We start from the raw sequence: 56,661 nt of genomic DNA on the forward strand, positions 1-56,661 counted from the left end.
CTGCTGTCGTCGGTGACGCCGTCGGCCGAGAACTCCGGTGGGTTCAGCGTGCCGACCCGGATCGACCTGGGCAACTTCGGCGCAGCCTGGAACCAGGGGCACTTCGCGTCGTACATGCTGTCGAGCGTCCTGGTGACGGTGTCGGTCGTCGTGCTCACGACCGTGCTGGCCGTGTTCGCCGGGTTCGCGTTCGCCCGGCTGGACTTCTTCGGCTCGAACGTCATCTTCTTCGTGATGCTGGCCGGCCTGATGCTCCCCGCCGAGGCGTTCATCATCCCGCTGTACTTCAACCTGCGCTCGGTGGGTCTGACCGACACGTACACCAGCCTGATCCTGCCGCAGACCGCGCAGTCACTGGCGTTCGGGGTCTTCTGGATGCGCAGTCAGTTCCGGAGCTTCCCCGGCGAGGTGATCGAGGCCGCACGGCTCGACGGTGCCCGCGACGTGAAGCTGCTGTGGCAGGTGATCGTGCCCGCGGCCGTCGCCCCGATCATGACGATGGCGCTGCTCATCACGATGTGGACCTGGAACGAGTTCCTGCTGCCGCTGGTTCTCATCACGAGCGAGGACCACCGCACCGCCCCGCTCGGCCTGGCCTTCTTCAAGGGCGCCCACCTGACCGACTACTCGCTGCTCTCCGCAGCCGGGGTGATCGTCGCGCTGCCGATCGTGGTCCTGTACTTCTTCCTGCAGAAGCGGTTCATCTCGGGGATGCTCGGCGGCTTCGCCGACCGATGACGGACTGGAGGCCCGTTGCGGGCCCGCCACGAGCCTCCAGTCCGCCGGGTCCCAGGAAGGTGCGCCAGTCTGCGCGCATGGGGATCACGATGCTGTGGGAGACGACCGACGCCGCTCTGGCGCTGCGGGACCGGTTCGGGTTCGCGACCGAGGACGACGCGGCCGCGTGGGCGATCTCGACCGTCCGGACGCACTGGGGCGTCGCCGCGACCGCGTGCTCGCGGATCGTGATGAGCGACCGGAATGCGCTGGCGTGGCTCGACACCGACGACGACCCGGTGCTGCTCAAGTGGTGTGTCGAGCCGTCGCGCTTCCCGCGGTTGGCGGCCGCCGCCGACGTGGTCGCGTGGCTCGGCGACCGGGGGCTGCCGGTGTCGGCGCCCGTGCCCGCCCGCGACAGGTCCGTGCAGGTCGAGGTCGACGGGGTGTCCGCCGGGCTGCAGCGGGTCCTGGTCGGCGAGCTGCTGGACGTCGACGACCCGGCCGCCGTGCGGTCGGTGGGTCGGGTGGTGGCCGAGCTGCAGGACGCCCTGGTGCCGTACCCGGCAGCGGGCGCCGTCGCCGCTGTCCGGCCGACGCCCGCTCCGCTGACATCGCAGGTGCAGCAGTGGCTCGAGGGCGCACCGGTGCACCTGCCGTCGGACGGGCTCGAGCTGCTCCGGACGCTCCTCGGCGCGCTGCCCGCGGAACCGCTGCCCGTGCAGGTCGTCCACGGCGACGTCCGGTCCGCCAACGTGCTGTGCGCGGACGGCCGGGTCGTCGGGCTGGTCGACTTCGAGGACCTGCGGGTCGACCACCGCGTGGTCGAGCTCGCACGGGCGGCCGTGCTGCTCGAGACGCGCTTCCACGACTGGGCGCCGGTCGGGGCGGACGTCCAGGCGGCGTTCCGCCAGGCGTACGAGTCGGTCAGCCCGCTGTCGTCGGTCGAGGCCGCGTGGTGGGACGTCCTGGTGCTGTGGACGTCCCTGGCGCTCGTGCCGGCCGGCGACGACCCGACGGGCTGGGGCGCCGCGGCGGCCGAGCAGGTCCGGCGGCTCGGCGGCTGAGGCGATGGCGTGCCCCCGCGCACCGTGCGAGGTTCGCCGTCCGTGCGAGGTTGGTCGCTCGGTGCGAGGGTGTTTCCCCGCACCGAGCGACCAACCGAGCACCGCGTCGGAACGCCGCACGGTGCTCCCGCGCACCGCGCCGGAACGCCGCACCGTGCTCCGTCAGGCGCGGGGACGCACCCGCAGCGTGACCACCTGGAACGGCCGGAGCCCGAGCGACACCGGGCCGCCCGTCCACGCGAAGTGCCGCGCCGTCAGGGCCGGGTCGGACAGCGGGCGCTCGCGCAGGTCGACCTGTTCGACCGACACCGCGTCGAGTCGCAGGTCGACCTCGGTGTCGGTCCGCGCACCGAGCGCTTCGTACAGCCGGACGACGATGTCGCCCGACCGGTCGTCGGCGAGCTTCACCGACTCCACGCGCACCCCGGGTGACGAGGACACGACCGGCACGTGCAGGTCCTCGGCGGCCGCTGCCCCCGGGAACGCCCGCAGCGGCAGGTTCTGGTCGTACCCGCTCGCGACCGTCGCGGCGATGTCGGCGCCCGGGTGGACCGCGTACGCGAACGTGTGGTGACCCAGGTCCTGCTGGGGGTCGGGCGACTGCGCACCGCGGACCAGGCTCAGGCGGACCTCGGTCTCGACCTCGCCCAGGTCACCGACGCGACGGGTGATGTCGTGCCCGTACGTGCCGGCGTTCGTCACACCGATGCCGTAGCCCGGTTCCTCGACGTGCACCCACCGGTGCGCCATCACCTCGAAGCGGGCGTCGTCCCACGAGGTGTTCGTGTGGGTCGGGCGGCGCAGGTGGCCGAACTGGATCTCGGCGCTGTGGTGCTGCGCGTGCACGACGAACGGCAACGAGGCCTTGAGCAGCTTCTCGCGTTCCTGCCACTCGAGGTCGACGCCGAGGTGCACGCGCACGTCGTCGGCGTGCACGGCGACGGTCTGCACGAGCTCGGACGAGCCGAACGTCCGGTGCACGCGGACGACGGCGCGCAGGTCGCCGTCGGTGTCCAGCTCGATGCGGTCCGTGGCGCGGAGTTCGACCACCGAGCGGCGGTAGTGCGCGTCGATGTCCCACGCGTCCCACGCGTTCGGCAGGTCCTCGTGCAGGTGGAGCAGGTTGGCGGATCGCCCCTCGGGGACGAGCTCGCGGTCGGCAGCCAGGTCGCGGATCGAGTCGAGCAGCCCCTCGGTGTCGACGTGCACGCGCACCAGCCCGTTGTCGAGCACGATGCCGTCGTCCTCCTGCACGACCGTGACGGGGTGCGCCGGGGTCACCGCGCGCACCGGGACGACCGCATGCCCGGGGACCTCGACGACCCCGACGGCCCGTCCGTCGGGGTCGACGAGGAGCTCGCGGCGCGCGTGGTCGGCGGGGTTCGCGACCGCGCCGGCGTCGTCGCCCGTGGCGCCGAGTGCGGCCAGGGCGTCGAGGGCGAGCTGCTCGATCTCGGCGTGGTTGCGGCGGTAGGTCTCCTCGTTCTCCTCGTGCACCCACTGGATCGAGGACCCGGGCAGGATGTCGTGGAACTGCTGGAGCAACGTCGCCTGCCACAGTCGGTCGAACGTGTCGTACGGGTAGTCGGCACCACGCAGTGCGGCCGCGGTCCACCACAGCTCGGCCTCGCGCAACAGGTGCTCGGCGCGGCGGTTGCCCCGCTTCTCGCGGGCGTGCGACGTGAACGTGCCGCGGTGCAGCTCGAGGTACAGCTCGCCGACCCAGACCGGGGCGTCCGGGTACTCCTGGCGGGCTCGGGCGAAGAAGTCGTCCGGGTGCTCCACCTCGACGCGCGGCGAGCCCTCGAGGGACTCCACCCGGCGCTGACGCTCCATCATCTCGCGGATGGGACCGCCGCCGCCGTCGCCGTACCCGAACGGCACCAGGGACGTGGTCGCACCGCCCTTCTCGCGGAACTGCCGCACGGCGTGGTGCAGCTCTTCGCCCTCGAGCGTCGCGTTGTACGTGTCGATCGGCGGGAAGTGGGTGAAGATCCGCGAGCCGTCGATGCCCTCCCACCAGAAGGTGTGGTGCGGGAAGGTGTTCGTCTGGTTCCAGGACAGCTTCTGCGTCAGGAACCAGTCGAGTCCGGCGAGCCTGGCGATCTGCGGGAACGCCGCCGTGTAGCCGAACGAGTCGGGCAGCCAGATACCGTGGGTCTCGACGTCGAGCTCGTCCGCGAAGAACCGCAAGCCCTGCGTGACCTGCCGGACCATGGCCTCGCCGCCGGGCAGGTTGCCGTCCGGCTCGATCCACTGCGACCCGACGACGATCCACTGACCACGGGCGATGGCGTCCTTGATGCCGGCGAACACCGACGGGTACCGCTCCTTGACCCACGCGTACTGCTGGGCGCTCGACGCCGCGAACTTCAGGTCCGGGTACTGCTCGGCCAGGGCGAGCACGTTCGAGAACGTCCGGCCGGTCTTGCGCTTGGTCTCACGGATCGGCCAGAGCCAGGCGCTGTCGATGTGCGCGTGCCCGATGCCGCTCAGGCGGTGGGCGGAGCGGTTGGCCGGGCTGGCGAGGGCACCGGCGAGCTCGGCGCGGGCCGCGGCTGCGGTGCCGACGATGTCGTCGAGCGCCAGCACGTCCATCGCGCGCTCCAGGTCGCGCAGCACCTCGTGTCGGCGCGGGTCGGTGTCGGGCAGCTCCCGCACCATCTGGAACAGCACCTCGACGTCGAACCGGAGCGCCCAGACCTCGGGCTCGAACACGGCGAGCTCTGCGGTGCGGAACGTGTAGATCGGTGTCTCGGGCGCGGTCTTCTTCGAACCGTACTTCGTCGGCACGAACTCGTTGACCAGGATGTCCGGGTTGGCCGCGGCCTCGAGGAAGTAGTGCACCTGCTCACCGCCCACGGCCTGGTCCGCGATGCGCAGGTAGTGGTTGCGCGGGTGGATGCCCTTGACCGGCGTGCCGTCCGGGGTGTGCAGCAGCCCCTCGGCCTGGTTGCCGGGCCAGTCGCCCTGGAACCCCGGGTCGACGAGCAGCTCGACGGTCCGGCCGGCCCACTCGGGCGGCACGGTGCCGGTGACCTCGAACCACCATGTCGACCATGCACGGCCCCACGGCTCACCGACCGCGAAGGGGCGGTACTCGGCGGCCAGGGCCTCGGCCGCGGGCACCGGCTCGTCGGGCACCTGCCAAGCGCGCAGTGCGACGGGCGTGCGGGCCTGGTGGACGGCGGGGACGATCCGTTCGTTCAGGACGCGCTCGATGCGCTCCTCGACGAGCTTCTGGTTCTGGTGCATGGCGGGCTTTCTTCGACGGGGCGGGACGCGCCTCCAGGACGGGATCAGGGCGTCCTGGAGGCGCGGGTCAGGACAGGTACGACAGGTGCGGGAACGACGAGGTCGCGTCGTCGAGCAGCGCCCGGGCGATCCGGACCGAGTCGACGAGCGGGTGGTGTGCGAGCGCCCGCAGCGCGGCCGCACGGGAGCCGTGCAGCGCCGCCTCGATCGTCTGGCGCTCGACGTACTTCACCGCGGTGACGGTGCCGAGCCCGAAGTCGGGCACGCGGGCCCCGGCGATCGGGTGCGCCCCGGACGCGTCGACGGTGCACGGGACCTCGACCACGGCATCGTCGTCGAGCCCGGCGAGCGTGCCCCGGTTCGGCACGTTGAGGATGAGCCGGGCGGGCTGGTCGTACGCGATGCCGCGCATGAGCGAGAGCGCGACGTCCTCGTAGCCACCGGAGGTCATGTCCTCGAGGTCGCGCTCCCCCATGCCGACCGAGTCGCGGTTCGTCGCCATGTAGGTCGACTCACGGTCGTGGCGGCACTCCTGCCAGGTGTGGAACGGCTGCGCGCTGTGCGCGGCGTCCGCCCAGAAGCGGTCCTGCTGCTCGACCAGGTAGCGCGCGCGGGTGTGCGGCGCGTACTGGTCGGCCTGCAGCACGTCGCGGCGGTAGGCGTAGTAGTGCAGGTACTCGTTCGGCAGCGCCCCGAGCGCCTGCACCCACTCCGCGCCGAACAGCCGGCCCTCTTCGAAGGACTCGATGCGCGCGGGCTCGGCGAGGACCTCGGGCAGCCGGTCGACCCCGTCGACGCGCAGCGCGGTCAGCCAGCCCAGGTGGTTCAGCCCCGCGTACTCCAGCTCGACGTCGGGCCCGTGCTGGATGCCGAGCGTGCCGAGCGCCCGACGTGCCAGGCCGATCGGCGAGTCGCAGATGCCGATCACGCGGTCGCCCAGCACGGTCGACATCGCCTCGGTGACCACACCGGCGGGGTTGGTGAAGTTGATGACCCAGGCGTCCGGCGCCAGACGGCGGATCGTCCGCGCCAGCTCCATCACGATGGGCAGCGTGCGGAGCGCGTAGGAGATCCCGCCGAACCCGACGGTCTCCTGCCCGATGACGCCGTGCGACTGTCCGATGCGCTCGTCGGTGGCACGGCCCTCCATGCCCGCGACGCGGATCGCGGAGAACACGAAGTCGGCACCGGGCAGCGCGGCTTCGACGTCGGTGTGCACGGAGACGGTCGGGGCGTCGGTCACCCCGGTGGCCTGGTCGGCGAGGATGCGCGCCATGGTGCGCAGCCGGTCTGCGTCGACGTCGACCAGGGCGACCTCGGTGACCCGCCCGGGGGCGTGGTCGCGGAGCAGGGCGGAGTACACCAGCGGTGTGCGGAACCCACCACCGCCGATCATGACGAGCTTCACGGGACCAGGACCTCCACGCCGTGCGCGGCGAACGCGGCGGCGACCGGGACCGGCGGTTCGGCGTCGGTGACGACCCGCACGATCGACGACGGCAGGTCGATGCGCGCTGCCCCGGTGCCCGGGAACTTGCTGCTGTCGGCGAGGACGGTGACCTCGTCGCACGCGGTGGCGATCGCCTGCTTGATGGGAACCTGGGCGATCGTGGTGTCGCGCAGGTCGCCGCTCGCCGAGATCCCGCTGACACCCAGGAAGGCGTGGTCGGCACGGATGAGTCGGAGCGAGTCGGTGGTCAGGGGGCCCGAGACGCAGTGGTACACGGGGTCGTAGTCACCCGGCAGCAGCACCAGGTGCACGGCGGCGTCGTCCTTGAGCGCCTCGAACACCGCCATGTTGGCCGTGATGACCGTCACGGGGCGTCCGCGCAGCAGCAGCGCGAGCTGCAGGACCGTCGTGCCGATGTCGAGCACCACGGTGTGACCGTCCTCGATCAGGTCGGCGGCGGCTCGGGCGATGCGGACCTTCTCGTCGCGGTGCACGGTCTCGACCTCGGGGAACGGGGCGTCGCCCTCGTGTCCGTCCGCCAGCACGGCACCGCCCCGGGTGCGCCGCAGCAGGCCGGCGTCATCGAGGCGCTGCAGGTCGCGGCGGATCGTCGCGACGCTGGACCCGGTCGCCTCGGCCAGGTCGGTCACCGAGGCGGCACGGGCTGCGCGCAGCCGATCGAGGATGGCGAGATCGCGGATGTCCTTCATGTGCCTCAGCTTAGCGATCAAATTCGCTCAAGTTGCAACCATCTTCAACCAAAAAGATGCGCGATGCGGATCGATCTGTGTTACAACTTCCTCAGCGCCGACCGATGGAGACCGCGATGCACGACCGAATGCACCCCCGCACCGATGCCGACGTGCTCGATGCCGACGTGCTCCGTGCCGACGTTCTCGTAGCCGGCCTGCTGTTCTTCGACGCGGTGTTCGCGGACCTGCACGGCGCACCCGTCCTGGGCGAGGAGCACTGGACGCCGCACTTCGCCTGGACCCCGGGCGGGATCGCCAACTTCGCGATCGCCGCCGCCCGCCTGGGTGCGAGCACCGACGCCTGCGCGGCCGTCGGGGACGACGCCCTGAGCGACCTGTGCCGCGCGTCGCTGGCGGCCGAGGGCATCGGCACCGGGCTCCTGCGCACGATGCCGGGCTGGACCGTCCCCGTCAGCGCGTGCCTGGGGTACGGCGGCGACCGCGCGATCGTCACCGGCGGCACGGCGTCTCCCGTCCCCCTCGGCGACCTGCTCCCCGCCCAGGGCGGGCGCGTCGCGGCACTCCACGTCGACGCGACGACCGCCGACTGGGTCCGCACCAGCAGCGACCGCGGCTTGCGCGTGTTCGCCGACGTCGGCTGGGACGCCACCGGCACCTGGGACCCCGCACTCCTCGACGCGATCGACGGCGCGTACGCGTTCACGCCGAACGACCGTGAGGCGATGGCCTACACCCGCACCGACGACCCGGTCCGCGCCGCACGGGCACTGGCCGAGCGCGTGCCGCTCAGCGTCGTCACCCGGGGCGCCGAGGGCGTCGTGGCCGTCGACTCGGCCACCGGCGACGAGGTCGTGGCCGCGCCCGTCCGGGTCCGCGCCGTCGACGCGACCGGCGCGGGTGACGTGTTCTGCGCGGCACTCGCCGTGGCGTCGCTCACCGACCTGCCGCTGCGGGAGCGCGTCGACTTCGCCGCGCTCGTCGCGGCGATCACCGTCTCCCGGCCCGGAGGCGCCTCCACCGCCCCCCGGGCCGGTGACCTCGCCCCGTGGCTGGCTGCCAACCCGGCCGCCGCGGATCCGGACCGGTTCGGGTTCCTGGCCACGAGCCTCCCGTCCCTGGCCGCGCCCGTCGCGGACCGGACCCCCTGACCCACCACCTGCTCCACTCCCCGCACCACCGCCCAGCACCACTCCCGAGCCCCACTTCCCGAACCCAGGAGACACCCCATGCGCACCTCCACGACGCGTCGCCGCACCGCCGCGGTCCTCGCCACCGCGGTCGCCGCGGCCATCGTCCTCACCGGCTGCTCCGCCGGCTCGTCGGCCTCGTCCGGCAAGCTCACCACCTGGCTGTGGCCGGGCGCCGTCGGCGACTCCGTGGTCTCGAGCACCAAGAAGGAGTTCAGCTCCGACAAGCTGCAGGTCAGCGTCATCGGTGGTGACTTCAAGCAGAAGCTCGTCACGACCTTCACGGGCAAGAGCAACATCCCGTCGATCACCGGCGTCAAGGGCGAGGACATGCCCTACTTCCTGCAGCAGTCGAGCCTGTTCACCGACCTGAAGGACCTGGTGCCGGCGTCGTACCTCGCGCAGTTCCCGAAGTGGAAGCTCGCCGAGGCCACCACCGCCGACGGCAAGCTCATCGGGCTGCCCACGGACATCGGCCCCTCGGCGCTGTTCTACCGGCAGGACGTCCTGGCGAAGGCGGGGCTGCCCTCCGAGCCCGCAGCCGTCGCGGACGCCACCAGCACCTGGGACAAGTACTTCGCCTTCGGCAAGCAGCTCAAGGAGAAGACGGGCGCGTCGCTCGAGGTGTCGATGAGCGACGTCTTCAGCTGGTCGATGGCGCAGGCCGACTCCGGCTTCGTGAACAAGTCGGGGAAGTTCACCGGCGACAGCGACACGGTCAAGCAGGCCTGGGACCGCGCGGTCACCGCCGAGAAGGACGGCATCGTCGCCGGCATCGAGGACGGCAGCCCGGACTGGGCCTCCGCCGTCAACAAGGGCACGCTGCCGACCGTGCTCGGCGCCGCCTGGCACGCCGGTGACATCAAGAGCGCCGCGCCGGACACCTCGGGCAAGTGGCGTGTGACGGAGACGCCGGGCGGCCCCGGCAACGTCGGTGGGTCGTTCCTGACGATCCCCTCGGCCACGTCGGACAAGAAGGCCGCGGTCAAGGTCATCGAGGCGCTCATCGCCCCGTCGGCGCAGGCGACGACCTACAGCCAGGTCGGCAACTTCCCGTCCTCGTCCAAGGCGCTCGACGAGTCGGCGCTGACCAAGGGCGACACGTTCTTCGGCGGCCAGGACACTGCCTCGGTGTTCAAGAAGTCGATCGAGTCGATGCCGACGAAGTACACCAGCCCCTACGACGCCCAGGTCTCGGCACCGTTCTTCACCCAGCTGACGAACATCCAGTCCCAGGGCAAGGACCCGGACCAGGCCTGGAACGACGCCGTCAAGGCCGCGAAGTCGGCGCTGGAGTCCGCCAAGTGACGACGTCCGTCGCACCGTCGCTGGCGGGGCCGGGTCCGAGCACCCGGCCCCGCCGGCGGGGCATCCGCCGCACCTGGCCGATGTACCTCGCCGTCGCACCGTTCTTCATCCTGTTCCTGGTCTTCGGGCTGTACCCGACGATGTACTCGCTCGTGCTGTCGTTCCAGGACTGGAACGGCCTGGGCGACCCGACCTGGGTGGGCCTGTCGAACTTCCAGAAGCTCTTCGCCGACCCGACGTTCTACCTGTCGATCCGCAACACCTTCGTCATCTTCGCGCTGTCGACGTTCCCGATGCTCGTCATCGCGATCGTGGTCGCGGCGATGCTCAACAGCGCCGTCCGCTACAGCACGGCGCTCCGCATCGCCTACTTCATCCCGAACATCACGTCGGTCGTCGCCATGGCGGTGCTGTTCGGCTCGATCTTCGGGCAGAACTTCGGCCTGGCGAACACCCTGCTGCACGCCGTCGGCCTGCCCGCGGTGCCGTGGCTCAGCACGCCGTTCGGCATCCAGGTCACCGTGTCCCTGCTCATCACCTACCAGTGGACGGGCTACAACGCGATCATCTTCCTGGCCGGCATGCAGTCCATCGGCGGCGAGGTGTACGAGGCCGCCAAGATCGACGGCGCCGGCCCCTTCCGCAGCTTCTTCTCGATCACCCTGCCGCTGCTGCGCCCCACGGTCATCTTCGTGCTGGTCGTCAGCACGATCACGGGCCTGCAGAGCTTCACCGAGGCCCAGGTCCTGACGACGACCGCCGGGTCGACGAACAGCGGTGGAGCCGGGCAGGGCGGCCTGACCATGGTCCTGTACTTCTACCAGCAGGCCTTCGGCTTCAACCGCTTCGGGTACGGCGCCGCGATCGCGTGGGGCGTGTTCCTGATCGTCGTCGTGTTCACGATCATCAGCTGGCGCTTCACCGCCGGCCGCAAGGAAGAGGCACAGTCGTGAGCGTCCTGACCCAGCGTCCCGCGGCGACGCAGACCGAACCGCGTTCGCCCCTGACACGCCGCCGCCACCGCCGGCCGTCCACGTCCCGCGTGGTGCTCTACACGCTGCTCACGCTGGGTGCCGTGGTGTCGATCTTCCCGCTGTACTGGCTGTTCGTGATGGCGAGCAACACCACGAGCGACATCTACAAGTCGCCGCCGGTGTTCGTCCCCGGCCCCTGGCTGTTCCAGAACATCGGCGAGGTCTTCGACAAGATCGACTTCGGCGGCGCGCTGCTCAACACCGTGATCGTGTCGGTGAGCGTCACCGCGCTCGTGCTGTTCTTCGACTCGCTCGCCGCGTTCACGTTCGCCAAGTTCGACTTCCCGCTGCGCAAGACCCTGTTCACCGTGGTGCTCGTCACGTTCATGCTGCCGATGCAGCTGTCCGTGATCCCGCAGTTCATCACCATGACGAACCTGGGTTGGGTCGGGCACCTGCAGGCGCTCATCGTGCCGGCCGCAGCGAACGCGTTCGGCATCTTCTGGCTGCGGCAGTACATCCTGTCGAGCGTGCCGGACGAGCTGATGGACGCCGCGGTGATCGACGGCGCCGGGTTCTTCCGGCAGTGGTGGACCGTGTGCCTGCCGCTCATCCGTCCGGGCCTGGGGTTCCTCGGGATCTTCACGTTCATCGGCTCGTGGAACGACTACCTGTGGCCGCTCATCGTGCTGAACGACCCGAACCACCTGACGCTGCAGGTCGCGATGGCGCAGCTCAACACCACGTTCGCGAACAACTACAGCATGGTGATGGCCGGCGCGCTGCTGTCCGTCCTGCCGCTGCTGGTCGTGTTCCTGATCGGTGCCCGTCAGTTCATCGGGGACATCGCCAAGGGCGCCATCAAGTGAGCGCACCGCACGCCGTCCGGCCCCTCGGGACCACGACGCCCGGCTCGGACTCGCGCCTGCCACCGCGCGCACGGGTCCGGTCGGACGCCCGGGCGATCTCGCTCGACGGCGTGTGGCGGTTCCGGCTCACCGACCACGCGCCGAGCGACGAGGTCGACGGCGTGCCGCCCTTCGCCGCCCCGCCGTTCGCCGCGCCGTTGTTCGCCGCACAGGCACCCGACGGTGACGACTGGCACGACCTGGTCGTCCCGTCCCACTGGCCCCTGCACGGTCACGGGTCGCCCTGGTACACGAACATCCGCTACCCGTTCCCGGTGGACCCACCGCACGTCCCCGACCGCAACCCGACCGGCGACCACGTCCGCACGGTCGAACTCCCCGCGGACTGGCCCCCCACGGGCCGCACCGTCCTGCGGCTCGACGGCGCCGAGTCCCTGGCCCGCGTGTGGGTCAACGGCACACCGGTGGGCTGGTCAACCGGCAGCCGGCTGGCCGTCGAGTACGACGTCACCGACGTGCTGCGCGCGGGCACCAACACGGTCGCGCTCCGCGTGCACCAGTGGTCACCGGGCAGCTACCTCGAGGACCAGGACCAGTGGTGGCTCCCCGGCGTGTTCCGCTCGGTGACGCTCGAACACCGCCCCACCGACGGGATCGACGACGTGTTCGTCACCGCCGACCGCGACCCCGTCACGGGGCTCGGCAGCCTGCGCGTCGAGACGGTCACGACCGCCACGGCGGTCACCGTCCGCCTGGCCGAGACCGGACTGGAGGCCCGGGTCGACCCCGCAGCGCCCGTCACCCTGGACGTCGGTCCCGTGGACGCCTGGTCCGCCGAACAGCCCCGGTTGTACGACCTCGTCGTGGCGACCGACCACGAACAGGTCCGCCTGCGCGTCGGGTTCCGCCGCGTCGAGGTCGTCGGGGACCGGCTGCTGGCCAACGGCGCGCCGCTGGTGTTCCACGGGGTGAACCGGCACGAGACCCATCCCGACCTGGGGCGCGTCTTCGACGAGGACGTCGTGCGCGCCGACCTCGCGCTCATGAAGCGCCACAACGTGCAGGCGATCCGCACGGCGCACCAGCCGCCGCACCCGCGGTTCCTCGAGCTCGCCGACGAACTGGGCTTCTGGGTCGTGCTGGAGTGCGACCTCGAGACGCACGGCTTCTGGGAGGTCGACTGGGTCGGCAACCCCTCGGACGACCCCGCGTGGCGTGACGCGTACCTGGACCGGGTCCGACGCACCGTCGAGCGCGACAAGAACCACGCCTCGGTCGTGATGTGGTCGCTCGGCAACGAGTCCGGCACCGGTCGGAACCTGGCGGCGATGGCGGACTGGATCCGACAGCGCGACCCCTCGCGGCCCATCCACTACGAGGGCGACGTCGACGGGGCGTACACGGACGTGTACTCGCGGATGTACCCGACGCTCGAGGAGATCGACTCGGTGTGCGGCACGGTCACGATGGCGGTGCACGAGACCGCCGGACCCGCAGCCGGCGCCCGGCAGCGCGCGAAGCCGTTCGTGCTGTGCGAGTACGGCCACGCGATGGGCAACGGCCCGGGCATGCTCGCCGAGTACCAGGAGCGCTTCGAGCGGTGGCCGTCGCTGCACGGTGGCTTCGTGTGGGAGTGGCGGGACCACGGGCTCCGCACCCACACGGCCGACGGCACCGCGTACTTCGGGTACGGCGGCGACTTCGGCGAGCCGGTGCACGACGGCGTCTTCGTGATGGACGGCCTGGTGCTGTCGGACGGCACGCCCACCCCCGCGCTCGCCGACCTGGCGGCGCTCTGGGCACCCGTCCGCTTCGTCCGGACCGGCTCGTCGCTGGCCGTGCGGAACCTGCGCGCGCACGCCGACACGGCGGACCTGGCCGTGTCGTGGGAGCTGCGCGTCGATGGACGCACCGTCGACCACGGGACGCTGGACGTGCCTCCCGTCCGACCAGGGTCCGAGGTGACGGTCGCCCTGCCGAGCGAGGCAGTCGCTCCGCGGCGCGGGCAGCGTGCGCACCTGACGTTCCGGGCGGACCTGCGAGCCGACACCGCATGGGCCACGGCAGGGCACACCGTCGCGAGCACCCAGGTCGCCGTGGACGTGGTGCGGTCGGACGCCGTGCGACCGGCCCGGACCACGCTGCCGGCAACGGCGGTGTTCGCGGACGACGGCAGCCTGCGGTCGTGGCGCGGCACCGAGGTCGCCGAGCTCCACGCGGAACTCTGGCGCGCCCCGACCGAGAACGACCGGGCCGCCGGCCAGGGGTCGTACGAGACGGTGCTGCCGGAGCTGACGTCCGGTCGTGGTGACGAGTCGGTCCCGCCGTCTGCCGACCGGTGGCGGGAGCGTGGGCTGGACCGACTGACCCACCGGGTGCTGTCCGTCGCGTCCGGAGCCGAGAGCCTGGTGCAACGGGTCCGGTCGATGCCCGCGGGGTCGTCGCTCGGCGTCGAGTCCACCTTCCACTGGGCCGGCGCGGACGACGGCCTGCGGCTGCGGTGGACCGCGGTGCCGATCGGTCCGTGGGACTGCACCTGGCCCCGCATCGGCCTGCACCTGGAGCTGCCCGGCGACCTGACCGCGAACGCCGCGTGGTGGGGCACCGGACCGAACGAGTCGTACGCCGACGCCCGCAACGGCGTGCAGGTCGGGCGGTACAGCGCACCGGTGGACGACCTGGGCGTCCGGTACGCGCGACCGCAGGAGACCGGACACCGGCCGGGGCTGCACGAGCTGGTCCTCGGGCCGCTCGCCGTCACCGCGGCCGAGGGGCACGGCGCCACCCTGCCCGGGTTCCAGGTCGCACGCCATAGTGCGCAGCAGTGGAGCGCGGTCGACCACGCGCACGAGCTGCCCGCGTCCGACCGCCTGCACCTGTACCTGGACGCCGCGCAGCACGGGCTCGGGTCACGGGCGTGCGGGCCGGACGTGCTCCCCCGGTACGCCCTCTGGCCACGGCAGGTGACGCTCGATCTCACCTTCCGCTGACCGGCGCCCGGCGCGTCGCGGGTGCGGGGGCGGACGGTGCGGTGTTGCTTGCTCGGTGCGAGGTTGGTTCCCCGCACCAGGCGGTCAGCCGCGCACCGGGCACGAACCTCGCACCGTGCTCCGGGCCGTCGACCTCGCACCGAGCGGTCAACCGCGCACGGTGCTCGGGGCCGTCACCGCCTCGGTCGCGCGGCCCGGCGTCGCCCACACCCGGCCGTCGGCACCGAAGGCGATGACGTCGACGTCCTCGTCCGCCGTGAACCCGGCCAGGTCGGTCTCGTCACCGGCGACGATCGCGGTGGCGAGCACGTCGGCCGTGACGATGTCGTCGGCGACCACGGTGGCCTGCACGAACGTCGGCACAGCGCGTCGCCAGATGTGCTCACCGCGCTCGGCCGTACCGGACGTGGCCACCGCACGGCGGGGTGCCGCGAGCGGGACGACCGCGACCACCCGCTGTCGGTCGGCCGGGTCGACGATCCCGACGCTCCACGGCTGGTCCTCGTGCTGCCCGCGGACCAGCACGTCGCCACCGACGCCGAGCATCCAGTCGTGTCCCTGGGCGTCGAGCACGGTGCCGGCGTCGCGGATGGCCATCGCCTTGACGACCCCGGACAGGTCCACGACGCCGTCTGGGCGGTGCGGGGTGAACGCCCCGTGGGTCCGGTCGCGCCACTCCAGTGCGAGCGCGTACGTCGCACGGACCTGGTCCGGGGTGTCGCGCAGGCGGAGCGCACCGTCGGCCACACGGCTCAGCACGGAGCTGGGGTCGTACAGGCTGTACCGGTGGTCGTACCCGGCGAACACGCTGCGGACCTCGGCCGCGGTGGCGTCGTCGGCACCGCGCAGGCTCACCACGGTGCCCATCGTCGGGAACGTCCGGACGCTCACAGTCCCGCCTGGTCGATCGCGGACTGCAGCGAGGTGACGTACCCGTCGCTGGTGTAGGTCGCGCCGCTCACCGCCTGGATCTTCGCGGACTGGGCCTGCAGCGCCTCCTGTCGAAGGATCGGTGCGGCCTGCTGACTGATCGCGACCGAGCGGCCGCCGTCGTTCGTCAGCTGCAGCGCCGTCACCTCGGTGATCTTCCCGCCGGCCACGGTGATCTGCACCTGGACCGGGCCGTACCGGGTCTGGGCGGTCGTGCCGGTGAACGTGCCGGACGCGGTCGACGACCCGGACGAGGTACCGCCGCTCGAGGTGCCCCCGGACGTGCCGCTGCCGGACGAGGTCCCGCCGCTCGACGTGCCGCTGCCCGACGCGCTGCTGCCGTTCGACGTACTGCTGCCGCTCGACGTGCTCGGCTGCACCGGGGTCGTGACCGCCGGCTGGGCGCCGAGCTGCCAGCCGATGACCAGGACCGCGGCGGACGAGACGATCCCGCCGGCCACCATGCGGGCCCTCACGACGCGAACCGTTCCTGGTGGATCTGGTGTTCGGGGACGCCGGCGAACCGGGCCTCGCGGACGACCAGGTCCGCCCACGCCTGCGGGCCGCACACGTACAGGTCGGACTCGAGCAACCGCGGGAACACCGAGCGCAGCGTCACCCCACGTCGGACGTCGTCCTCGGTCATCCAGCTCTCGCGTGACCGGGCACGCGGTCCGACCATCGTGGAGCAGGCGCTGCCGGTCGAGGCAGCCAACGCAGCGGTCTCGTGCCACAGGTACTGCTGGTCGGCGTCCGTGCCGCGCAGCAGGACCGTGGCCTCGCCAGGTCGCAGGTCGGTGTCCTCGAGCAGCGCGCGGACCGGGGTGATGCCGATCCCCGATGCCACCAGCGCCAGGAAGGGGGCCGTCCGGGCTCGCGTGGTGAACAGGCCGTAGGGGCCCTCGAGCGACACGACGGCACCGGGAACGATGCGGCCGAGCCGGGCCGACCCCGCGCCGAGGTCACGCACGGTGATGCGCGCGGTGCGGGCACCGGGGACGGCGGAGAACGAGACCGGGTGGGCGTGCCACCAGGTCCGGGCGGTCCAGAACCGCCAGACGCCGTACTGCCCGCCGCGCACACCAAGCCGGTCGAGGTCGCGTCCGGTCAGGTGGATCGACACCACGCCGGGCGCGATCGGCTCCACCGCGACGACACGGATCCGGTGCCGCAGGGACACCACGACGGGCATCAGGAAGCGGTACACGACGATGAGCCCGAGCGCGACGACGTACAGCGCGATCCAGTACACCCGCTGCCAGGTGCCGTTCGCCAGGACGCTGCCGACGCTGAGCATGTGCGGCAGCGCCACCAGGACCGCGGCGTAGCTGAGCAGGTGGATGGCGTGCCATGCCTCGTACGGCAGTCGGCGACGGACGGCGACGAGCGACGTCGCGACGACGGCGACGAACAGGCCGAGCCCCAGGTACGCCAGCGGCATGTCCGGAGTGGAGAACAGGGCGATCGTCTCGGCGATCGGGTTGGTCCGGTCGGCCGCGCCGTAGCCCAGCGTGAGCAGCAGGCCGTGTGCCAGCAGCAGGTACAGCACGGGCTTGCCGAGCGACCGGTGCACGGCGATCGCGGTGTCCTGTCCGAAGGTGCGGTCGATGAGGGGGACCCGGGCGGCCAGCACGAGCATGACCAGCACCAGGTCGGTCGCGATCAGCCCCGCGACGATGCCCGCGTCGGTCAGCCAGCCGCTGATGCCCGACACCGTGTGCGACCCGGGCGAGGCCAGCCAGAGCGCGACCGCGGCAGCAGCCGACGCCCAGGCCAGGACGCCGAGCAGGTCGCCGGCGGCCGTGCGACGACGGCTGGCTCGACGGCGGCGACGAGCAGCGACGTCGAGCGGCTCGGCAGCGGGTGGGACCGCGTGTCGGACGGCGGTGCGGGTGGGGCGAGCGGTGTCGATCATCGTCGCGCTCCTGTTCAGCAGGGGATCGGGTGACACACAGCCTGAGGAAGACTCCTATGCGTCGACCGGGAACGGACGGTGTGCATCGTTCGAGACCTCGAACGATGCGCCACTGCGAGCCGTCAGGCGGTGGGCAGCCGCACGACGGCGACCGCTCCCCCGCCGGGTGCGTTGCCGAGCGTCGCGGTCCCGCCGGCCCGCTCGGCGACCGCGCGGACGAGCGCGAGCCCGAGCCCGCTGCCGCCGAGCCGGGAGCGCCGGGCCTCGTCCGCACGGGTGAACCGGTCGAACGCGCGCGGGAGGAAGTCGGCCGGGACGCCGGGACCGTCGTCGGTCACGCGCAGGACCAGGCCGAGCCGGTCCTCCTGGCCGAGCGCCACCCGCACCACGCCCCCCGCACTGCCGGCGGCGACCGCGTTCGCGACCAGGTTGTCGACGACGCGCGCGAAGGCCGCGGTGCTGATCGCGTACTGCGTGTCGTCGTCGGGCACGTCGACGTCGAAGTCGATGTCGCGGTCCTCGACCCCGCCGAGCGCGCGGGCGCGGTCCACGCTGCCCATCAGCTCCGTCACCAGGTCGCGGGCGGGCGTGGTCGGCTGCGGTCCGCCCTCGTCCAGCCGGCTGAGCTCGAGCAGCGTGTTCGCCAGTGCGACGAGCCGGCCCGCGTCGACCTCGGCAGCGCTGAGTTCGCGTTCGAGTGCCTCGGCGTCGCCGGACTCACGGTGCGCCAGCTCCAGCCGCGCGGTCAGCGCCGCCAGCGGGGTCCGCAGTTCGTGGCTGGCGTCCGAGACCATCTGTCGCTCGCGCGCGGCGTCCGCGCGCTGACGGTCGATGAACGCGTTGAGGGTCCGCGCCAGGTGGTCGAGCTCGTCGGCCGACGTCCCGACGGGCAGGTGCCCGCCGCTGCGGCCCGCGCTGATGTCCTCGGCGGTGCGTCGCAGCCGGGCGACGGGACGCAGCGCCAGCGTGGAGAGCAGCCAGGCCGTGCCCGCGAACGCCGCGACGGCGAACAGCACGCCGACCACCAGGGACCGGTCGACGCGTTCCAGGGTCTCCTGCCCGGCGCGGCCGTCGTGGGCGGCCCAGACGACGAAGCGCCCACGGTCGTTGACGACCGGGGTGCCGACGACCGTGACGGCCCGACGGTCGGTGTGCAGGCGCAGGGTGACGTCGTCGCCCGGCACCGTCGTGGGCAGCACCCGGCGGATGTCGGCGGGCAGGGCGTCGACGACCCAGCTTCCGTCGGCACGCCGGATGCCGACCAGGACGTCCTCGGCCGGACGGTCAGGCGGTTCATCCGGGTTGTTGCGCAGGTCGGAGACGAACGGTGCGGCGTCGCCTGCGGCCAGGGACCGGTCCGTCGCGAGCGTCGCCTGGCGGATCTGCAGGTGCAGCACGCCGGCCACCCCGGCGAGCACGACCGCGCCGATGAGCAGGCTGCCGAGCGTGATCCGCGCGCGGATGGACAGGCGCCTCAGGAGCCGCATCACGCGGAGCCGACCTCGAGCGCGTAGCCGACACCGCGCACGGTGCGGATCGACACGTCTGCGCCAGAGGCGGAGAGCTTCTTCCGTACGTAGCTGACGTACTGGTCGACGATCGTGGGGTCGAAGTGCTCGGCACTCCCCCAGACCTCCTGCAGCACCTCGGCCCGCGACCGCGTCGCTGGGCTGCCCTGGATCAGGAAGCGCAGCAGCGAGAACTCCTTGACGCTGAGCGGCAGGTCACGCCCGTCGACCGATGCCCGTACAGCGACCACGTCCAGCCGGACCCGTCCCGCCGTCACGACGGTCGCGGTGCCGGCGGCACGACGTCGGAGCTGCGCCCGGATCCGGGCGTTGAGCTCGGCGATCGCGAACGGCTTGGTCAGGTAGTCGTCGGCGCCGGAGTCCAACCCGAACACCCGGTCGTCGACCGCGTCGCGTGCGGTGACCAGGATCACCGGCAGGTCCTGTCCCATCTCGCGCAGCCGCCGGCAGACCTCGAACCCGGTCATCTCGGGCAGCATCACGTCGATGGCGGCGGCATCGAAGACGTGCTCGCGGGCGAGCACCAGCGCCGCGACGCCGTCGGTGGCGACCGTCACGGTGTGGCCCTCGCTCGTCAGGCCACGCTCGACGAGCGCGCCCATCGCGGGGTCGTCCTCGACGACCAGGATCGCTGCCATGTCCCCAGCCAACCAGCATCCGGGCCGGGGTTCGTGTGAGGTCTCGAACGACGCGCTCCCGGTCCGGTCGGTGCGCGGTTGGTAGGTCGGTGCGAGGGTGTTTCCCCGCCCAGAGCCGTCAACCGCGCGCCGAGTGGGAACTGCGCACGGTGCTGCCGCGCACCGTGCTCAGACTGGAGGCGCGGCTCGCGTCCGTCAGACCACCGACCATCCGCCGTCGCTCGGCAGCACCGCCCCGTTGACGTTGGCGGAGTCGTCGCTCAGCAGCCAGGTGATCGCGGCGGCGAGCTGCTCGGGCTGCGCCACCGGTGGGATCGCGACCTGCATCAGCGGTCCGACGCGTCCGGCCGCGTACTCGCTGCGCATCGGCGCCTCGATGTTCGTCGCGACCGCCCCCGGTGCGACGGCGTTCGCGCGGATGGCCTGCGGCCCGTGGAAGAACGCGACGCTCTTGGTGAAGCCGGCGATCGCGTGCTTCGACGCCGTGTACGCCGCTCCGGCCGCCGACCCACGCAGCGCTGCCTCGGACGCGACGTTGACGACCGCGCCCTGCCCGGCGGCGATCATGCCCGGCAGGACCGCGCGGGTCAGACGCATCGGCCCGGTGACGTTGACGCTGAACACGCGGTCCCACGTGGCGTCGTCGACCTCGCTCGGGGGCAGGAAGGCGTCCATGATGCCCGCGATGTTCGCCAGGCCGTCAACGCGGTCGCCCGCCGCGGCGAGCAGCGCGTCGATCGTGTCGGCAGCGGCGACGTCGCCGGCGACGGTCTCGACGGCGAGCCCGTCCGTGTCGACCAGTTCGGCACGCAGCGCATCGAGCCGTTCGACCACGACGTCGGTCGCGATGACCCGACCGCCCTCGTGTGCGATCCGGGTCGCCGTGGCGCGCCCGATGCCGGATCCCGCTCCGGTGACGATGATGGTCCTGCCGGTGAACCGTCCGGTGGTGGTGGTGTCGGTCATGGTGCCTCCTCGATGTGCGACGCGGACTGCGTCGGACGAGATGTGCGACGCGGACTGCGTCGGACGAGATGTGCGACGCGGACTGCGTCGCGACCAGTTGTAGCACTCAGTGCCGAAAGGGAGCGATGAACCCGACGAACGACCGTCCCACGGGCCGTCCGCGCACGATCGACCCCGACGCCGTGTCACTCATCGCGCTCCGGCTCTTCGACGACGACGGGTTCGACGCGGTGTCGATGGACGACGTCGCCGCGGCCGCCGGGATCAGCCGTCGGTCACTGTTCCGCTTGTTCCCGAGCAAGGCCGCACTGGTGTGGGGTGGGCTGGACGAGTTCGCACTGCGGTTCACCGACGCCCTGCAGCGCCGCCCGGCTGCCGAGTCCTCGGGGGTCGCACTGCGCGCCGCGTACCTGGCCGCCGCATCGTTCGACGACGACGCCCTCGAGGTCACGCGGCACCGCCTGCGCGTCATCCGCGCGAACCCATCCCTGGAACGCGGTGGCGAGGCGACGGTGACGTCCCTGACGGACACGATCGTGCGGTTCGTCGCCGAACGCGAAGGTCGACCGACCGACGACCTGGCCGTCACCGTCCGCGCGCATGCCGTCGCCGCTGCGGCCAGTGCCGCGCTGACATGGTGGGCACTGCACGACGACGGCAGTCGACCGGCGCAGGCCATGGAGCGCGCGTTCGACGTCCTCGCGATCGGCTGAGACGACACGGCCGCGATGCACACGGGGCGGCGCTGCGCCGGGACCGCGTCAGTCGCTGAACAGCAGCGGGCCGATGCGCCGCACGAGTGCGCGGGGGTCGACGTTTGGGTGGGAGCGGTCGAGCGCGCCCGCCTGGTGGAGCGCGACCAGACCGTGCACCAGCGCGAAGGCCGCCAGCGGCGCATCGGGGTCGTCGTGGCCGTGCGCGGCGATCCGGCCGACCAGCACGTCGTTGCTCGCCGAGCGTGCGGCCTGCAGCTCCGGGTCGTCGGGGTCGACCGCGTCCGCGTCGAACATGACCGCGTAGTGACCGGCGCCGACCCCGGTGCCGAACGCCACGTACGCCTCCGCCATGTCGAGCAGCGTCGGCGCCGACTCGAGCGCGGCCGCCAGTTGCCGGAACCCCTCCGCCGCAACGGCGGTCAACAGGCCACGACGGTCACCGAAGTGGTGCGTCGGCGCCGAGTGGGACACCCCTGCCGAGCGGGCGAGACCCCGGAGGGTCACCGCGGCGACGCCCTGGTGCGCGATCGTGTCGGCCGCCGCGGCGACCAGGACCGCCCGCAGGTCGCCGTGGTGGTAGGACACGCAGTCACCCTAGTCGCGATCTGGACGTTGACAAGATGACGGTCGGTCCGTCACCATCTTGACAATGTCCAGATTGGAGATCGCGTGCTTCCGTTCATCGTCCTGCTGGTGACGTCCGCCGCTGCGTGGCTGGTCGGTCGCGTTGCGCCGTTCACCGCGTCCGTTCCGGCCGCCGTGGCCGTCGGGCTCGCCGCGATGTTCCTGCTGACGGCCAGCGCACACTTCGTGCAGCCCCGGCGCGACGGCCTGGTCGCGATCGTCCCGCGCGCGCTGCCGAACGCCGCAGCACTCGTGACGGTGAGTGGACTCGCCGAGGTCGTCGGAGCGATCGGCCTGCTGCTCCCCGCCACCCGGTCGGTGGCAGCGGTCGCACTCGCGGTGCTGCTGGTCGTGGTGTTCCCCGCGAACGTCCGCGCCGCCGGCGCGCGCCGGCACCCAGCCTCGCCCACGACGCCGCTGCCGCTCCGGACCGTGCTGCAGGTCGTGTTCACGGGCGCATGTCTGCTCGTCGCGATCGGTTCCGCCGGCGGCTGAGGCGCGCGTCACGCACCCGGCACCGGACTGGAGGCCCGCGGCGGGCTGGCACCGAGCCTCCAGTCCGCCAGGTGTCGGACCGGAGGCCCGTGGCGGGCCGGCACCGGGCCTCCTGTTCGTCAGGTGGCCCGGTGCGGCGCTTCAGCTGCCGGCTGACCCGCGGTCCGTCGGCTGCGTCTCCGACGCGGACTCGTGGCGCATGCGGAGCAGGCTGGCGAGGGTCGCGACGCCGATCGACGCGATGATGACGACCAGGGACGTGATCGTCGTGATCTCCGGCGCCCACGCCACCGGACGGCCGCCGTTGATGAACGGCAGCTCGTTCTCGTGCAGGGCGTGCAGCACGAGCTTGACACCGATGAACGCCAGGATCACCGCGATGCCGTACTTCAGGTAGACGAGCTTCTCGAGCAGGCCCCCGAGCAGGAAGTACAGCTGCCGCAGGCCCATCAGCGCGAAGACGTTGGCGGTGAACACGATGAACGCGCTCTCGGTGATGCCGAAGATCGCCGGGATCGAGTCGAGCGCGAACAGCAGGTCGGTCGTGCCGATCGCGATGAGCACGACGAGCATCGGTGTCAGGTGCCGGACGCCGTCGTGGGTGGTCCGGAACTTGATCCCGTCGAACGAGTCCGTGATCCGGACTCGGCGACGCAGCTGCCGGACGATGAAGCTGTCCTGCTGGTCACTGTCGTCGTCGTGGTCCTCACGCACCTGCTGGATGGCGGTCCAGATCAACCACGCCCCGAACAGGTAGAAGATCCACGAGAAGTCCTCGATCAGCTGGGCGCCGAGCAGGATGAACACGCCGCGCAGCACCAGCGCGATGATGATGCCCATCATCAGCACCGACTGCTGGATCGGTTTCGGCACCGAGAACCGCGCCATGATGATGACGAAGACGAACAGGTTGTCGATGCTCAGGCTGTACTCGGTGAGCCACCCGGCGACGAACTGCCCCGCCGCGTCTCCCCCGGCGACGACGAGCATCACCACGGCGAACACCAGGGCCAGGCCCACGTACAGCCCGACCCACAGCCCGGACTCCTTGACCGTCGGCACGTGCGAGCGCCGCGCGACGAGGAGCAGGTCGGCGAGCAGGATCAGGACGATCGCGATCATCGACCCGACTTCGAACACGACGGGCAGGTCAGGCACAGGACTCCTCGTTGCTGGCGGAGTGTCCATGATGTCGTGGTGACGCGCACGACGCGAACCGTCAGGCGGTGGTGGTCGCGAGACGCACCGGCTCGACGCCCCGCGCCGAGCCGCCGGACCACCAAGCTGGGTCCGTGGGGAACCGATCGCGACGCTGCGGACATCGTCAGGCATGAACCAGAACTCGGGTGACCGCGCCGACTGGGCGCTCGCCGTCCTCGGCGACGGACGGGCGTTCGGCCGGGTGTTCGACCGGCACGCACCACGGCTCCGGCGGCACGTCCGCGCGCTCGTGCCCGCGCCCTCGGACGCCGAGGACGTCGTCGGCATCGTCTTCCTGCACGCGTGGCGCAAGCGCGACCAGGTGCGCTTCGTGGACGACTCCCTGCTGCCGTGGTTGCTCGTCACGGCGACCAACACGGCGCACAACCTGACCCGCTCGGCACGTCGTCACCGACTGTTCCTGGCGCGGTTCCCGGTCGAGGTGCACGCCCCCGATCCCGCCGACGACTTCTCCGACGCCGAAGCGGTGTCGGCCCTGGGCGGACTGTCGCTGTCCGACCAGCGGGTGCTCACCCTGTGCGTCATCGAGGGGCTCTCCGAGCGCGAAGCGGCCGAGGCACTCGGTGTTCCGCCCGGCACGGTCAAGTCCCGTCTCCACCGGGCGAAGGCCCGGCTCCAACAGCAGTACTCGGCTTCAGCGACCCCCCTCGGAGGCACCCTGTGAACGACCGCGAGCTCTCCCCACGACTCACCGCGATGCGCGACGCCATCGCCGCCCAGGTCGACGCCACGGGCGCAACCGCCGGCCCGCGGCGTCGTCCCCGCCCGACCCGCACGACCATGATCGCCGTCGTCGCCGCGTTCGTGCTCGGGTCCGGCTTGACCGGCGCGCTGACGGCCGCGGCGCTGCCGGGGATCAACGGCGACACCGCGCTCGAGACCGAGCTGGCGACGTCGACGCGGTACCAGGTCGAGCAGGGCAACCACGCCACCCTCGTCGGCAGCCCGGTGTTCCGGACGGACCACGGCGACGCGACGATCCCGCTCGGCCGCGCCCCGGAGCGTGCCGACCGCGTGACGCTCTCGTGGACCTGCCGTGACGCGACCACGCTCACCGTCACGGTCGACGGCACGGTGGTCGGCGGTCCGACCCGTTGCCGCCCGGGTTCCTCGACACCGGAGTGGGCCATGCAGCCCCTGTCGGCATCCCGTCGCGCCACGGTCACCGTGACGTCGTCCGACGCGTCCGCCCAGTACGGGGTGTGGCTGTCGTGGGCGAAGGCGGCGACCATCGCGCGGCCGTCGGCCCAACAGGCGGCAGAGACCGCTGACGGGGTCGTCACCCAGGACGAGTACACCGCCGCGTTCAACCGGTTGCAGGCCTGTATGACGCAGGCTGGGATCCCGACGGGCACGACGCCGCTGTCCTGGTTCAAGGACGGACTGTGGAGCAGCAGACCGTCCGGGCAGGGCCCTTGGTACCTGTACTCGACGCCGTCGGACGGCCTGGACGTGTTCGACACGCAGTGTTCCCCGCGGGAGTTCGCCGACGTGGACGCGATCTGGCAGCAGGAGCACCCGATGCCGGTCGACCCGCCGGCGCAGCCCTCGGACGGGTGAGCGACCGGGCGCAACGTGAACCCCCTCTCAGGCGATCCTGGCGCGCGATCGACGCGCCGGGAAGACCCGAGAGGCCCTCGTGACGACACCTGGTGCCCGTTCGGGTCGGGCACCAGATGCGCACGTCGGACCGGCGCTGCGGTGCGCCGACCCGCAGGCCATGGTCCCCGTCGCACCCCACCACCGCCGCTTCGTTCGAGGTCTCGAGTCTCGGGACGCGCTTCGCGGACGGTTCTCCCAGGGCGACGGCGAACGGTGGGGTGTGGACGCGTCGCCACGGGGCACCTGGCGCGTCCCGCCGCACGACGAGGAGCAGCCGTGACCGATCACCGAACCGCACACACCGACGGGACCTCCAGCGGAGGGAACCCAGCCGACGGGACCGACCCCGACGGCACCAACACCTGCAGTTTCCACATGGGGGGTGCACTGCCTGCGGGCGGTGACCACCAGGGCGGCACGTTCGGGCAGTCCCCGACCCTGTCCGACTGGTACCCGCAGCGGCTCCGCGTCGAGCTGCTGCACCGCAACGGCATCGATGCCGATCCGCTCGGCGCCGACTTCGACTACGCGGCCGCCTTCGCGACGATCGACCTCGACGCGCTGAAGGCCGACATCAAGCAGCTGCTGACGACCTCGGTCGACTGGTGGCCGGCGGACTACGGCAACTACGGCCCGCAGATGATCCGGATGGCGTGGCACGCCGCGGGCACCTACCGCATCGCCGACGGCCGCGGCGGCGCGGGGACCGCCATGCAGCGGTTCGCGCCGATCGGCAGCTGGTGGGACAACGGCAACACCGACAAGTCCCGCCGCCTGCTGCAGCCGATCAAGCACAAGTACGGCAACGCGCTGAGCTGGGCGGACCTGATGGTCCTGACGGGCAACTGCTCGCTGGAGCTGATGGGCCTGCCGACGTACGGGTTCGGCGGGGGCCGACTCGACGCCTGGGAGCCCGACGACGGCACGTGGTGGGGCCCCGAGGTGTGGAACCCGCACCAGGCGCACACCCCGGACGAGATGGTCAGCCGTGACGAGCGGTGGACCGGGCAGAACGGCGACGCGGACTACGACCTGCAGAGCCCGCTCGCCGCGTCGCACCAGGCGCTCATCTACGTCAACCCGGAAGGCCCGTACGCCAACGGCGACCCGATGGGCTCGGCGCGCGACATCCGGATCACGTTCTCGCGGATGGCGATGAACGACGAGGAGACCGTCGCGCTGATCGCCGGTGGCCACGCGTTCGGCAAGAGCCACGGGCAGGTCCCCGCGTCGGACATCGGTCCGTCGCCGGAGACCGCGCCGATCGAGTCGATGGGTCTGGGCTGGCACAACCCGGTCGGCACGGGCAACGCCGAGTACACGTCGACGAACGGCATCGAGGGCAGCTGGACGCCGAACCCGACCCAGTGGGACAACACCTACCTGGAGAACCTGTTCCGCTACGACTTCGAGCAGACGAAGAGCCCGGCCGGTGCCCTGCAGTGGACCCCGACGGACCCCGACGCGCCGAAGACCCCGGACGCCCACGTGCCTGGGCAGATGAACCCGCTCATGATGATGACGTCGGACATCGCGCTCAAGGTCGACCCGGCGTACCGCGAGGTCTGCGAGCGGTTCCTGGCCGACTTCGACCTGTTCACGACGGCGTTCTCGAAGGCCTGGTACAAGCTGACCCACCGTGACATGGGTCCGAAGCACCGGTACCTGGGCCCCGAGGTGACGATCGCGGACGACCTGCTCTGGCAGGACCCGCTGCCCGAGGCCGAGGGCACGCCGCTCGACGACGCCGACGTCCAGGCGCTCAAGCAGGCGGTCCTGGCGTCCGGGCAGTCCGTGTCCGACCTGGTGTTCACCGCGTTCTCCGCCGCGTCCACCTACCGCGACAGCGACAAGCGCGGCGGGGCGAACGGCGGCCGGATCGCGCTGTCACCGCAGAAGGACTGGGCCGTCAACCGACGCACCGTCCCCGTGGTACAGGCCCTGCGCACCGTGCAGGCGGACTTCGCCGGCACGTCCGGCAAGCACGTCTCGCTGGCGGACCTGGTCGTTCTGGCCGGCTGCGCGGCCGTCGAGCAGGCAGCACGCGCGGCGGGCTCCGACACGACCGTGCCGTTCACGCCCGGTCGCGTCGACACCACGCAGGAGCTGACGGACATCGAGATGTTCGAGTGGCTGCGCCCGGTGGCCGACGGGTTCCGCAACTTCGTCTCCGACCGCTTCGCCGAGTTCGCGCCCGGGGTCGCCCCCGAGGCCACGTTCCTCGACAAGGCGAACCTGATGACGCTGACAGCGCCCGAGTGGACTGTGCTGACGGGCGGTCTGCGGGTGCTCGGGGCGAACTGGGACGGCTCGGACGCGGGCGTCTTCACGGACCGCGTCGGGGTGCTCACCACGGACTTCTTCGTGCACCTGACCGACACCGACCTGGTCTGGACGAAGACCGACGACACCGAGTCGACCTTCGCGGGCACCGTGCAGGCCACCGGCGAGCACCGTTTCACCGCGACGCGCAACGACCTGGTGTTCGGCTCGAACGCGCAGCTGCGCTCGGTCGTCGACGCCTACGCGGGCAGCGACGGCCAGCAGCGGTTCGTCGCGGACTTCGTCCGCGTGTGGGACAAGGTCATGATGCTCGACCGGTACGACGTCAAGGGCCACCGTCGGTACGGACCGATGGCGGCGTAGTCGCGAGCACAGATCGGACGGGAGGCCCGGTGCCAGCTGGCACCGGGCCTCCCGTCATGTCGTGGTGACGAACTGCTCGATCGCGTCCGCGACCAGGTCGGGTCGCGTGATGAACGGGTGGTGCCCCGTCGGCAGGTCGACGCTGCGCGTCGCGCGCGCCGCGTGGTGGCGCTGCAGGCCGAGCGTGGTGCTGCGGTCGTCGGTGCACACCAGGTACGTCGAGTCGACGCCCTGCCACCCGGCCGCCGTGGTCGGCGTCGCGAACGCCCCGACGGCCTGCTCGGTGACCCGATCCCATGCCGCCCGCTGCGTCGCCGGGTCGGCGTCCTGCAGGAACCGCGCGCCGAACGAGTGGGCGTCGTAGCCGGTGACGCCGATCATGCCGGGGCGGACCTCGGCGACGGCGACCGGGTCCGGCTCGCCGCTCATGATCCCGCCCTGCGCCTGCCCGACGTCGGGCAGGTAGGACGACACGAACAGCAGGTGTGCGACGGCCGGGTGGTGGCCGGCCTGGGCGATGACGGTCCCGCCGTAGGAGTGCCCGACGACGACGGCCTGGTCGAGCTGGTCGAGCACGCGGCGGAGCGCTGCGGCGTCGGCGGCGAGCCCGTCGGCTGGCGGTGCCCCGTCGGTCTCACCGCAGGAGGGCAGGGCGACCGCGTGACTCCGCGTCCCGGAGCGCCGCAGCAGCAGGTCGGCGGTCGGCTGCCACCACCACGACCCGTCGCGGACCAGTGCCCCGTGCACGAAGACGACGTCCATGTGTTCCTCCCGGTTCGACGGCGATGTCCGTTCCACGGTACATGTAGCGATCGTTACGTGAAACGCCCGGAACGTGCGACGATGCCGGCATGGGACGACACCCCCGGCCGGCGATCGCGGAGCAGCTGCTCGAGCGGTGCACCGACCACGCGCTCGAGCACGGTCTGCCCGACCGGCTCGCGCCCTTCGTCCAGGCGACCGGCACCTCGGCGCGCATGCTGCTGTACCACTTCGGCACCCGAGACGCGCTCCTGCTCGCCGTCCTGCGCCGGGCCCGCCAACGCCACCTCGACAGCTGGGGCCGCCTGCTGCAGCTCCGGCCCGACGAGCCCTACGCGACGACGCTCGGCCGGGCGTGGGTCGCCATGACGGGGCCGGACGGGGCGCCGTTCCTGCGCATGTTCTCGCAACTGCGGCAGCAGTCCGAGCAGTCCCTCTGGCCGGGCTTCCGGCGTCAGGCGACGACCGACTGGTTGGGGCCGCTCGACACCGGGCTGACCAGCATCGGCCGGGCCGGTTCGGCGACCCTCGTGCTGGCGGTGATCCGCGGGCTGATGACGGACGTCGAGGCGACGGGCGACCTGGACCGAGCGGACGCCGCGTTCACCGAGCTGCTCCGGTCGCTCGACCCGGACGCACCCGACGTGGACCGGCGGTGACCAACGGTGCTCACACGCCCAGCTGCACCAGGCGCTCGAGCATCGCGAACCACGACCCCCGGTGCAGCCGCTCGTACAGCAACGAGCTGGTCGCCCGGGCCTGCACGCACGCCAGGGCCAGCTCCGCGTCCACGCCCGCAGCACCAGCGAACCGCCGGACCCGGTCGACGAAGGCGCGCTCGGGGTCCGCGGTCTCGAGCAGGTCGCCCGCACGCACGGCCACGACCGTGAAGGCGTCGTAGGCGGCCGTCCCCCGCCAGCCCTTCGGGTCGATCGCCAACCACGGCTCGCGGTCGGCGCGCAGCACGTTGCCGACGTGCAGGTCGCCGTGCAGCATCGTCGTGGTCGTGTCCGACGCGAGCGCACGGATGGTGTCGCGAGCACGATCGAGCGCCGCGTCCGGAACCACACCCGGCAGCGCGGCGGTCTGCCGGTCGAGCTCGTCGAGCCAGCCGTCCGTGGTGTCGGCGAGCGCCGGCGCGGTCGGTGGCGCGGGCACGGCGAGCCGTCGCGCCAGGTCACCCTGGATCTCGATCGCCTGGTCGGCCGAGGCGACGGACGCGAGTGTCTCGGGGCCGGCGCGTTCCAGCAGCATGCCGCACACGTCGTCGTCGGCTTCGTGCACCCGGACGGCGCCGCGGCCGTCGAAGGTGCGGAGTGCGTGCGGTTCGCTGCGGTTGCCGGGGTGCGGGTACGAGACCTTCAGCGCTGCCGGCTCGTCGCCGCGTCGGACGGGCAGGACGAGCGCGACCTCGCCGTGTGTCGGGGCGCCGTCGGCCTGGCAGTCCCACGCGTTCAGCAGCCGGGCGACGATCGCCGGCAGCTCGGCGAGCCACGCGTTCCCGGTCGCCCCTTCGCGGTCGGTCGTGGCGCGGACGAGTCCCTCGGGGAGGCGGAACGTCTCGGATGACACTACGGCGTCCTCGGCGCTGTCGGGGTGGGCTCCGTCGGACGGATCGCGGCGAACAGCTCCATGTCCCTGCGGTGCCTTCCGATCACCTGGGGACTCCGGAGCAGACCCTCGCGGACGTAGCCGGCGTGCTCGGCCGTGCGGATCGATGCCGCGTTCCACGGCTCGATGAACAGCTCGACGCGGTGTGCCGCGGGGATCGTCCAGGCGAACGTGGTGAGCGCGGTGAGCGCCGCGGCGGCCCGGCCCGCGCCTCGGGCCGACGGTGCGAGCGCGTAGCCCGCGGTGAGTCGGCCGTCGTCCAGGCCGGCGAGCCACAGGCCGATCTGCCCGAGCGCGCGGTCGTCAGCGGGGTCGGCGATGGCGAACGAGTACCCGGTCCCCTCGGCCAGACGCCCCTGCTGTCGTTGCACCCACTGCCCGGCCTGCCGCAGGTCGGCGTGCGCGGGCAGCGAGCCCGTCAGCGGCACGTACGGGTCACGGGACAGCTGCACCGCCATGGCCGCGTCGGCAGCGCGGAACGGGCGGAGCACCACGCCGACGCCGACCAGCCGCGGCACGACGGGGTCGCTCATGCGCCGAGGTGGGCGAGCACGGCGTCGCGCACGGCCCGCATGCCCGCCGGGGTCGGGTGGAACAGCGCCGCGTCACCCTTCCGGAACGCGGTGAAGCCCTGCACCCACGGCTCCACGGACCCGACGGCGTGCTGGTCGCTGATCGCGGCGACGTCGACGAGCTCGGCACCGGACTGCGCTACTGCCGTGGTGAAGGCGTCACGCAGCTGGTCGGCGATACGGCTGAACGCGGTCATCTGGTCGTCGGAGAACGGAGCCAGCCGCGACCGTGTCGTCTCGGTGCCGATGATCGTCAGGTAGTCGACCAGCAGGACCCGCGCCGCCGGTGCACGGTCGCGGACCGCGCGGACGATCGCGGCCAGACCGTCGGCTGCGGCGTCGACGTCGTGCTGCGTCGGCGGTTCCTGCGTGGCCGTCCGCTGCAGCCGCCGTCCGAGCGCGCGGGTCAGAGGACGAGCGGCGAGCCAGCTCCCCCATGCCGCCGCCGACAGGGACCCGACGTACCGCAGGTCGTTGCCGCCCGCGGTGATCGTGACGAGGTCCGCGTCCGAACCCGGCTGGATCGCGGTGATCTGGGGCGGGAAGCGCTTGGGGCCGACGCGCTGTGCCGTGTGCAGGATCGTGTCGGTGGTCGCGCCGCTGACCGACGCATCGGTCAGGCGTGCTCCGAGCGCGCGGGCGATCTGGTGCGATGCGTTCTCGCCGGAGCGCCCGGCCAGCCGGTCGACCACGGGTGCGAGCCCCGGTCCGGCGGCGAACGAGCTGCCCAGGGCCACCATGTGCCGGGTCATCGTTTCGGTCCCCTCATGCGCCGATCCTCGCACGGGCTCCCGTGGCAGAGTGCGCGCATGACCCTCGCCACGAGCGCCGCGCCCCGGACCCCGACACTCACGCTGTTCTGTGGGCTGCCCGGCGCCGGCAAGACCACGCTGGCGCGTCGGCTCGAGGCAGCCGGCGTGGGCGTCCGGATCGCGACGGACGAGTGGCAGGCGGCGATCGGCATCCCGCACGCGGACGCCGACTTCCACGAGGCCCTGCAGGTCGTCCTGTACCGGCACGCGCTGACCCTGTTGCGCGCGGGCGTGGACGTCGTCCTGGAGGACGGGCTGTGGACCGCGGCCGAGCGGCAGCAGAAGTTCGCGGACGCCCGAGCGTGCGGGGCCCGCATCCGCTTCCACGTGTTCGACGTCGACCACGACACGCTGTGGGAGCGGCTGCGCGAGCGGAACGCCGCGGCCGCACCCGGGTCGGCGCCCCTGACCGAGGACGACCTGCGGTGGGCGGAGGGCGTGTTCGAGCCCGTGACCGCCACGGAACTCGCGCTGGTCGACGAGTACGTTCGGCACACCGGCGGAACCGGACCGGCAGACGGCGTACCGAGGAGCCCACGATGACCCCCACCCACCCCGACCTGCGTGCGATCCGCTTCCTGCCAGGGTTCTCCTGGGGTCCGCGCCTGACCGGGCTCGTCCGCCGGGTGAAGCCGCGGCCGGCAGACCTGGGGCCGGAGGTCACGGCGACCGAACTGCACCTGCCGGGCACCGAGGGCAACCCGGACGTCGCGGTCCGCCTGCTCCGTCCGACCCTTGCCGACGGCCCGACCCCGCTGCTGCTGTGGGTGCACGGCGGCGGGCTCATCTCGGGCACCCCGGAGCAGGACGACCGGGCGAACGCGGCGTTCGTCCGGAGCCTCGGGATCGCTGTGGCGGCGGTGCGGTACCGGTTGGCGCCGGACGCGGTCGCGCCGGCGGCCGTCGAGGACGTGTACAGCGCCTTCGTCGCGCAGACCGAGCGCGCGGAGCGACTGGGCGTCGACCCGGGCCGGATCGCGATCGGCGGGGCGAGCGCCGGTGGCGGCCTGGCCGCGGCGGCGACGCTGCTGGCGGCCGACCGTCCGGGTCCGGTGCCGGTGTTCCAGCTGCTGGTCTACCCGATGCTGGACGACCGCACGGTGCAGCGGACCGACATGGACACCAGCAACGTGCACGTCTGGATGCCGGGTAGCAACCGGTACGGCTGGACGTCGTACCTCGGCACCGAACCCGGCAGTCCGGACGTGTCGGAGTACGCGGCTCCGGCCCGCCGCACCGACCTCGGCGGGCTTCCCCCTGCGTGGATCGGGGTCGGCGCGAACGACCTGTTCCACGACGAGGACGTCGACTACGCCGAGCGGCTGCGTGCGGCGGGGGTCGACTGCACGCTCGAGGTCGTTCCCGGCGCGTTCCACGGCTTCGACGCGATCTTCCCGAAGGCCGGCGTCTCGCGGGCGTTCTGGCTCGCGCAGGCGCGTGCGCTCAAGCGGGCTCTGGGAGCGGCGGAGCGGCAGGAGTAGCTCCGGTCGGCGCCGTTCGCGCCCGGGTGAGGATGCTGCGCGCGATCCGCGACTCACCCTCCGTCCCCATGACCCGCTCCGCCGACGCCAGGTCGACGTCGAGCATCGTCGCGACCTCGCTCGGCAGCATCCGGTGTTCGGCGAGCTGCTGGAGCAGCTCGCGTTCGAGCGGCCGGCCGATGCCCTCCAGGGCGCGCAGGTGTTCCCGCGCCGTCCGGACCAGCCCCGTGACGGTGCGCGCGAGCCGGAACTCGGCGTCGCCGCACATGCCCTCGACCTCGTACGCCACCGCGGTGCGGGGATCGCAGTACCGCCCGAGCGCATCGGTGACCTGTTGCAGTGCCTGGTCCAGCCAGATCGACTCGAACGCCACCTGCGGGTACTCGACGCTGCGGACGTGCCAGCGGTCGTCGGCGAAGCGTGCGACCGCGACCGTCTCGGGGGTCACCGGGACTCCGTCGCGTCGAGGCACCCGTGGTCGCTTGCGGTGATGGGCCAGGTCGTCGCCATGGGCGGGTCCTCTCGTCAGGGCTCGTGACGTTTCGCTGGACGATCGTCTGACGAAACGCTAGCAAGCACCTCGATGCGCCGCGCTGAGCGTCTGCACAGTGGCCGGTGCCCTGCAGCCGGCCGCCGTCGGACGGGAGGCGCGGTGCGGGCCCGCACCGCGCCTCCCGTCCGACGGCGGTCCCGCCGGGCTGGCGCCGCGTCAGCTCGCGCTGGACGGGTCGGCCGTGCGCTGGGAGCGCAGCTCGGGGAAGTCGTCCTCGCGCCACTCACCCACGGCCGGGGTGCCGCTCGCCGCCGCAAGTTCCTCGAGCTCGCGGAGCTCGACGCGGCGGATCTTGCCGGAGATGGTCTTCGGCAGCTCGGCGAACTCGACGCGGCGCACCCGCGCGTAGGCGGGCAGGACGGCCCGTGCGTGCGCGAGGACCTGACGTGCGGTGTCCGCGTCCGCCGCGTACCCGGCGGCCAGGGTGACGTACGCCTTGACGATGTTGAGCCGCGCGGCGTCCGGCGCCGGGACGACGGCGCTCTCGGCCACGGCGGGGTGCTGCAGCAGCGCACTCTCGACCTCGAACGGCGACACCTTGTAGTCGGAGGACTTGAACACGTCGTCGGTCCGGCCGATGAAGGTGAGCTGCCCGTGGGCGTCGCGCGCGGCGATGTCGCCGGTGTGGAAGTGCCCGTCGCGCATGGCGTCCGCGGTGCGGTCCGGTTCGCCGAGGTAGCCCGCCATCAGGTTGACGGGGCGTTCGGTCAGGTCGAGGCAGACCTCACCCTCGTCACCGGCCTGCCCCGTGAGCGGGTCGAGCAGCACGACGCTGACGCCCGGCAGCGGGGTGCCCATCGCGCCGGCCGTCACGACCGCGCCCGGGGCGTTGCCGATGATCGCCGTCGTCTCGGTCTGCCCGTAGCCGTCGCGGATCGTCAGGCCCCACGCGTCGCGGACGCGGTCGATGACCTCGGGGTTGAGCGGTTCGCCGGCGGACACGACCTCGCGGAGCGCTCGGGGGCGTGCGCCGAGGTCGGCCTGCAGCATCATCCGCCAGGCCGTGGGCGGCGCGCAGAACGTGCTGACCTCGGCACGGTCGAGCTGCGCCAGCAGTGCCGCCGGGTCGAAACGCGGGGTGTCGTGCACGAACACGGTGGCCTCGGCGATCCACGGCGCGAAGAAGCAGCTCCACGCGTGCTTGCCCCACCCGGGCGAGCTGATCGCCAGGTGCACGTCACCGGGGCGCACGCCGATCCAGTGCATCGTGCTGAGGTGCCCGACGGGGTAGGACGTCTGGGTGTGCACGACCATCTTCGGCTTCGAGGTCGTGCCCGACGTGAAGTACACCAGGCACGGGTCGGTCGTGCGCGTCGTGACGACCGGGCGCCGTTCACCCGCGGGCGCCGGCTCGCCGAGGTGGTCCGGGTACGACGTCCACCCGTCGGCAGCACCGCCGATCACGATGCGCGAGAAGTCCCCGTGCACGCCCGCGTACTTCGGGGTCTCTCCCACGTTCGTGACCACGTGGGCGACGGACCCGCGGTCGACGCGGTCCTGCAGGTCGGCGGTGTCGAGCATCGTCGACGTCGGCAGGATCACCGCGCCGAGCTTCATCACCGCGAGCATCGTCTCCCACAGCTCGAGCTGGTTGCCGAGCATGACCAGCACGTGGTCGCCCTTCCGCACGCCGTGCGCGTCGAGCACCACCGCCAGCCGATCGGACCGGGCTGCCATCTCGGCGTAGCTGAAGCGGCGGTCGCCGTCGGCGTCCACGAGCCACAGCGCCGTCCGGTCGTTGCCCGCGGCGATGACGTCGAACCAGTCGTCCGCCCAGTTGAACGTGTCGCCGAGGTCCGGCCACGCGAACGCGGCGAGCTCGGCGGCGTCCTCGGGGCCGTCGGGGTCGGGGCGGTCCGGGTCGGTCAGGGCGAGGAGCTGGTCACGGGCGGCGCGGTACGCGGTGGTCACGGTCGGGTTCGGCACCTGTCGATCATGCCGGATCGGCCGCGGGAACGGGGTGTCAGAGCACCTTCCGGAGCAGGATCGAGTCGCCGTGCAGCGCATCGGGTTCCGTCTGCCCGGTGTCGGTGAACCCGAGTTTCTCGAGCACCCGGAGCGATGCGGTGTTCCAGGCGCGCACGGTCGCGGCGAGGTGGGCGTACCCGACGGTCCGGGCCTGGTCGACGACCGCCGTCGCGGCCTCGGTCGCGAACCCCTGGTTCCACGACGAGCGCAGGAACTCGAACGCGAGCTCTGGTTCGTCCGGCTGCCCGACGCTGTTCGCGACGAGGCCGCAGTACCCGACGGGTCCGGGTTCGGCCAGGCGTTCGACGACGCGCAGGCCGGGTGCCGGCCCGGGGTCGTGGGAGCGGGCCCAGTCCTGCAGCTCGGCGATGGTCGGTCGCCCGTCGGGGGTGATCCGACGACGTGCGGGGACCCGGGGGTCGCGCTCCTGCCACAGCCGGCGGTGGAAGGACGCGTCCTCGGGCCGCCAGCGCCGCAGGAGGAGTCGATCGGTCACGAGCCCGTCGTCGTGCTCGTGTGCGTCGCTGTAGGCCATGTGGGCATTCTGCCGCCCGAGGGGTTCTTGGTGGTTCCTGGGTGCCGACCCGCCACGATCACCGTGTCGGTCCTGCGCCGTGTGCGGCAGGATCGGTCCCGACGCGGTGCCGTCGGAACGCATCCCCCCCTCGCGTTCCGGCGGCGCCGCAGTGGAAGGAGCGCTGGTGTCGTCATCGTGGTGGTCGTCCGTCGCCGACGCGGCGACCCGGTGGTCGTTCCGGTCCGGGCAGGAGCGGGATCCGGACCGGCTGGCGTACCGACGGTCGGTGATCGGGATCGGGTTGCGTGTCGCCGTCGTCTCCGCCGCGCTGGTCGCCGCGATCATCGTGCTGGTGGTCGGGTACGTCCTGTGGCAGCTCACGCCCGGCCAGGTGCACGAGCGACCGGGGCCTGCCGACGTGCACATCACCCTGGACACCGTCGACCTGAGCATCGCCGTGGTCGGGGTGGGTGGGTTCGCGATCGTGCTCGCCGGGATCGCCGCATGGGTGATCGCCCGCCGGGCCGTGCGACCGATCGCCGAGGCAGCGCGGGTGCAGCGCACCTTCGTCGCGGACGCCAGCCACGAGCTCCGCACTCCGCTGACGGTCCTGCACGCCCGGGTGCAACGCCTGCAGAAGCTGACACCCGCGGACGACCCGCGGCGGGACGTGGTGGACGAGTTGCAGAGTGACACCCGCGTGCTGATCGACATCGTCAACGACCTGCTCGACGCCGCGGCCGGCACCACCGAACCCGGCGGCACGGCCGACTTGGACAGGGCACTGACGACGGTGCGACGGGACATGGCCGTCCTGGCCGAGGAACGCCAGGTGCATCTGGACGTCCGTGCGGACCCGGGCGACACGGGTGCCGTGGTCGCCGTGTCCGAGCCACAGCTGCACCGGTGTCTGGTCGCACTGACGGACAACGCGATCGGTCACACCCGCCCGGGCGGACACGTACGGGTCGCGGCGACGACCGCCGGGCCCTCGGTCGTCATCCGCGTGACCGACGACGGATCCGGCATCACCGGCATCGCGCCGACCCGGGTGTTCGACCGGTTCGCGCACGGCACCAGCGCCTCCGCCACCCGGACCGGCCACGGCATCGGGCTCGCCCTGGTGCGGGACGTGGCCGTCCGTGCCGGCGGGGACGTCACCGTCGAACGCACCGGCCCCGGCGGCACCGTGTTCGCGCTGCGCCTGCCCCTGCTCCGGAGCACACCAGCCCCCCGTGACCGAGAGGACCACCCGTGACGCTCCGCCTGCTGCTCGTCGAGGACGACCCGCGCCTCGGACCGCTCGTCGCCGACGTCCTGCAGGACGACTGGGACGTGACGCTCTGCGCTGACGGCGAGTCCGCGCTGCAGGTCGCCGCGGATCGGTACTTCGACGTGATGGTCGTCGATCGGCGGCTGCCCGGGATCGACGGCGCCGAGGTCGTCGCGACGTTGCGGGTCCGTCGCGTCAGCACCCCCGTGCTGATGCTGACTGCGCTCGGGAGCGTCCGGGACCGCGTGTCGGGGCTCGATGCCGGGGCGAACGACTACCTGGTCAAGCCGTTCGACTTCGACGAACTCGCAGCGCGGCTCCGGGCGCTGACCCGGGACTACACCGGGACCGGCGACGGCATCGCGATCGGCGGCTGGGCGTTCCACCCGGACGACAGCAGCATCACATCGCCGTACACCGGCCGGGTGATGCTGACGGAGAAGGAGACCGCGATGCTGCGGCTGCTCGCGAGCGAACCCGACCGCGCGTTCACCCGTCAGCACCTGCTGTCCGCGGTGTTCGAGCACGGTGAGCAGCTCAACACCGTCGACACGTACGTGCATTACGTCCGGCGGAAGACCGACCGCGACCTGATCACCACGATCCGCGGCGTCGGCTACCGACTCGGCACCCCCGCCTGAGCGCCGCACGTCACTCCGAGTCGACCACCAGCTCCTGCTCCACCTCGTGGGCGACGGCGAGCAGCGCTGCCGTCACGGACCCGACGAACACCAGCAACACCACTGCGGCCCCACCGATCACGAACCACACGTCCACGTCGACCACCTCCGTCTCCACCATCGGGCCGCGACTCCAAGGAAGCGCCCAGATGCCGGACCCGGTCGACGGGGGCGGTGCGCCGACTCGGCGGACGCGGATGGGGCCTCCAGACCGGACGGCGTCAGCGACCGCCGGTCGAGGGACGCGTCCGGACCGGCGCCGACCACCAGGTGAGCAACACGGCGGTGCAGGTGCCGGTCGCCATGATCGCGGCCAGGACGACGATCTGGAAGCGGCCGGCCTCGATCGGGGACACGCCGCCGAACACCGCACCGACGAACGCCCCGGGCAACGTCACCAGCCCCGTGGTGCGGGTCTGGTCGACGGTCGGCACGAGCGCTGCGCTCACTGCACGACGGACCAGGTGCCGGGTGGCCTGACGTGGGGTCGCACCGACTGCCAGCCAGCCCTCGACGTCGTCCCAGCGGTCGTCGACGAGTTCCCGGAAGCGCCGGCCGGAGATCGTGGCGATCGTCATCGCGTTGCCGATCACGATCCCGCCGACCGCCAGCGCGTACCGGGGGCTCAGCTCGATGGCGCCGGTCCCGAAGACGACGACGCCACTGACCAGGACACCGACGCCCATCGACACCGCGACCGGCACCACCATCTGCCGCACCGAGCCCAGCCGGCGCGACGACGTCAGGACGGCGACCGTGAACATCACCGTCAGGGCCAGCGCGATCAGCGGCGGCGACGTGATCACCCCGGCCAGGACCAGGCTGATCGCCGCCAGCTGCGCGGTGCCGCGCAGGATCGCCAGGGCCGGTGCCCACGGTGCGTCCGCCTTCGTGACCAGCAGCACGGCCGTCGCCAGCGCGATCAGGACCGCGACCCCGAGCAGGGTGTGCAGCAGCGCGTCGGTCACGTGCGGCCCAACTCGTCCATGTGCTGCACTGTACGGGCGTCGACGCTCAGGCCGCGGTCTCGCGCAGCGATCGGGTCGGCTGCCGTGTGCCGGCCCACACGACCCCGGCGGCGATCGCGAGCACGAGGACCACGCTGACCAGGCCGGTTCCGACGTCCAGTCCACCGCGTGCACGGGGCACCGCGACCCAGTCCGCGAAGGACGCACCGATCGGCCGGGTGAGCACGTACGCGGTCCAGAACGCCGTCACGGGGCCGAGCAGCCGGCCGACCCGGGCCAGGACGACCAGGACCATCGCCCCCACGAACAGCAGTCCGCCACCCAGGTACCCCAGGTGCAGGGTGCTCGCAGCCAGGTCGCCGGCGGCGGTGCCCATCGCGAACGTCGCGACCACGGCGGCCCAGTAGAACAGCTGCCGGCGCATGCTGGTGATCCCGTGGACGTCGACCGTGCCCTCGACGCGACGCCAGAGCACGAACACCACGACGAGTGCGACCAGGAACACGAGCGTCGACACCGCGTACGGCACGCCGAGTGCGACGTGGGTGACGTCGGCGACCATGGTCCCGAACACCCCGACCATCGACACCGCGCCCCAGTACCGCCACGGGCGGTACCGGTCGGCTCGCAGCTGCAGGACGAGCACCACGGCGAACAGCACCGCGGTCACCAGCACCGTGGGCACGGGGTCGAAGCGGGTAGCGAGGAAGTCCGACAGCGCTTCGCCCATGCCCGTCGACAGGACCTTGAGCACCCAGAACGACGTCGTCGGGTCCGGCACGCGGTTCCGGGCGGCGCTCACCGCTCCTGCCGTCCGGACGGGTGGACCGGCTCGGGTCGCGCGGCCGCACCGGTACGGCGGCGCGCCACGTGCCGTCGGCGCAGGGCGCCGATCACGATGGGCAGCACCGACACCAGGATGACGACGATCATCAGCGCGTCGATGTTGTGCGCGATGACCTGGATCCCGCCCAGCAGCACACCGACCACGGTGAGTCCGACCGCCCACGACACCGCGCCGATCAGGTTGAACAGCAGGAACCGTCGGTAGTGCATCTGCGCGGTCCCCGCGGCCAGCGGGACGTAGGTGCGGACGATCGGCACGAAGCGGCCGAGGACCAGGCTCAGGCCACCCCACCGGGTGAAGAACGCCTCGGCTTCGTCGAGGCGGCTCGTGGTGAGGACTCGGGCGTCGTCGCGGAACAGGCGCCGGCCGAAGCGCTTGCCGATCCAGTAGCCGACCTGGTCGCCGGCGATCGCGGCGAGGGAGGCCACCAGGGCGACCTGCCACGGCGCGATGCCGAGGGCGCCGCTGATGATCGCGGCCGTGACCAGGAGCGAGTCACCCGGCAGGAACGGGAACAGCACGCCCGACTCGATGAAGATCAGCACCGCGATGCCGGCCAGGACGTACGGGCCGAACGCGTGCAGGACGGACGCGGCGTCGAACAGGTTCACGGGGTCAGCCGATCAGCTGCGAGCGCAGCGCGGGCTCGTCGCGGCGCCGGCGCACCGACAGCCACGTGATGATCGCCGTGATCACGACCAGGAACACGATGCTGGTGGTGATCGTGCCGATCCCGAGCCCGCCGTCCTTCGTGGACGACGACAGCAGGTCCCCGGTCGAGGCCCCGAGCGGGCGGGTCAGGACGTACGCGATCCAGAAGCACACCACGGGGCCGCGGCGCCCGATGAACCAGACCGCCGCGGTGGCGGCGATCGCTGCGGCGAACAGCAGCAGCGACGGGAAGTACCCCAGGCCGGTCTGCTCGGCGATCAGGTCGCCCGCCGCGGTGCCGAGGGCGAAGGTGAACAGGATGGCCAACCAGTAGAAGGCGTCACGGCGCACGGTGTCGATGCTGTGGATCGAGAGCGTGCCCTCGGAGCGGTACCAGACGACGAAGACGGCGGCCAGGGCGACGGCGAACACGGTGGTGCTGACCACCAGGGGCACGCCCAGTCCATCGGTCAGGTTGTCGGTGATGCACGTGCCGACGATGCTGATCAGCACGACAGTGGTCCAGTACAGCGGCGGTCGGTAGGCGCGGGCCCGGAACTGCAGCACCAGGAACACCACCAACGCCACCGCCATGATCACCGTGGTCAGCGGCAGGCCCAGTCCGACGGTGTCGCTGAGCAGGTCCGCCGCGGTCTCACCGACCGTCGTGGCCAGGACCTTGATGATCCAGAACGACGCGGTCGGGTCCGGCACCTTGTTGGCGTGGGTCCTGCGTCGCAGCGGTGCTGCGGGCGAGTGGGACATGGCGTGCTCCTCGTCGGACGTGCCCGGTCGCGCAGGGTGCGGCGCCGGGTGCGGTGTCGACGCTAGGAACCGAGTCACAAGACTTCGCCAAGAAACTTCAGCCCGGCATCGACTGTGCAAGTCGCCCGAGTTCACGAGCCGGAAACGACAGTCCGCACATGGCCCCCCGTCCGGGGGCTCACTACGGTTGCCCCAACCCGCCGGCCACCCCGGCCGACACCCCTTCCCCAGGAGCATCCGATGGCCAGTGCAGCGTCAGCACCACCAGCCCCGTCCGTCGTCGTCGACGACTACTCCCTGTCCCGTGTCCCCACGTCCGCCCGCTACGGCTGGTTCCAGGTGGCGGTGCAGCGCTTCGGGCAGATCTCCGCCCTGTCCCAGTTCCTGCTCGGCGCGACCCTCGGCTTCGGCATGGGGTTCTGGGAGGCCTTCTGGGCGATCACCCTCGGCGCCGTGATCCTCGAGGTCGTGTCCGTCTTCGTCGGTGTCATCGGCATGCGCGAGGGGCTGAACACCTCGGTCATCGCGCGGTGGACGGGCTTCGGCAAGGCCGGGTCCGCGCTGGTCGGTCTGGCGATCGGCCTGAGCCTGATCGGGTGGTTCGGCATCCAGTCCGGGGTGTCGGCCGCCGGGCTCGTCACGATCCTGCCGGTGCTGCCCGCGTGGGCGTGGTCGCTCGTGTTCGGGCTGCTCGTCACCGCGATCGTGCTGCGCGGGTTCCACTCGATGCAGTGGCTGGCGAACGTCACGGTGCCGCTGTTCCTGATCCTGGTCGGCTGGGCGGTCGTCGTCGAACTGAGCCAGCACTCCCTGGCCGAACTCGCCGCCAAGGCCCCGGCCGGCCCCGAGCTGAGCTTCGTCGCCGGCACCACCCTGGTCGCCGGCGGCTTCATCGTCGGCGCGGTGATCACGCCGGACATGACCCGCTTCAATCGCTCGGTCGGCGACGTCGTCAAGCAGACCGCCCTCGGGGTCACCCTCGGTGAGTACGCCATCGGGCTCGCCGGTGTCCTGCTCGCCCACGCCGTCGGGTCGTCGGACATCACCCGCGTGATCACGTCGAGCGTCGGCTGGGTCGGCATCCTGGTGATCCTGCTCGGCACGTTCAAGATCAACGACTGGAACATCTACAGCTCGAGCCTCGGCGTGACGAACTTCATCGACGTGGTCTTCGGGCGCAAGGTGAACCGCGGCGTCGTCACGATCGTGCTCGGCGTCGTCGGGTCGGTGCTCGCCGCGGTCGGGTTCCTCGACGCCTTCACGCCCTTCCTGATCGTCCTGGGGGTCGTCTTCCCGCCGATCGCCGGGATCATGGTCGCCGAGTACTTCGTCGTGAAGCGGTGGCGCGGCGAGCTCAGCGCGAGCACGGCCCTGCCCGCGACCAGCCCGACCTGGGTCCCCGCGACGCTCGTCATCTGGGCGATCGCCGCGGTCGTCGGCTACTTCGTCGCGATCGGCATCCCGTCGATCAACTCGGTCGTCATCGCCTTCGTGCTGTACGTCGTGGCGGGCAAGGCCGGCTGGGTCCGGGGTGTCGGGACCAGCCGCACCGAGCAGGAGCCCGTCGTCGAGACGGCCACGGAACCGGCGCCGGCGCCGACCCCCGCCCCCACCCCCGCGAACTAGCCCGAGCACGATGCCGGAGCACGACACCGGCGAACCAGACCGGCGGTCGGCGTTCCCCCAACGCCGACCGCCACCCCCGCGCCGGCCGTGCCGTTGCCTCCTGATCCGTCGAGCGGCACGGTCGGCGCCCACCCGGCACCACCACCCAGCACCCAGCACCACCCCGAAGGGAACCCCATGCGCATCGGCATCGACGTCGGCGGCACGAACACGGACGCCGTCCTGATGGACGGCAGCACGGTCGCCGCAGGCGTCAAGCGATCCACCAGCCAGGACGTCACGAGCGGCATCGTCGCCGCGCTGGCCGGGCTGCGCGAGCAGCGGGCGTTCGCGTCGTCCGACGTCGACGGCGTCATGATCGGCACGACCCACTTCATCAACGCCCTGGTGGAGGCACGTGGCCTGGCTCCGACGGCAGCGGTCCGGCTCGGGTTGCCCGCCACCGCGTCGCTGCCGCCGTTCACGGACTGGCCGGACCACCTGGTCACCGCGGTGCGCGGGCGTCCGTTCCTGGCGCACGGCGGACACGAGTTCGACGGGCGGGTCATCTCCGAGCTGGACCCGGAGGAACTCAAGCGGCACGCTGCGGCGATCGGGGCGGCGGGCATCCGCTCGGTCGCGATCTCGTCGGTGTTCTCGCCGATCAACGACGAGTTCGAGCAGCGCGCGCAGGAGATCCTGGCCGCCGAGCTCGGACCCGACGTCGCCTTCTCGCTGTCGAGCGAGATCGGCCGCATCGGGCTGCTCGAGCGCGAGAACGCCACGATCATCAACGCCGCACTCCGTGAACTCGCCGACGGCATCGTCGACGGACTCGCCAGCTCGGTCACCTCGAGCGGCATCGACGCACCCCTGTTCCTCAGCCAGAACGACGGCACCCTGATGGACGTCGAGTACGCCCGCCGCTACCCGGTCGCCACGTTCGCGTCCGGCCCCACCAACTCGATGCGCGGCGCCGCGGTGCTGTCCGGGTTCGACACCTGCGCGGTCGTCGACGTCGGCGGCACCACGAGCGACGTCGGCGTCCTGACCGGCGGCTTCCCCCGCGAGGCCACCGGCGAGGTCGCCGTCGCCGGCGTGCGGACCAACTTCCGGATGCCGGACGTGCTGTCGATCGGCATCGGCGGCGGATCCCGCATCCGCGAGGACGGCGCCCTGGTCGGCCCCGACTCGGTCGGCTACCGGCTGACCGACGAGGGCATGGTCTTCGGCGGCGACACCCTGACCGCCACCGACGTCGCGGTGCGCGGCGGCCGCGGGGACATCGGCGACGCCAGCCGTGTCGCCGGCATCCCCGCGCACATCGCCGAGCGCGCGCTCGCCGTGATCGCCGAGCGCGTCGCCGACGTCGTCGAACGCATGCGGACCTCGTCGGACCCGCTGCCCGTGGTCGCGGTCGGCGGTGGGTCCGTCCTGCTGCCCGACACCCTCCCCGGCCTCGGGACGGTCCACCGGCCCGAGCACTACTCCGTCGCGAACGCCATCGGCGCGGCCATCGCGCAGGTGTCCGGCGAGGTCGACAAGGTCTACGCGATCAGCGACGGCAAGCGGTCGTCCGTCGTGGACGAGGCACGCCAAGAGGCGGTCGACCGCGCCGTCGCTGCCGGTGCGGACCCGTCGAGCGTCGCGATCGTCGACTTCGACGAGGTGCCGATCCCCTACCTGCCCGGCAACGCGACCCGGATCCGCGCCAAGGCCGTCGGCGACCTGGCACTCGGAGCGCTGGTCCGATGAGCGCGACCGACACGGCTCCGCACGCAACCGACACGGCCGTCCGCCCGATCACCGAGATCGGCGCCGACTGCTCCGCCCTCGCCCGCGGCGCCGCGATCCTCGGCACCGGCGGCGGCGGCGACCCCTACATCGGCCGCCTGCTCGCCGAGGCCGCCGTCCGCGCACACGGCCCGGTCAGCATCGTGCAGGTCGAGGACCTGCCGGCCGACGCCGTCGTCCTCAACGTCGCGATGATCGGCGCACCGACCGTCATGGTCGAGAAGCTGCCGTCCGCGACACAGTTCGCCGAGGCGATCCGCTCCCTCGCCGCACACCTGGGCATCACCCCCACCCACATCGCGTGCATCGAGGTCGGCGGGGTCAACTCGACCAGCCCGATCGTCGCCGCCGCCGAACTCGGCCTGCCCCTGGTCGACGGCGACGGCATGGGCCGGGCGTTCCCCGAGGTGCAGATGGTCCTGCCGACCCTGTCCGGAATCCGGGCGACCCCGATGGCACTCGCCGACGAGAAGGGCAACACGGTCGTCTTCGACACCGTCGACAACCGGTGGGCCGAACGCCTCGCCCGGACCGCCACCGTCGAGATGGGCTCCTCCGCGATCACCGCGAACTACGCCATGACCGGCGCACAGGTCCAGCAGTCGTACGTCCGCGGCAGCCTGTCGCTGTGCGTCCGACTCGGCGAGGCGCTCGCCGACGCACGCACCGCCAACCAGGACCCGGTCGCCGCCGTCACCGCGGTCCTCGGCGGCACCGTGGTGTTCGAGGGCAAGGTCGCCGACGTCGAGCGGAAGACCGTCACGGGGTTCGCACGCGGGACCGCCCGCATCGCCGGTTCCGGTCCGGACACCGGACTGGAGGCCGTGCTCCGGTTCCAGAACGAGCACCTGCTGGTCGAGGTGGCCGGCCAGGTCCGCACCACCACCCCGGACCTCGTCATCACGCTCGACGCCGAGACCGGCGAGCCGATCACCACCGAGGGGCTGCGGTTCGGTGCCCGTGTGCGGATCGTCACCGCACCGGCCGACCCGCGCTGGCACACGCCCGCGGGCCTGGCCCTGGCCGGCCCGCGGTACTTCGGCTACGACACCCGGGCCATCCGCCACGACGGCACCGTCAGCGAAGGAGAACGACCGTGAGCTGGACGATCGACGTCGACGACCTGCCCGACCTGGCCCGCGGCGCCGCACTCCTGGGCACCGGCGGCGGGGGCGACCCGACCATCGGGATGCTGCTCGTCCGCGCGGCGATCCAGCAGCACGGCCCCGTCACGATCCTCGACCCGTCCGAGGTCGACGACGACGCCCTGGTCATCCCGACCGCGCAGATGGGCGCACCGACCGTCGTCCTCGAACGCATCCCCGCCGGCCCCGAACCCCTCGGCGCGCTCCGACGACTCGAGCAGCACCTCGGCCGCACCGCGACCGCGACGATGCCGATCGAGTGCGGCGGCATCAACTCGATGATCCCCCTGCTCGTCGGCGCCACCGGCGGACTGCCCGTCGTCGACGCCGACGGCATGGGCCGGGCCTTCCCCGAGCTGCAGATGGAGACCTTCTCGGTGTACGGGGTGCCCGGCTCCCCGCTCGCCATCAGCGACGAGAACGGCCACGGCGTCGTCATCGACACCGGCACCGACAACCGGCAGATGGAGTGGCTCGCCCGCGGCGTCACGATCCGCCTGGGCGGGGTCGCCTACATCGCCGAGTACGCGATGACCGGACGCCAGGTCCGCGCGACCGCCGTCCCCCGCACCCTGTCGCTCGCCCTGTCCGTCGGACGCGCGATCCGACACGCCCGCGAGCAGCACCGCGACCCCGTCGAGGCGCTCGCCCAGGCGTTCGGACAGACGATCTACACGCACCTGCGCCAACTGTTCGACGGCAAGGTCGTCGACGTCGAGCGCCGCACCGTCGACGGCTTCGCCAAGGGTCGGGCAGCAGTGCAGGGTGCCGACGGCTCCACGCTCGAGATCGCGTTCCAGAACGAGAACCTGGTCGCCCGGCGCGACGGACGCCTGGTCGCCGTGGTCCCCGACCTGATCTGCGTGCTCGACGCCGAGACCGCCGAACCGATCACCACCGAGCGACTGCGCTACGGCCAGCGGGTCCGGGTCATCGGGGTCTCGACGCCCGACCTGATGCGCACGCCCGAGGCGCTCGCCGTCTTCGGTCCGGCGTGCTTCGGGCTCGACGACACCTTCGTCCCGGTCGAGGACCTGCACGCGGACGTCCTGGTGCCGGGAGCCTGACCAGGCCGTGCCGGGGTGGCAGCATGGTCCCGTGCACCAGGGCGAGCAGCGTGACGGAGCCGGGACGGGCCTCCAGGCCGGCGATGCCGAGCGTCTCGGTCGGGGCGCGGCCCTGCTCGGCTGTGGTGGCGGCGGTCAGGTCGACCACATGGTGCACGCGCTCCGGATCGCACTCGGGACCGACAGCGTGCCCGTCGTCCCCCTCGACGGCGGCGTGCGGTCGGTGATGGCCGTCGGGCTGGTGGGTTCGACGACCGTGCTCGAGGAGAAGGTGCCGAGCGGTCGCGAGCTGCCCGACGCGCTGGCCGCCGTCGAGCGGTGGACCGGCCGGCGGGCCGACGCCGTGATCGCGGCGCAGATCGGCGGCGTCACCGCGCCGGCGGCCGCCCTCACGGCGCACGCGGCGGGACTCCCCCTGGTCGACGCCGACCTGGTCGGCCGGGCCACACCCCGCATCGACCAGCTGAGCCTGTTCGTCGACCCGCTCGCTGCTGTGACCGCGGCCGCCGTCACCTCGAGCGGTCTGCGGATCGTGGTGGACGCGCCGGACCCGCGCGACCTGGAGACGGTGTGGCGCGAGGCGGTGTCGCACAGCGGCGGGTGGGCGGCGTTCGCGATCGGCCCCGTCGACGTCGACGTGCTGGCCGAACGGTGCGTCACGGGCAGCGTCAGTCGCGCACTCGACGTCGGACGTGCCGCGGCCCTGACCACCGACGTCGACCACCTCGGGGCAGCGATCGGCGGACGGCTGGTCGCTCGCGGGCGGGTGCTCGACGTGCAGCGCGGTGGGGACGTGCTGTCGTTCGTGCACGGGTCGATGGCGCTGCGCGACCAGCGCACCGGTGCGGTCGTCCGGGTCGAGGCCGGCAGCGAGTGGGTGCACTGCCTGGTCGACGGTCAGCCCGTCGCCAGCACGCCGAGCTGCATCGTCGTGGTCGACGCCCGGTCCCTCGCGCCCGTCACGACCGATCGAGCACGCGTCGGCGACGAGCTCGCGGTCCTGGTGCTGCCGGGTGCCGCGTGGTGGTGGCGCGAGCCGCGCCGGCTGGCCCGGGTCGGTCCGCGCGCGTTCGGCATCGACGCCGATCCGGTGCCCGAGGCCCTCGCGTTCCCTCTGCCCGGGGCCGCCGCGTGATCCCGGTCGGCGAACTCGTCAAGCTCATGGGGGCGGACACCGTCGTGCTCGCCGGTCCGACGTCGGGCACGGCCGACCGGGTGCGCGGCATCGTCGGTCCGCCGGAACAGGTCGGTCGGGCGATCGTGGCCGGAGACGGCATCGTCGTCCTGCTCACGCCGGTCGACCGTTTCGACGCACGGTTCGACGTGCTGCTGCGTCGCGCTGCGGCCGCCGGGGTCCCCGCGCTGCTGGTCGGTCTCGGCGGCGGCGGCCTCGGCGGCGGCGTCGGTCGGGCCGCGCCGTCCGTCGGGCCGGGTACCGCCGCGCTCGCCGAGCGGTTGGGCGTCGGCATCGTCGTGACACCCGACCCCTGGGCGGCATCGGTGCGCGTGCACGAACTCCTCGGCTCCGGCGACGCGCCCGCTGCCCGCGCTGCACTGGCCGCCGCGCGGATCGGGCTCGACGCCGGGCCCGCGCTCGACGAGGTCTTCACACGACTCGCGTCCGAGCTCGGACACCCGGTGCGGTTCCTCGACGCGTCCGGTCGGCCGCTGCGTGGGGACGGGGTCGCACCGGACACCGCTGCCCTGCTCACCCGGACCCTGGGCACGAGCGACCCGGTGTGGGCCACGGATGCCGACGGCGAGACCGTGGTCGCGGTCCCCGTCCCGACCGGCATCGGTCCCCGGGCGTGGCTGGCGGTCGGGTTGACCGTGCCCCTGCCTGCCGAACGTGCGACGGTCGCAGCCGCACTGCAGGTCGCCGCCGTGGCCGTCGGACACCGGCTCGTCCTGACCCGGCTCGACGACGAGCGTGACGCCCGCTACCGGATGGCGATGCTCGACGACCTGCGCGCTGCCGACGGCACACCCGCTCCGCCCCTCGTGCAGCGCACCCTCGCCGCCGGGTGGGAACTCGACGCCTGGCACATCGGGATCCGTCTGGTCGCCCGACAGCCGGTCGACGCCGTCGCCCTGCGGCGCGAGGTCGAGACGGCGTTCGGCGCGCACGACCTGCCGGTCGTCGTCGTCGAGCAAGCCGACGGCTGGGCGCTGTGGACCTCGGTGGTGGACGAGCCGGACCGCGTCACCGTCGCAGGGGTCGCTGCTGCGGTCCGCTCGGCGCAGAACACCCTCCGCAGCGCCGTCGACACGAACGCCGGGGTCGGGAGCGTGCACGCCGGACCCGCCGGACTCGTGCGGACCCTGGGCGAGGCCGGCGACGCTGCACGACTGGCCGCCGGCCGCCCCGAGTCCGGCTGGTTCGTGCACGTCGACCGCCTCGGCCTGGCGCAGCTGCTGCTCGCGTGGACGCAGACGGACACGTTCCTGCCGGCCGCCGAGCAGTTGCTGGCCCCGCTCGAGCGCGGCGGCGGTGCGCTCCGGGCGACGCTCGCCGCGTACCTGGACGCGGAGTCCTCGGTCGCCGAGACGGCCGCAGTGCTCGGCGTGCACCGCAACACCGTGTGGGACCGGATCGCGCGGATCCAGCGGCTGATCGGGGTCGACCTGAAGGATCCGGAGACGCGGCTCGCGCTGCACCTGGCGACGCGGGCGCTCGGGGCGGCGGACTGACGCACCGCCTGCTTGTGGTGGGCCCTGTTCTCGGTGGGCCCTGCCGGGATCGAACCGACGACATCCACGGTGTAAACGTGGCGCTCTACCAGCTGAGCTAAAGGCCCTTCCCCGTCATCCTACGGGTGCCGATGGCGTGCCGCGCCGGGACATCACGTCACACCGTGGCGGACGGGAGGCGCGGTGCCAGCCGGCACCGCACCTCCCGTCCGGCGGTGGTCCGGACCACACCGCCGACCCGGCGCCGTCCCTCGTTGCGGCTAGCCCTTCCAGACCGACGCAGCGCCGGCGTGGCCGATGATGACGACCTCGATGAGCGAGACGACCGCGACGACGATCAGCAGCACCGGGCCGATGATCCCGACAGCGCGGACGGCTCCACCGTTCGTCACGCGGGAGACCCCGAACCGGTGCCATCCCCACCACAGCACCAGGAGCACGAACACGGCGACCGACCACGGGAGCATCCCGTCAGCGAGCTCGGTGTGTCGCTCGAGCAGCGCCGTCTCCTTCTCGCGGTGCTCCAGCCACTCCCCCGACGACGTCGCCAGCGGCACGGACACCAGCGCGACCAGCCCGATGATCGGCGCACCGACGGAGAGCCACCGCCGGGCTGCGGGCCACACCGCGACCGCGATCGCGGCGAGGGCCGCCACCGGGACCGCGACCGAGGTCAGGTGGACGAAGAGGGGGTGGAGCGGGATCCCGCCGAACTGCCAGTCCATGTCGACCTTCCACATCACGCGCCGACCGCTGCCGCCGCTGTTCGTCAACACAACAGGCCCCAACCGCCCGCGTCGCTGCCGTCGTCCGCGTGCCGCACTTCCCGATCACTCGAACTCCCACACGAACCAGTGGCACCGGACCTGGTTCGCTGGCGTGATGACCACCACGGAACCCCACCCCGGCGAAGCCCACACCGGAGACCTGGCGTCGCGGCTGAACTGGCTCCGAGCCGGTGTCCTCGGCGCGAACGACGGCATCGTGTCGACCGCGTCGATCGTCGTCGGTGTCGCCGGAGCGTCCACCTCGGTCCCCGCGATCGCGACGGCGGGCATCGCGGCGTTGGTCGGCGGAGCGATCTCGATGGCACTCGGCGAGTACGTGTCGGTGAGCAGCCAGAAGGACAGCCAGCAGTCGCTCATCGACAAGGAACGCCGCGAGCTCGCCGACGACCCGGACGCGGAACTCGAGGAGCTCACCCAGCTCTGGCAGGCCCGCGGGCTGCAGCGTGCGACTGCAGAGGCCGTCGCTGGCGAGCTGACGCAGCACGACGCGCTCGCTGCGCACCTGAGCACCGAACTCGGCATCGACGAAGACCAGGTGGTCAGCCCCTGGCACGCCGCGTTCGCCTCGGCCGCGGCGTTCTCCATCGGCGCCGTCCTGCCGCTGCTCGCGATCCTGCTGCCGCCCGAGTCGATCCGCGTCCCCGTGACCTTCGTCGTCGTGCTCATCGCGCTCGCGCTCACCGGCGCGACCGGGGCCAGGACCGGCGGCGGTTCGATCCGCCGTGCCACCGTCCGCGTCGTCATCGGCGGTGCGCTCGCCCTGGCCGCGACCTTCGCCATCGGGTCCCTGCTCGGCACCAGCGGCGTCGTCTGAGGCACGAGCGGCATCACCTGGTCTGCCCGCCCGGTCACCCGACGAGTGCTCATCGACTCCGGTCGTCTACGAGCTGATGAACCCTGTCGCCCAGGCGATGACCACACCACCGGCGGCAGTGACGGCAACCATGCCCCCGATGACGGCGGCAAGCCGCTGCTGCTTGTTCATCCCCATGCCCGAAGCCTACGAGCCCCCGACGCTCGGATGCCAGCGGACGCGGTGTCCGACACCGTGTCGACAGCGGTTGCTGCAACGAGACAGGGTCGGGAGGAGCGTCTGAGCAGCCGATCGCTCAGCGGTTTCCCCTGAACAGTCGGGGAAACAGCGCCACGACGACAGCGACCGCTCCCACGCCGATCAGCGGGCCGCTGAACCACGTGCCGCCCACGTCCGACACGACAGCCACCACGATCCCAGCGACGATCAGCAGAGCCCCTGCCACGCCGAAACCGAGTCGTAGCTGCATGCGGGTCATGGGCCGAGGGTAGCCACGAAGTCGGTTCGGAGGTCACCCGGTCCCGTCGCGAGAGCCGATCGCTGGGCGGCACGTATCGTGGCCGCATGCGCCGACGCCACGACCCGTCCGTCGACCGATGGGCCCCGCTCACCGTCGCGCACGTGCGCGACCTCATCGACGGCAGCCCCGCCTGGCTCTCCGGCGGGTTCGGACTCGACACGCTGCTCGGGTACCCATCCCGCGACCATGGCGACATCGACGTCAGCATCACTGAAGACGACTTCCCCGGCTTCGTCGCGACGCTCCCCAGTTGGATGCAGCTCCATGCCGCGCAGTCCGGACAGCTTGCGCCGATCGACGACGCTGACGAGACGGAGCCCCTGGACAACGTCTGGTGTCTCGACACACGGTCGGGGTCCTGGTGCTTGCAGATCAATCGAGAGGCTGGCGACAGCGACGGATGGCGCTACCGTCGGGTGCCGTCGATACGGCGCGCCTGGCCCCTGGCCGTCCGCGAAGTCGGAGGGATGCGAGTGGTCGGCCCCGAGGTCCAACTGCTCTGGAAAGCCGCTGACCCAGTGTTGAAGGACGAGGCGGACAAGTCTGCAGTCACGCCGTTGCTCGACGACGAAGCGCGTCGGTGGCTCCGCGACTCGATCCGTCGAGCCCACCCCGGATCGCCGTGGAGCGACGAGTTCGACTGAGGTCTCGACAGACGATCGGTCATCGAGACGCCGAGCACGCGATGTGGGAGCCAGGCGCTGTCTGGGTCCGGCGCGTCTCACCGAGGTGGTCCGGAACAAACGCTCGTGGCCTGCGACAGCATCCTTCCTCCCGAAGGTCTCAGCAGGATCCGGGCGGAGGACGAGTTCCCGCATGGGATTCCGTGCCCCGGGCGTCCGAGTGGAGCTGACATCCGACGCGGCGAGGGTGCTGGGACTATTCTGGACGCGCACTGTCCGACGTTCGACCATCACGACGATCACGCCGTGGCCGTTCATCAAGTGGCACGACGGCAACGGACGGCTCCACTCCACACCGGTGACGGCGTTGAACGCCAACGGTGCGCTCCCGGTCTTCGAGCGGCACGCCGCAGCAGGACGCAAGAACGTGGCGCTCTACCACCTGACCTGAGAGGTCATGCCGCCGATCTGGCGCCAGTCACAGCGATGGCCTCGCGGTACGCCTCGATCTTCCGCTCCAGTGCCGCCAGGTGCCGCTGCACCTCCGCCTGCCGAGCGAGGACGCTCGCACGATGCTGCTCGAGAAGCGCAAGCCGTGCGGCGTCATCCGCACCAGCTCGGTACGCGGCCGCGTACTCGCGCATCTCCTGCACGCTCATTCCGGTCCCGCGGAGCATCACCGTGCCAGCGAGCCAGCTCAGCGCTCTCGTGTCGTATCGTCGCCACCCCTCCTGCCCACGATCAGGAGCCGGCGCGATGCCTTCCTTCTCGTAGTAGCGGATCGTGTCGACGGTGATGCCGAGCAACTCCGCCGCGGCGCTGATCGTGACCGGCGCATCGACGTGGACCTCGGGAAGCAGCATGGATGGAGTCTCTCACTTGACATGGTGTGCACACCAGGATGGAGGGTCGTCTCCGTCCGGGTGATCCCGGCGACGAACGGAGAACACGCATGCAGCAGATCCCTCTCGGCTCTCAGGGCCTCGTCACGTCCGCCCTCGGGCTGGGATGCATGGGGATGAGCGCCTTCTACGGCGGCGCCACCGAAACCGGCTCCGCCGAGACCATCCGCCGAGCCCTCGACCTCGGGATCACCCTGTTCGACACCGCAGAAGCGTACGGACCGTTCGAGAACGAGAGGCTGCTCGGCCGTGTCCTCGGTGCCGACCGGGAACGCGCCGTCATCGCGTCGAAGTTCGCCACCGACTTCACCGACGACGGCACACCGATCGGCCTCGACGGGTCCCCGGAGCACGCACGCCGCGCGATCGACCGGTCTCTCAGCCACCTCGGTGCCGACCACGTCGACCTCTGGTACCTGCACCGGGCAGACCCGAACGTCCCGATCGAGGACACCGTCGGCGCGATGGGCGAAGCCGTGACCGCCGGAAAAGCCCGCTACATCGGGGTCTCCGAGACCTCGGCCGAGACCCTGCGCCGTGCGCACGCGACGTTCCCGATCACGGCGATCCAGTCCGAGTACAGCCTCTTCGAGCGCGACGCCGAACACAACGGCGTCCTCGACACCGCCTCGGAGCTCGGCATCGGGTTCGTGCCCTTCTCGCCGCTCGGCCGCGGGTTCCTCTCCGGCACCCTCACCCGCAAGGACGACCTCCCCGAGGACGACGCACGGCGGAACCTCCCCCGCTTCTCCGACGAGGCCATCAACGCGAACTTGCGCGTCGTCGAGGCACTGAAGGTCATCGCTGACGAGCAGGGCGTCACGACCGCGCAGCTCGCAATCGCATGGCTGATGCAGGCCGGCACCGTCCCGATCCCCGGGACCACGAAGGTCTCTCGGGTCGAGGAGAACATCGCCGCTGCCGACATCGCCCTCAACCCTGGCGATCTCGAGCGCATCGCGGCGGTCTCCCCGCACGGCGTGGCCGTCGGTACCCGCAACACCGAAGCAGGGATGGCACGCGACCGCGGCTGAGCCAGACCGAACGGTCGGGATTGCCCTCGGGGACGCCCGAGCCTCGACTGATGGCTCTTTCGGCAGAACGACAGTGTGCGGTCCGACGCGTGAGGCCACAGCACGAGAAGGACTCCGGCGACGACGACTCCGATTCCGGACCAGCCACGTCCATGTCCACGTCCACGTCCACGTCCACGTGGTCGACTTCGCCGTCGACACCCCTGGGGCGCGTAACGTCCCGGTTTTGACGCAGCGCGGTGACCCCGGGTGGTCGTTCCTCATCTGGTCCCGAACGGCCATCGCGGCTGCCGCTGCCATCGGCGGCATCGTGGTCCTTGTGTCGGACCCGTCTGCGGCTGGAGTGGGAGTGGCGCTTCTCGTCCTGGGCGTCGGCATGCTGGCGCTGCTGTACGTCGTCCAACGCCGAGGCAGGTACTGACCGGGAAAGCGTCCAGCGTCCGAACAGGGAGCTGCTGAAGCAGCGCGTTCGCTCATTCGGGCGGGAGTCCACCTTCGGCCGGACAACTGAGCGGACAGCTCCGATCACGAGGTCGGATCGACGGTGCGGGGTCGGACCGGGTCTGCGAACCGCCGACAGCTCGGGCCCTCCGCTCGGAGCGGGGCGACCGCTACGACGTCCGGAATCCGCCAGCCGCTGTGTCCATGCACCGCGAGACTCGGCGGGCACGCGAACCACGCGGCCCCGACAGAGAGCAGCCCGTGCACCACACCCGAATCGACCCCGCGATCCTCTACTTCGGCACGCCGGTCGTGCTCCTGAGCACCATCGACGAGGACGGCGTGACGAACACAGCCCCGATGTCGTCGGTGTTCTGGCTCGGACACACCGCCGTACTCGGGATGGGCGGCCGGTCCCAGACCGCCAAGAACCTGCTGGCCACCGGAGAGTGCGTCATCAACCTGCCCTCTGCCCCGCTCGTCTCCGCCGTGGACGCCCTCGCACTCACCACCGGACGCGATCCAGTCCCTGCCGGAAAGGAAGGGGTCGGCTACCGCCACGTGGCGGACAAGCTCGCGGCAAGCGGCCTGCACGGGCAACTTGGGGACACCGTCCGCGCTGAGCGGATCGAGGAGTGCCCCGTGAACCTCGAGGCAGTCGTCGCCAGCGCGCGCACGCTCGGGGGTCAGGACCCGGGTGACGACGCGACGTTCCTGTTCGAAGCCGAGGTCTCCCGCGTCCACGTGCACGAGGACATCCGGGCAGCGGGGACGACGAATCGCATCGACCCGGACCGATGGCGCCCGCTCATCATGTCGTTCCAGCGCTTCTACGGCCTGTCCGGAGAACTGCGACCGTCGAGACTCGCCACGATCGACGAGGGTTGGTATCGGTGAGGCCTTGCACGCTGGACGGGAGGCGCGGTGCCAGCTGGCACCGCGCCTCCCGTCCGGCGGTGGTCCGGACCACCGCAGCGCGCTCGCCGGCGGGGCTCAGTGAGCCTCCACCCCTGTCGGCCGGAGGAGCCCCAGGAACGCGAGGTCGTCCGCGACCTTCGTGATGAGTGCGCGGTCGAGGGACGGGATGTCCGGCGCACCCAGCGGGCGGACCGACCGGACGGCCTCCGAGAACGCGTGGGCGGGCACGGACGACCCGGCGTGCGGTTCCTCGGGCGCGGCGAAGGCGTGCAGGAGCGGCAGGACCGAACGCGCCCGGTCGTCGTCGGGCAGCGCGTCCAGTGCCTGGCGGAACCGGTCCAGCCACTGCCCGTGATCGGGGATGCGCTCGATGTCGTGGCCGTCGTCGATGAGCCAGTCGACGAAGGTGTCGAGCGAGACACCGTCGTCGTGCGGGTTCACGACGTTGAACGTGTGGTGCCCCTGGGCGACGGACGCGCCGATCTCGTTGATCGCCGCGGCCGTGAAGTCGGCGGGCAGCCCGTCGTAGTGGGACGGCAGCCGCTCACCGTCGGCGCCCAGCCGGACGAACGACCCCGGTGCCAGCCCGGTGCTCAGCACGCTCCAGATCAGTCGGGTGAAGACGTCGGGCAGGTTCACCTGGCCGCGCCAGCGCGGGTGCGCCAGCACCATGTCCGAGCGGAACACGGCCACGGGGACGCCGTACTGCTCGTGGGCGTCGTGCAGCAGCACCTCGCTCGCCCACTTGCTGGCGCCGTACCCGTTGGCGTACTCGTCGGCGACGGTCCACTCGGGGATGGTCGTGCGGATGTCGGCGTCCTCGTCGAGTGCGCCGGGTGCGGACGGGTCGGCGTCGGCGGAAGCGGTGCCTCGTGCACCGCCCGCGACGGCGACGCTCGAGACGAAGGTGACCGGCACGCTGCCGGCTGCGACCGCCAGACGGATGACCTCGGCGGTGCCGACGACGTTCGGGCCGAACAGGGCCGGGTACGGCAGGACGTGGTTCACCAGGGCGGCGGCGTGTGCGACCAGGTCCACGCGGGCGGC

55 protein-coding genes and 1 tRNA gene (2 of these 56 only partly in view) are annotated in these 56,661 nt (G+C 72.0%); 28 read left to right on the forward strand and 28 right to left on the reverse strand.

All coding sequences use genetic code 11. The features are described 5' to 3' along the window. Positions 1-738 carry the 3' portion of a carbohydrate ABC transporter permease gene (locus ACLBWP_RS02750; protein WP_447653937.1) on the forward strand. 87 nt of this gene lie to the left of the window's left edge, so 738 of the gene's 825 nt are visible here — the last part of the coding sequence; the start codon falls outside the window, past its left edge; its stop codon occupies positions 736-738. Between the two features lie 77 nt (positions 739-815). After that, a complete protein-coding gene (locus ACLBWP_RS02755; RefSeq protein ID WP_447653938.1) occupies positions 816-1,784 on the forward strand; it encodes a phosphotransferase in 969 nt (322 codons plus the stop codon). Between the two features lie 162 nt (positions 1,785-1,946). On the opposite strand, the gene ACLBWP_RS02760 is transcribed toward ACLBWP_RS02755, so the two are convergent. The 3 genes from ACLBWP_RS02760 to ACLBWP_RS02770 form a co-directional block, all read right to left on the reverse strand. Continuing rightward, on the reverse strand, positions 1,947-5,039 hold the full coding sequence (locus tag ACLBWP_RS02760; RefSeq protein WP_447653939.1) for an alpha-mannosidase: 3,093 nt from the start codon (positions 5,037-5,039) through the stop codon (positions 1,947-1,949). A 67-nt stretch (positions 5,040-5,106) separates the two neighbouring features. Beyond that, positions 5,107-6,447: a 6-phospho-beta-glucosidase gene (locus tag ACLBWP_RS02765; RefSeq protein WP_243563929.1), complete on the reverse strand. Its 1,341-nt coding sequence runs from the start codon at positions 6,445-6,447 to the stop codon at positions 5,107-5,109. Next, positions 6,444-7,199 (reverse strand): DeoR/GlpR family DNA-binding transcription regulator, encoded by a 756-nt coding sequence (locus ACLBWP_RS02770; RefSeq protein ID WP_447653940.1) that lies wholly within the window; start codon positions 7,197-7,199, stop codon positions 6,444-6,446. The genes ACLBWP_RS02765 and ACLBWP_RS02770 overlap by 4 nt, the downstream gene beginning before the upstream one ends. 116 nt (positions 7,200-7,315) lie before the next feature. On the opposite strand from ACLBWP_RS02770, the gene ACLBWP_RS02775 reads away from it, so the two are divergent. The 5 genes from ACLBWP_RS02775 (at position 7,316) to ACLBWP_RS02795 (ending at position 14,530) form a co-directional block, all read left to right on the forward strand. Then, entirely contained in the window at positions 7,316-8,350 is a 1,035-nt protein-coding gene (locus tag ACLBWP_RS02775) for a carbohydrate kinase family protein (protein ID WP_447653941.1), read from the forward strand. A gap of 78 nt (positions 8,351-8,428) precedes the next feature. After that, positions 8,429-9,697, forward strand: a complete 1,269-nt coding sequence (locus ACLBWP_RS02780; protein WP_447653942.1) for an ABC transporter substrate-binding protein — start codon at positions 8,429-8,431, stop codon at positions 9,695-9,697. Continuing rightward, positions 9,694-10,650: a carbohydrate ABC transporter permease gene (locus ACLBWP_RS02785; protein WP_243563932.1), complete on the forward strand. Its 957-nt coding sequence runs from the start codon at positions 9,694-9,696 to the stop codon at positions 10,648-10,650. The genes ACLBWP_RS02780 and ACLBWP_RS02785 overlap by 4 nt, the downstream gene beginning before the upstream one ends. After that, a complete protein-coding gene (locus tag ACLBWP_RS02790) occupies positions 10,647-11,540 on the forward strand; it encodes a carbohydrate ABC transporter permease (RefSeq protein ID WP_243563933.1) in 894 nt (297 codons plus the stop codon). Before ACLBWP_RS02785 ends, ACLBWP_RS02790 begins: the two co-directional genes overlap by 4 nt. Next, a complete protein-coding gene (locus ACLBWP_RS02795; protein WP_447653943.1) occupies positions 11,537-14,530 on the forward strand; it encodes a glycoside hydrolase family 2 TIM barrel-domain containing protein in 2,994 nt (997 codons plus the stop codon). Before ACLBWP_RS02790 ends, ACLBWP_RS02795 begins: the two co-directional genes overlap by 4 nt. 147 nt (positions 14,531-14,677) lie before the next feature. Here ACLBWP_RS02795 and ACLBWP_RS02800 read toward each other — a convergent pair whose 3' ends face one another. The 6 genes from ACLBWP_RS02800 to ACLBWP_RS02825 all read right to left on the reverse strand — a co-directional run bounded on the left by ACLBWP_RS02800 (position 14,678) and on the right by ACLBWP_RS02825 (position 20,508). Then, positions 14,678-15,421 (reverse strand): FAD:protein FMN transferase, encoded by a 744-nt coding sequence (locus ACLBWP_RS02800; RefSeq protein WP_447653944.1) that lies wholly within the window; start codon positions 15,419-15,421, stop codon positions 14,678-14,680. Next, the gene (locus ACLBWP_RS02805; RefSeq protein ID WP_447653945.1) at positions 15,418-15,936 is read right to left on the reverse strand and encodes an FMN-binding protein; all 519 of its coding nucleotides are present in this window, start codon (positions 15,934-15,936) and stop codon (positions 15,418-15,420) included. The genes ACLBWP_RS02800 and ACLBWP_RS02805 overlap by 4 nt, the downstream gene beginning before the upstream one ends. Beyond that, the gene (locus ACLBWP_RS02810) at positions 15,933-17,375 is read right to left on the reverse strand and encodes a ferredoxin reductase family protein (RefSeq protein WP_447653946.1); all 1,443 of its coding nucleotides are present in this window, start codon (positions 17,373-17,375) and stop codon (positions 15,933-15,935) included. Before ACLBWP_RS02810 ends, ACLBWP_RS02805 begins: the two co-directional genes overlap by 4 nt. A gap of 122 nt (positions 17,376-17,497) precedes the next feature. Continuing rightward, positions 17,498-18,862: a sensor histidine kinase gene (locus ACLBWP_RS02815; protein ID WP_447653947.1), complete on the reverse strand. Its 1,365-nt coding sequence runs from the start codon at positions 18,860-18,862 to the stop codon at positions 17,498-17,500. Next, positions 18,862-19,542, reverse strand: a complete 681-nt coding sequence (locus ACLBWP_RS02820; protein WP_243563939.1) for a response regulator transcription factor — start codon at positions 19,540-19,542, stop codon at positions 18,862-18,864. Before ACLBWP_RS02820 ends, ACLBWP_RS02815 begins: the two co-directional genes overlap by 1 nt. A 195-nt stretch (positions 19,543-19,737) precedes the next feature. Continuing rightward, positions 19,738-20,508, reverse strand: a complete 771-nt coding sequence (locus ACLBWP_RS02825) for an SDR family NAD(P)-dependent oxidoreductase (protein WP_447653948.1) — start codon at positions 20,506-20,508, stop codon at positions 19,738-19,740. A gap of 125 nt (positions 20,509-20,633) precedes the next feature. On the opposite strand from ACLBWP_RS02825, the gene ACLBWP_RS02830 reads away from it, so the two are divergent. Further along, positions 20,634-21,221 (forward strand): acyl-CoA-like ligand-binding transcription factor, encoded by a 588-nt coding sequence (locus ACLBWP_RS02830; RefSeq protein WP_447653949.1) that lies wholly within the window; start codon positions 20,634-20,636, stop codon positions 21,219-21,221. Positions 21,222-21,269: 48 nt separating this feature from the next. Here ACLBWP_RS02830 and ACLBWP_RS02835 read toward each other — a convergent pair whose 3' ends face one another. Beyond that, complete coding sequence (locus ACLBWP_RS02835; RefSeq protein ID WP_447653950.1) at positions 21,270-21,809, reverse strand: TetR/AcrR family transcriptional regulator; 540 nt, start codon at positions 21,807-21,809, stop codon at positions 21,270-21,272. An 84-nt stretch (positions 21,810-21,893) separates the two neighbouring features. Here ACLBWP_RS02835 and ACLBWP_RS02840 point away from each other — a divergent pair, with 84 nt between their 5' ends. Continuing rightward, positions 21,894-22,343 carry a DoxX family protein gene (locus ACLBWP_RS02840; protein ID WP_447653951.1) on the forward strand — a complete coding sequence of 150 codons (450 nt, stop codon included), beginning with the start codon at positions 21,894-21,896 and terminating at the stop codon, positions 22,341-22,343. A gap of 141 nt (positions 22,344-22,484) precedes the next feature. Here ACLBWP_RS02840 and ACLBWP_RS02845 read toward each other — a convergent pair whose 3' ends face one another. After that, entirely contained in the window at positions 22,485-23,465 is a 981-nt protein-coding gene (locus ACLBWP_RS02845) for a TerC/Alx family metal homeostasis membrane protein (protein ID WP_447654247.1), read from the reverse strand. A 208-nt stretch (positions 23,466-23,673) separates the two neighbouring features. On the opposite strand from ACLBWP_RS02845, the gene ACLBWP_RS02850 reads away from it, so the two are divergent. The 3 genes from ACLBWP_RS02850 (at position 23,674) to katG (ending at position 27,812) form a co-directional block, all read left to right on the forward strand. Then, entirely contained in the window at positions 23,674-24,228 is a 555-nt protein-coding gene (locus tag ACLBWP_RS02850; RefSeq protein WP_447653952.1) for an RNA polymerase sigma factor, read from the forward strand. Beyond that, a complete protein-coding gene (locus tag ACLBWP_RS02855) occupies positions 24,225-25,124 on the forward strand; it encodes a hypothetical protein (RefSeq protein WP_447653953.1) in 900 nt (299 codons plus the stop codon). The genes ACLBWP_RS02850 and ACLBWP_RS02855 overlap by 4 nt, the downstream gene beginning before the upstream one ends. A gap of 417 nt (positions 25,125-25,541) precedes the next feature. Next, a complete protein-coding gene (gene katG / locus ACLBWP_RS02860) occupies positions 25,542-27,812 on the forward strand; it encodes a catalase/peroxidase HPI (protein WP_447653954.1) in 2,271 nt (756 codons plus the stop codon). A gap of 54 nt (positions 27,813-27,866) precedes the next feature. Here katG and ACLBWP_RS02865 read toward each other — a convergent pair whose 3' ends face one another. Continuing rightward, positions 27,867-28,574, reverse strand: a complete 708-nt coding sequence (locus tag ACLBWP_RS02865; RefSeq protein WP_447653955.1) for an alpha/beta hydrolase — start codon at positions 28,572-28,574, stop codon at positions 27,867-27,869. Between the two features lie 89 nt (positions 28,575-28,663). Between ACLBWP_RS02865 and ACLBWP_RS02870 the strand changes: the two genes are divergently transcribed. Then, positions 28,664-29,233, forward strand: coding sequence for a TetR/AcrR family transcriptional regulator (locus ACLBWP_RS02870; RefSeq protein ID WP_447653956.1), 570 nt, complete (start codon positions 28,664-28,666; stop codon positions 29,231-29,233). Between the two features lie 10 nt (positions 29,234-29,243). On the opposite strand, the gene ACLBWP_RS02875 is transcribed toward ACLBWP_RS02870, so the two are convergent. From ACLBWP_RS02875 to ACLBWP_RS02885, 3 genes are read right to left on the reverse strand one after another with little or no spacing between them, the layout of a single operon-like run. Further along, the gene (locus ACLBWP_RS02875) at positions 29,244-30,146 is read right to left on the reverse strand and encodes an aminoglycoside phosphotransferase family protein (protein WP_447653957.1); all 903 of its coding nucleotides are present in this window, start codon (positions 30,144-30,146) and stop codon (positions 29,244-29,246) included. After that, positions 30,146-30,718, reverse strand: coding sequence for a GNAT family N-acetyltransferase (locus tag ACLBWP_RS02880; protein ID WP_447653958.1), 573 nt, complete (start codon positions 30,716-30,718; stop codon positions 30,146-30,148). Before ACLBWP_RS02880 ends, ACLBWP_RS02875 begins: the two co-directional genes overlap by 1 nt. Next, positions 30,715-31,509, reverse strand: a complete 795-nt coding sequence (locus ACLBWP_RS02885) for an SGNH/GDSL hydrolase family protein (RefSeq protein WP_447653959.1) — start codon at positions 31,507-31,509, stop codon at positions 30,715-30,717. The genes ACLBWP_RS02880 and ACLBWP_RS02885 overlap by 4 nt, the downstream gene beginning before the upstream one ends. A gap of 57 nt (positions 31,510-31,566) precedes the next feature. Here ACLBWP_RS02885 and ACLBWP_RS02890 point away from each other — a divergent pair, with 57 nt between their 5' ends. Both ACLBWP_RS02890 and ACLBWP_RS02895 read left to right on the forward strand, forming a co-directional pair. Continuing rightward, positions 31,567-32,112, forward strand: a complete 546-nt coding sequence (locus tag ACLBWP_RS02890) for an AAA family ATPase (protein WP_447653960.1) — start codon at positions 31,567-31,569, stop codon at positions 32,110-32,112. After that, positions 32,109-33,050, forward strand: coding sequence for an alpha/beta hydrolase (locus ACLBWP_RS02895; protein ID WP_447653961.1), 942 nt, complete (start codon positions 32,109-32,111; stop codon positions 33,048-33,050). Before ACLBWP_RS02890 ends, ACLBWP_RS02895 begins: the two co-directional genes overlap by 4 nt. Here ACLBWP_RS02895 and ACLBWP_RS02900 read toward each other — a convergent pair. From ACLBWP_RS02900 to ACLBWP_RS02910, 3 genes are all read right to left on the reverse strand, one after another. Then, the gene (locus tag ACLBWP_RS02900; RefSeq protein WP_243563955.1) at positions 33,013-33,498 is read right to left on the reverse strand and encodes a hypothetical protein; all 486 of its coding nucleotides are present in this window, start codon (positions 33,496-33,498) and stop codon (positions 33,013-33,015) included. The two genes, ACLBWP_RS02895 and ACLBWP_RS02900, sit on opposite strands and share 38 nt — an antisense overlap. Positions 33,499-33,759: 261 nt before the next feature. Continuing rightward, positions 33,760-35,529, reverse strand: a complete 1,770-nt coding sequence (locus tag ACLBWP_RS02905; RefSeq protein WP_447653962.1) for an AMP-binding protein — start codon at positions 35,527-35,529, stop codon at positions 33,760-33,762. A gap of 37 nt (positions 35,530-35,566) precedes the next feature. Beyond that, the gene (locus tag ACLBWP_RS02910) at positions 35,567-36,106 is read right to left on the reverse strand and encodes a GNAT family N-acetyltransferase (protein ID WP_447653963.1); all 540 of its coding nucleotides are present in this window, start codon (positions 36,104-36,106) and stop codon (positions 35,567-35,569) included. A gap of 166 nt (positions 36,107-36,272) precedes the next feature. Here ACLBWP_RS02910 and ACLBWP_RS02915 point away from each other — a divergent pair, with 166 nt between their 5' ends. Both ACLBWP_RS02915 and ACLBWP_RS02920 read left to right on the forward strand, forming a co-directional pair. Continuing rightward, entirely contained in the window at positions 36,273-37,346 is a 1,074-nt protein-coding gene (locus ACLBWP_RS02915; RefSeq protein ID WP_447653964.1) for a sensor histidine kinase, read from the forward strand. Continuing rightward, the gene (locus tag ACLBWP_RS02920; RefSeq protein ID WP_447653965.1) at positions 37,343-38,002 is read left to right on the forward strand and encodes a response regulator transcription factor; all 660 of its coding nucleotides are present in this window, start codon (positions 37,343-37,345) and stop codon (positions 38,000-38,002) included. Before ACLBWP_RS02915 ends, ACLBWP_RS02920 begins: the two co-directional genes overlap by 4 nt. Before the next feature lie 10 nt (positions 38,003-38,012). Here the strand turns inward: ACLBWP_RS02920 and ACLBWP_RS02925 are convergent, their stop codons facing one another. The 5 genes from ACLBWP_RS02925 to ACLBWP_RS02945 form a co-directional block, all read right to left on the reverse strand. Then, a complete protein-coding gene (locus ACLBWP_RS02925) occupies positions 38,013-38,162 on the reverse strand; it encodes a hypothetical protein (RefSeq protein WP_447653966.1) in 150 nt (49 codons plus the stop codon). 100 nt (positions 38,163-38,262) lie between these two features. Continuing rightward, positions 38,263-39,009, reverse strand: a complete 747-nt coding sequence (locus ACLBWP_RS02930) for an ABC transporter permease (protein ID WP_447653967.1) — start codon at positions 39,007-39,009, stop codon at positions 38,263-38,265. 46 nt (positions 39,010-39,055) lie between these two features. Then, the gene (locus ACLBWP_RS02935; RefSeq protein WP_447653968.1) at positions 39,056-39,811 is read right to left on the reverse strand and encodes a COG4705 family protein; all 756 of its coding nucleotides are present in this window, start codon (positions 39,809-39,811) and stop codon (positions 39,056-39,058) included. Continuing rightward, positions 39,808-40,467, reverse strand: a complete 660-nt coding sequence (locus ACLBWP_RS02940) for a DedA family protein (RefSeq protein ID WP_447653969.1) — start codon at positions 40,465-40,467, stop codon at positions 39,808-39,810. Before ACLBWP_RS02940 ends, ACLBWP_RS02935 begins: the two co-directional genes overlap by 4 nt. A gap of 4 nt (positions 40,468-40,471) precedes the next feature. Continuing rightward, positions 40,472-41,272: a COG4705 family protein gene (locus ACLBWP_RS02945; RefSeq protein WP_447653970.1), complete on the reverse strand. Its 801-nt coding sequence runs from the start codon at positions 41,270-41,272 to the stop codon at positions 40,472-40,474. A 240-nt stretch (positions 41,273-41,512) separates the two neighbouring features. On the opposite strand from ACLBWP_RS02945, the gene ACLBWP_RS02950 reads away from it, so the two are divergent. From ACLBWP_RS02950 to ACLBWP_RS02975, 6 genes are all read left to right on the forward strand, one after another. Then, positions 41,513-42,898 (forward strand): purine-cytosine permease family protein, encoded by a 1,386-nt coding sequence (locus tag ACLBWP_RS02950; protein WP_447653971.1) that lies wholly within the window; start codon positions 41,513-41,515, stop codon positions 42,896-42,898. Positions 42,899-43,075: 177 nt separating this feature from the next. Next, positions 43,076-44,632: a hydantoinase/oxoprolinase N-terminal domain-containing protein gene (locus ACLBWP_RS02955; RefSeq protein WP_447653972.1), complete on the forward strand. Its 1,557-nt coding sequence runs from the start codon at positions 43,076-43,078 to the stop codon at positions 44,630-44,632. Further along, a complete protein-coding gene (locus ACLBWP_RS02960) occupies positions 44,629-45,771 on the forward strand; it encodes a DUF917 domain-containing protein (RefSeq protein WP_447653973.1) in 1,143 nt (380 codons plus the stop codon). Before ACLBWP_RS02955 ends, ACLBWP_RS02960 begins: the two co-directional genes overlap by 4 nt. Further along, positions 45,768-46,883 carry a DUF917 domain-containing protein gene (locus ACLBWP_RS02965; RefSeq protein WP_447653974.1) on the forward strand — a complete coding sequence of 372 codons (1,116 nt, stop codon included), beginning with the start codon at positions 45,768-45,770 and terminating at the stop codon, positions 46,881-46,883. Before ACLBWP_RS02960 ends, ACLBWP_RS02965 begins: the two co-directional genes overlap by 4 nt. Positions 46,884-46,914: 31 nt before the next feature. Continuing rightward, entirely contained in the window at positions 46,915-48,018 is a 1,104-nt protein-coding gene (locus ACLBWP_RS02970) for a DUF917 domain-containing protein (protein WP_447653975.1), read from the forward strand. Further along, positions 48,015-49,574 (forward strand): PucR family transcriptional regulator, encoded by a 1,560-nt coding sequence (locus ACLBWP_RS02975; protein ID WP_447653976.1) that lies wholly within the window; start codon positions 48,015-48,017, stop codon positions 49,572-49,574. Before ACLBWP_RS02970 ends, ACLBWP_RS02975 begins: the two co-directional genes overlap by 4 nt. A gap of 34 nt (positions 49,575-49,608) precedes the next feature. On the opposite strand, the gene ACLBWP_RS02980 is transcribed toward ACLBWP_RS02975, so the two are convergent. Then, positions 49,609-49,681: transfer RNA gene (locus tag ACLBWP_RS02980), tRNA-Val, on the reverse strand. Between the two features lie 153 nt (positions 49,682-49,834). Then, positions 49,835-50,347 (reverse strand): hypothetical protein, encoded by a 513-nt coding sequence (locus ACLBWP_RS02985; RefSeq protein ID WP_447653977.1) that lies wholly within the window; start codon positions 50,345-50,347, stop codon positions 49,835-49,837. Between the two features lie 109 nt (positions 50,348-50,456). Here ACLBWP_RS02985 and ACLBWP_RS02990 point away from each other — a divergent pair, with 109 nt between their 5' ends. Beyond that, positions 50,457-51,176, forward strand: a complete 720-nt coding sequence (locus ACLBWP_RS02990) for a VIT1/CCC1 transporter family protein (RefSeq protein WP_447653978.1) — start codon at positions 50,457-50,459, stop codon at positions 51,174-51,176. A gap of 295 nt (positions 51,177-51,471) precedes the next feature. Here ACLBWP_RS02990 and ACLBWP_RS02995 read toward each other — a convergent pair whose 3' ends face one another. Then, positions 51,472-51,654: a hypothetical protein gene (locus ACLBWP_RS02995; protein ID WP_447653979.1), complete on the reverse strand. Its 183-nt coding sequence runs from the start codon at positions 51,652-51,654 to the stop codon at positions 51,472-51,474. A gap of 143 nt (positions 51,655-51,797) precedes the next feature. Here ACLBWP_RS02995 and ACLBWP_RS03000 point away from each other — a divergent pair, with 143 nt between their 5' ends. After that, a complete protein-coding gene (locus ACLBWP_RS03000; RefSeq protein ID WP_447653980.1) occupies positions 51,798-52,340 on the forward strand; it encodes a nucleotidyltransferase domain-containing protein in 543 nt (180 codons plus the stop codon). Between the two features lie 172 nt (positions 52,341-52,512). Beyond that, positions 52,513-52,770, forward strand: coding sequence for a hypothetical protein (locus ACLBWP_RS03005; protein WP_447653981.1), 258 nt, complete (start codon positions 52,513-52,515; stop codon positions 52,768-52,770). Between the two features lie 4 nt (positions 52,771-52,774). Here ACLBWP_RS03005 and ACLBWP_RS03010 read toward each other — a convergent pair whose 3' ends face one another. Continuing rightward, entirely contained in the window at positions 52,775-53,182 is a 408-nt protein-coding gene (locus ACLBWP_RS03010) for a MerR family transcriptional regulator (protein ID WP_447653982.1), read from the reverse strand. Positions 53,183-53,271: 89 nt separating this feature from the next. On the opposite strand from ACLBWP_RS03010, the gene ACLBWP_RS03015 reads away from it, so the two are divergent. Then, the gene (locus tag ACLBWP_RS03015) at positions 53,272-54,255 is read left to right on the forward strand and encodes an aldo/keto reductase (RefSeq protein ID WP_447653983.1); all 984 of its coding nucleotides are present in this window, start codon (positions 53,272-53,274) and stop codon (positions 54,253-54,255) included. Positions 54,256-54,957: 702 nt separating this feature from the next. After that, on the forward strand, positions 54,958-55,593 hold the full coding sequence (locus tag ACLBWP_RS03020) for a flavin reductase family protein (protein WP_447653984.1): 636 nt from the start codon (positions 54,958-54,960) through the stop codon (positions 55,591-55,593). 96 nt (positions 55,594-55,689) lie between these two features. Here ACLBWP_RS03020 and car read toward each other — a convergent pair whose 3' ends face one another. Next, on the reverse strand, positions 55,690-56,661 hold the 3' portion of the coding sequence (gene car / locus ACLBWP_RS03025) for a carboxylic acid reductase (protein ID WP_447653985.1). It continues 2,430 nt past the right edge of the window; 972 of the gene's 3,402 nt are visible here — the last part of the coding sequence; the start codon falls outside the window, past its right edge — the gene reads right to left on this strand; it ends in the stop codon at positions 55,690-55,692.

Source organism: Microbacterium sp. M1A1_1b, from assembly GCF_053345565.1.

Coding starts and splice junctions, on each gene's coding strand:
- ACLBWP_RS02990 (WP_447653978.1), top strand. CDS start 50,457: ATGACCACCACGGAACCCCACCCCGGCGAAGCCCACACCGGAGACCTG.
- ACLBWP_RS02995 (WP_447653979.1), bottom strand. CDS start 51,654: ATGACCCGCATGCAGCTACGACTCGGTTTCGGCGTGGCAGGGGCTCTG.
- ACLBWP_RS02890 (WP_447653960.1), top strand. CDS start 31,567: ATGACCCTCGCCACGAGCGCCGCGCCCCGGACCCCGACACTCACGCTG.
- ACLBWP_RS02850 (WP_447653952.1), top strand. CDS start 23,674: ATGAACCAGAACTCGGGTGACCGCGCCGACTGGGCGCTCGCCGTCCTC.
- ACLBWP_RS03015 (WP_447653983.1), top strand. CDS start 53,272: ATGCAGCAGATCCCTCTCGGCTCTCAGGGCCTCGTCACGTCCGCCCTC.
- ACLBWP_RS03010 (WP_447653982.1), bottom strand. CDS start 53,182: ATGCTGCTTCCCGAGGTCCACGTCGATGCGCCGGTCACGATCAGCGCC.
- ACLBWP_RS03005 (WP_447653981.1), top strand. CDS start 52,513: ATGGGATTCCGTGCCCCGGGCGTCCGAGTGGAGCTGACATCCGACGCG.
- ACLBWP_RS02810 (WP_447653946.1), bottom strand. CDS start 17,375: ATGATCGACACCGCTCGCCCCACCCGCACCGCCGTCCGACACGCGGTC.
- ACLBWP_RS02885 (WP_447653959.1), bottom strand. CDS start 31,509: ATGACCCGGCACATGGTGGCCCTGGGCAGCTCGTTCGCCGCCGGACCG.
- ACLBWP_RS02845 (WP_447654247.1), bottom strand. CDS start 23,465: ATGATCGCGATCGTCCTGATCCTGCTCGCCGACCTGCTCCTCGTCGCG.
- ACLBWP_RS02815 (WP_447653947.1), bottom strand. CDS start 18,862: ATGCGGCTCCTGAGGCGCCTGTCCATCCGCGCGCGGATCACGCTCGGC.
- ACLBWP_RS02895 (WP_447653961.1), top strand. CDS start 32,109: ATGACCCCCACCCACCCCGACCTGCGTGCGATCCGCTTCCTGCCAGGG.
- ACLBWP_RS02780 (WP_447653942.1), top strand. CDS start 8,429: ATGCGCACCTCCACGACGCGTCGCCGCACCGCCGCGGTCCTCGCCACC.
- ACLBWP_RS02755 (WP_447653938.1), top strand. CDS start 816: ATGGGGATCACGATGCTGTGGGAGACGACCGACGCCGCTCTGGCGCTG.
- ACLBWP_RS02925 (WP_447653966.1), bottom strand. CDS start 38,162: ATGGTGGAGACGGAGGTGGTCGACGTGGACGTGTGGTTCGTGATCGGT.
- ACLBWP_RS02825 (WP_447653948.1), bottom strand. CDS start 20,508: ATGACCGACACCACCACCACCGGACGGTTCACCGGCAGGACCATCATC.
- ACLBWP_RS02830 (WP_447653949.1), top strand. CDS start 20,634: ATGAACCCGACGAACGACCGTCCCACGGGCCGTCCGCGCACGATCGAC.
- ACLBWP_RS02880 (WP_447653958.1), bottom strand. CDS start 30,718: ATGAGCGACCCCGTCGTGCCGCGGCTGGTCGGCGTCGGCGTGGTGCTC.
- katG (WP_447653954.1), top strand. CDS start 25,542: ATGGGGGGTGCACTGCCTGCGGGCGGTGACCACCAGGGCGGCACGTTC.
- ACLBWP_RS02770 (WP_447653940.1), bottom strand. CDS start 7,199: ATGAAGGACATCCGCGATCTCGCCATCCTCGATCGGCTGCGCGCAGCC.
- ACLBWP_RS02760 (WP_447653939.1), bottom strand. CDS start 5,039: ATGCACCAGAACCAGAAGCTCGTCGAGGAGCGCATCGAGCGCGTCCTG.
- ACLBWP_RS02955 (WP_447653972.1), top strand. CDS start 43,076: ATGCGCATCGGCATCGACGTCGGCGGCACGAACACGGACGCCGTCCTG.
- ACLBWP_RS02945 (WP_447653970.1), bottom strand. CDS start 41,272: ATGTCCCACTCGCCCGCAGCACCGCTGCGACGCAGGACCCACGCCAAC.
- ACLBWP_RS02775 (WP_447653941.1), top strand. CDS start 7,316: ATGCACGACCGAATGCACCCCCGCACCGATGCCGACGTGCTCGATGCC.
- ACLBWP_RS02910 (WP_447653963.1), bottom strand. CDS start 36,106: ATGGCCTACAGCGACGCACACGAGCACGACGACGGGCTCGTGACCGAT.
- ACLBWP_RS02950 (WP_447653971.1), top strand. CDS start 41,513: ATGGCCAGTGCAGCGTCAGCACCACCAGCCCCGTCCGTCGTCGTCGAC.
- ACLBWP_RS02960 (WP_447653973.1), top strand. CDS start 44,629: ATGAGCGCGACCGACACGGCTCCGCACGCAACCGACACGGCCGTCCGC.
- ACLBWP_RS02865 (WP_447653955.1), bottom strand. CDS start 28,574: ATGGACGTCGTCTTCGTGCACGGGGCACTGGTCCGCGACGGGTCGTGG.
- ACLBWP_RS02820 (WP_243563939.1), bottom strand. CDS start 19,542: ATGGCAGCGATCCTGGTCGTCGAGGACGACCCCGCGATGGGCGCGCTC.
- ACLBWP_RS02870 (WP_447653956.1), top strand. CDS start 28,664: ATGGGACGACACCCCCGGCCGGCGATCGCGGAGCAGCTGCTCGAGCGG.